45 protein-coding genes and 1 pseudogene (1 of these 46 running past the window's edge) are annotated in these 57,671 nt (G+C 65.0%); 33 read left to right on the top strand and 13 right to left on the bottom strand.

The window, feature by feature from the left end:
• A protein-coding gene (locus DES47_RS26450) for an isoaspartyl peptidase/L-asparaginase family protein (protein WP_133703787.1) crosses the window boundary here: on the bottom strand, window positions 1–591 show its 5' portion. It extends 438 nt beyond the left edge of the window; 591 of the gene's 1,029 nt are visible here — the first part of the coding sequence; its start codon is at window positions 589–591; the stop codon falls past the left edge of the window.
• A gap of 261 nt (window positions 592–852) precedes the next feature.
• Here DES47_RS26450 and DES47_RS26445 point away from each other — a divergent pair, with 261 nt between their 5' ends.
• The 3 genes from DES47_RS26445 to DES47_RS26435 are packed head-to-tail and all read left to right on the top strand — an operon-like array spanning window position 853 to window position 6,166.
• Window positions 853–2,670 carry a cyanophycinase gene (locus tag DES47_RS26445; RefSeq protein WP_133703786.1) on the top strand — a complete coding sequence of 606 codons (1,818 nt, stop codon included), beginning with the start codon at window positions 853–855 and terminating at the stop codon, window positions 2,668–2,670.
• Window positions 2,671–2,684: 14 nt separating this feature from the next.
• Window positions 2,685–5,279: a cyanophycinase gene (locus DES47_RS26440; RefSeq protein ID WP_133703785.1), complete on the top strand. Its 2,595-nt coding sequence runs from the start codon at window positions 2,685–2,687 to the stop codon at window positions 5,277–5,279.
• A gap of 2 nt (window positions 5,280–5,281) precedes the next feature.
• Window positions 5,282–6,166 (top strand): MurR/RpiR family transcriptional regulator, encoded by an 885-nt coding sequence (locus tag DES47_RS26435; RefSeq protein ID WP_133703784.1) that lies wholly within the window; start codon window positions 5,282–5,284, stop codon window positions 6,164–6,166.
• Window positions 6,167–6,246: 80 nt separating this feature from the next.
• Here DES47_RS26435 and ctlX read toward each other — a convergent pair whose 3' ends face one another.
• Entirely contained in the window at window positions 6,247–7,137 is an 891-nt protein-coding gene (gene ctlX, locus DES47_RS26430; RefSeq protein ID WP_133703820.1) for a citrulline utilization hydrolase CtlX, read from the bottom strand.
• Between the two features lie 81 nt (window positions 7,138–7,218).
• The gene (locus tag DES47_RS26425; RefSeq protein ID WP_166652187.1) at window positions 7,219–9,990 is read right to left on the bottom strand and encodes a TonB-dependent receptor; all 2,772 of its coding nucleotides are present in this window, start codon (window positions 9,988–9,990) and stop codon (window positions 7,219–7,221) included.
• Window positions 9,991–10,468: 478 nt separating this feature from the next.
• Here DES47_RS26425 and DES47_RS26420 point away from each other — a divergent pair.
• Both DES47_RS26420 and DES47_RS26415 read left to right on the top strand, forming a co-directional pair.
• Window positions 10,469–11,236, top strand: a pseudogene (locus DES47_RS26420) (acyl-CoA dehydrogenase family protein); the annotation flags it as partial.
• Between the two features lie 185 nt (window positions 11,237–11,421).
• Window positions 11,422–11,805 (top strand): hypothetical protein, encoded by a 384-nt coding sequence (locus DES47_RS26415; RefSeq protein ID WP_133703782.1) that lies wholly within the window; start codon window positions 11,422–11,424, stop codon window positions 11,803–11,805.
• On the opposite strand, the gene DES47_RS26410 is transcribed toward DES47_RS26415, so the two are convergent.
• Complete coding sequence (locus DES47_RS26410; protein WP_133703781.1) at window positions 11,802–12,380, bottom strand: PAS and helix-turn-helix domain-containing protein; 579 nt, start codon at window positions 12,378–12,380, stop codon at window positions 11,802–11,804. The genes DES47_RS26415 and DES47_RS26410 overlap by 4 nt on opposite strands.
• Before the next feature lie 97 nt (window positions 12,381–12,477).
• Here DES47_RS26410 and DES47_RS26405 point away from each other — a divergent pair, with 97 nt between their 5' ends.
• The 7 genes from DES47_RS26405 to DES47_RS26375 all read left to right on the top strand — a co-directional run bounded on the left by DES47_RS26405 (window position 12,478) and on the right by DES47_RS26375 (window position 18,853).
• Window positions 12,478–13,725, top strand: coding sequence for a metal-dependent hydrolase family protein (locus tag DES47_RS26405; protein ID WP_133703780.1), 1,248 nt, complete (start codon window positions 12,478–12,480; stop codon window positions 13,723–13,725).
• 72 nt (window positions 13,726–13,797) lie between these two features.
• Complete coding sequence (locus DES47_RS26400) at window positions 13,798–14,562, top strand: ABC transporter ATP-binding protein (protein WP_133703779.1); 765 nt, start codon at window positions 13,798–13,800, stop codon at window positions 14,560–14,562.
• Window positions 14,559–15,278 carry an ABC transporter ATP-binding protein gene (locus DES47_RS26395; RefSeq protein WP_208115128.1) on the top strand — a complete coding sequence of 240 codons (720 nt, stop codon included), beginning with the start codon at window positions 14,559–14,561 and terminating at the stop codon, window positions 15,276–15,278. Before DES47_RS26400 ends, DES47_RS26395 begins: the two co-directional genes overlap by 4 nt.
• Window positions 15,279–15,308: 30 nt before the next feature.
• On the top strand, window positions 15,309–16,520 hold the full coding sequence (locus tag DES47_RS26390; protein WP_133703778.1) for an ABC transporter substrate-binding protein: 1,212 nt from the start codon (window positions 15,309–15,311) through the stop codon (window positions 16,518–16,520).
• 25 nt (window positions 16,521–16,545) lie between these two features.
• On the top strand, window positions 16,546–17,418 hold the full coding sequence (locus DES47_RS26385; RefSeq protein WP_133703777.1) for a branched-chain amino acid ABC transporter permease: 873 nt from the start codon (window positions 16,546–16,548) through the stop codon (window positions 17,416–17,418).
• A gap of 3 nt (window positions 17,419–17,421) precedes the next feature.
• Window positions 17,422–18,348: a branched-chain amino acid ABC transporter permease gene (locus DES47_RS26380; RefSeq protein WP_133703776.1), complete on the top strand. Its 927-nt coding sequence runs from the start codon at window positions 17,422–17,424 to the stop codon at window positions 18,346–18,348.
• A complete protein-coding gene (locus DES47_RS26375) occupies window positions 18,335–18,853 on the top strand; it encodes a GAF domain-containing protein (RefSeq protein ID WP_133703775.1) in 519 nt (172 codons plus the stop codon). Before DES47_RS26380 ends, DES47_RS26375 begins: the two co-directional genes overlap by 14 nt.
• 759 nt (window positions 18,854–19,612) lie before the next feature.
• Here the strand turns inward: DES47_RS26375 and DES47_RS26370 are convergent.
• Together DES47_RS26370 and DES47_RS26365 are read right to left on the bottom strand one after the other, a co-directional pair.
• Window positions 19,613–20,935, bottom strand: coding sequence for an FAD-binding oxidoreductase (locus tag DES47_RS26370; protein ID WP_133703774.1), 1,323 nt, complete (start codon window positions 20,933–20,935; stop codon window positions 19,613–19,615).
• 225 nt (window positions 20,936–21,160) lie between these two features.
• Window positions 21,161–22,519 carry a hypothetical protein gene (locus tag DES47_RS26365; RefSeq protein ID WP_133703773.1) on the bottom strand — a complete coding sequence of 453 codons (1,359 nt, stop codon included), beginning with the start codon at window positions 22,517–22,519 and terminating at the stop codon, window positions 21,161–21,163.
• A gap of 121 nt (window positions 22,520–22,640) precedes the next feature.
• Here DES47_RS26365 and DES47_RS26360 point away from each other — a divergent pair, with 121 nt between their 5' ends.
• Together DES47_RS26360 and DES47_RS26355 are read left to right on the top strand one after the other, a co-directional pair.
• Window positions 22,641–23,375, top strand: a complete 735-nt coding sequence (locus DES47_RS26360) for an AraC family transcriptional regulator (protein WP_133703772.1) — start codon at window positions 22,641–22,643, stop codon at window positions 23,373–23,375.
• A 677-nt stretch (window positions 23,376–24,052) separates the two neighbouring features.
• Entirely contained in the window at window positions 24,053–25,198 is a 1,146-nt protein-coding gene (locus DES47_RS26355) for a M20 family metallopeptidase (protein ID WP_133703771.1), read from the top strand.
• Window positions 25,199–25,264: 66 nt separating this feature from the next.
• On the opposite strand, the gene DES47_RS26350 is transcribed toward DES47_RS26355, so the two are convergent.
• On the bottom strand, window positions 25,265–27,397 hold the full coding sequence (locus tag DES47_RS26350) for a TonB-dependent receptor (RefSeq protein WP_208115126.1): 2,133 nt from the start codon (window positions 27,395–27,397) through the stop codon (window positions 25,265–25,267).
• A gap of 175 nt (window positions 27,398–27,572) precedes the next feature.
• Here DES47_RS26350 and DES47_RS26345 point away from each other — a divergent pair, with 175 nt between their 5' ends.
• Window positions 27,573–28,772 carry an aminotransferase-like domain-containing protein gene (locus DES47_RS26345; protein WP_133703769.1) on the top strand — a complete coding sequence of 400 codons (1,200 nt, stop codon included), beginning with the start codon at window positions 27,573–27,575 and terminating at the stop codon, window positions 28,770–28,772.
• Here DES47_RS26345 and DES47_RS26340 read toward each other — a convergent pair.
• Window positions 28,751–30,073 carry a serine hydrolase domain-containing protein gene (locus DES47_RS26340; RefSeq protein ID WP_133703768.1) on the bottom strand — a complete coding sequence of 441 codons (1,323 nt, stop codon included), beginning with the start codon at window positions 30,071–30,073 and terminating at the stop codon, window positions 28,751–28,753. The genes DES47_RS26345 and DES47_RS26340 overlap by 22 nt on opposite strands.
• A gap of 133 nt (window positions 30,074–30,206) precedes the next feature.
• Here DES47_RS26340 and DES47_RS26335 point away from each other — a divergent pair, with 133 nt between their 5' ends.
• From DES47_RS26335 to purU, 11 genes are all read left to right on the top strand, one after another.
• Window positions 30,207–30,872, top strand: a complete 666-nt coding sequence (locus DES47_RS26335; RefSeq protein ID WP_133703767.1) for a cupin domain-containing protein — start codon at window positions 30,207–30,209, stop codon at window positions 30,870–30,872.
• 79 nt (window positions 30,873–30,951) lie between these two features.
• Window positions 30,952–31,953 carry an N-acetyltransferase DgcN family protein gene (locus DES47_RS26330; protein WP_133703818.1) on the top strand — a complete coding sequence of 334 codons (1,002 nt, stop codon included), beginning with the start codon at window positions 30,952–30,954 and terminating at the stop codon, window positions 31,951–31,953.
• Window positions 31,950–32,936 carry an N-acetyl-D-Glu racemase DgcA gene (gene dgcA / locus DES47_RS26325; RefSeq protein WP_133703766.1) on the top strand — a complete coding sequence of 329 codons (987 nt, stop codon included), beginning with the start codon at window positions 31,950–31,952 and terminating at the stop codon, window positions 32,934–32,936. The genes DES47_RS26330 and dgcA overlap by 4 nt, the downstream gene beginning before the upstream one ends.
• Window positions 32,937–32,981: 45 nt before the next feature.
• On the top strand, window positions 32,982–33,875 hold the full coding sequence (locus tag DES47_RS26320; protein ID WP_133703765.1) for an alpha/beta hydrolase: 894 nt from the start codon (window positions 32,982–32,984) through the stop codon (window positions 33,873–33,875).
• Window positions 33,876–33,913: 38 nt separating this feature from the next.
• Window positions 33,914–35,413, top strand: coding sequence for a gluzincin family metallopeptidase (locus DES47_RS26315; protein WP_133703764.1), 1,500 nt, complete (start codon window positions 33,914–33,916; stop codon window positions 35,411–35,413).
• A complete protein-coding gene (locus DES47_RS26310) occupies window positions 35,397–36,767 on the top strand; it encodes an MFS transporter (protein WP_133703763.1) in 1,371 nt (456 codons plus the stop codon). Before DES47_RS26315 ends, DES47_RS26310 begins: the two co-directional genes overlap by 17 nt.
• Before the next feature lie 416 nt (window positions 36,768–37,183).
• Window positions 37,184–38,449, top strand: a complete 1,266-nt coding sequence (locus tag DES47_RS26305) for a sarcosine oxidase subunit beta family protein (RefSeq protein ID WP_133703762.1) — start codon at window positions 37,184–37,186, stop codon at window positions 38,447–38,449.
• A 26-nt stretch (window positions 38,450–38,475) separates the two neighbouring features.
• Window positions 38,476–38,751 carry a sarcosine oxidase subunit delta gene (locus tag DES47_RS26300; protein WP_133703761.1) on the top strand — a complete coding sequence of 92 codons (276 nt, stop codon included), beginning with the start codon at window positions 38,476–38,478 and terminating at the stop codon, window positions 38,749–38,751.
• Window positions 38,748–41,657: a 2Fe-2S iron-sulfur cluster-binding protein gene (locus DES47_RS26295; protein WP_133703760.1), complete on the top strand. Its 2,910-nt coding sequence runs from the start codon at window positions 38,748–38,750 to the stop codon at window positions 41,655–41,657. Before DES47_RS26300 ends, DES47_RS26295 begins: the two co-directional genes overlap by 4 nt.
• Window positions 41,644–42,231: an aminomethyltransferase family protein gene (locus DES47_RS26290; RefSeq protein WP_133703759.1), complete on the top strand. Its 588-nt coding sequence runs from the start codon at window positions 41,644–41,646 to the stop codon at window positions 42,229–42,231. Before DES47_RS26295 ends, DES47_RS26290 begins: the two co-directional genes overlap by 14 nt.
• Window positions 42,228–43,097 (top strand): formyltetrahydrofolate deformylase, encoded by an 870-nt coding sequence (purU, locus tag DES47_RS26285; protein ID WP_133703758.1) that lies wholly within the window; start codon window positions 42,228–42,230, stop codon window positions 43,095–43,097. The genes DES47_RS26290 and purU overlap by 4 nt, the downstream gene beginning before the upstream one ends.
• Before the next feature lie 170 nt (window positions 43,098–43,267).
• Here purU and DES47_RS28855 read toward each other — a convergent pair whose 3' ends face one another.
• A complete protein-coding gene (locus tag DES47_RS28855) occupies window positions 43,268–43,495 on the bottom strand; it encodes a helix-turn-helix domain-containing protein (protein ID WP_166652185.1) in 228 nt (75 codons plus the stop codon).
• Window positions 43,496–43,832: 337 nt separating this feature from the next.
• Here DES47_RS28855 and DES47_RS26275 point away from each other — a divergent pair, with 337 nt between their 5' ends.
• The gene (locus DES47_RS26275) at window positions 43,833–45,053 is read left to right on the top strand and encodes an erythromycin esterase family protein (protein ID WP_133703756.1); all 1,221 of its coding nucleotides are present in this window, start codon (window positions 43,833–43,835) and stop codon (window positions 45,051–45,053) included.
• A gap of 15 nt (window positions 45,054–45,068) precedes the next feature.
• The gene (locus tag DES47_RS26270) at window positions 45,069–45,920 is read left to right on the top strand and encodes an alpha/beta fold hydrolase (protein ID WP_133703755.1); all 852 of its coding nucleotides are present in this window, start codon (window positions 45,069–45,071) and stop codon (window positions 45,918–45,920) included.
• Between the two features lie 52 nt (window positions 45,921–45,972).
• Here the strand turns inward: DES47_RS26270 and DES47_RS26265 are convergent, their stop codons facing one another.
• The 3 genes from DES47_RS26265 to DES47_RS26255 are packed head-to-tail and all read right to left on the bottom strand — an operon-like array spanning window position 45,973 to window position 49,440.
• The gene (locus DES47_RS26265; protein ID WP_166652184.1) at window positions 45,973–46,755 is read right to left on the bottom strand and encodes an alpha/beta fold hydrolase; all 783 of its coding nucleotides are present in this window, start codon (window positions 46,753–46,755) and stop codon (window positions 45,973–45,975) included.
• A complete protein-coding gene (locus tag DES47_RS26260) occupies window positions 46,752–48,428 on the bottom strand; it encodes a DUF885 domain-containing protein (protein ID WP_133703753.1) in 1,677 nt (558 codons plus the stop codon). Before DES47_RS26260 ends, DES47_RS26265 begins: the two co-directional genes overlap by 4 nt.
• A complete protein-coding gene (locus DES47_RS26255) occupies window positions 48,421–49,440 on the bottom strand; it encodes a dipeptidase (RefSeq protein WP_166652183.1) in 1,020 nt (339 codons plus the stop codon). The genes DES47_RS26260 and DES47_RS26255 overlap by 8 nt, the downstream gene beginning before the upstream one ends.
• A 39-nt stretch (window positions 49,441–49,479) precedes the next feature.
• Here DES47_RS26255 and DES47_RS26250 point away from each other — a divergent pair, with 39 nt between their 5' ends.
• The 5 genes from DES47_RS26250 (at window position 49,480) to DES47_RS26230 (ending at window position 57,362) form a co-directional block, all read left to right on the top strand.
• A complete protein-coding gene (locus DES47_RS26250) occupies window positions 49,480–50,559 on the top strand; it encodes a helix-turn-helix transcriptional regulator (protein WP_133703751.1) in 1,080 nt (359 codons plus the stop codon).
• 165 nt (window positions 50,560–50,724) lie between these two features.
• A complete protein-coding gene (locus DES47_RS26245) occupies window positions 50,725–52,899 on the top strand; it encodes a TonB-dependent receptor (RefSeq protein ID WP_133703750.1) in 2,175 nt (724 codons plus the stop codon).
• A 10-nt stretch (window positions 52,900–52,909) separates the two neighbouring features.
• Entirely contained in the window at window positions 52,910–54,172 is a 1,263-nt protein-coding gene (locus tag DES47_RS26240; RefSeq protein WP_133703749.1) for an MFS transporter, read from the top strand.
• Window positions 54,169–55,302, top strand: coding sequence for an alpha/beta fold hydrolase (locus DES47_RS26235; protein WP_133703748.1), 1,134 nt, complete (start codon window positions 54,169–54,171; stop codon window positions 55,300–55,302). Before DES47_RS26240 ends, DES47_RS26235 begins: the two co-directional genes overlap by 4 nt.
• A gap of 2 nt (window positions 55,303–55,304) precedes the next feature.
• Window positions 55,305–57,362: a M3 family metallopeptidase gene (locus tag DES47_RS26230; protein WP_133703747.1), complete on the top strand. Its 2,058-nt coding sequence runs from the start codon at window positions 55,305–55,307 to the stop codon at window positions 57,360–57,362.
• 198 nt (window positions 57,363–57,560) lie between these two features.
• On the opposite strand, the gene DES47_RS29460 is transcribed toward DES47_RS26230, so the two are convergent.
• Window positions 57,561–57,671 carry a transposase domain-containing protein gene (locus DES47_RS29460; protein ID WP_425057489.1) on the bottom strand — a complete coding sequence of 37 codons (111 nt, stop codon included), beginning with the start codon at window positions 57,669–57,671 and terminating at the stop codon, window positions 57,561–57,563.

The following is a 57,671-nucleotide window of genomic DNA, read 5'->3' as shown; positions in this document are numbered from 1 at the left end:
TGGTGCAGCACCGCTGTCCGTGCCGCATGCGGTCACCGCATGCTGACCGTCATGGTCCAGCAATTGGCCACGGGCGCCAGCCTGCGCGCGGCGCAGCTGCTCCAGGCGCTGCGGCGTGCCGAACCAGTCGGGCGCCACCTGCTCCAGGCCCTGACCGGCGGCAAAGACATCCGCCGCCTCGCCCATCAACAGCACATGCTCGCTGTGTTCGAGCACCGCTCGGGCCGCCAGGACCGGATTACGCGTGAACGCCATGCCGGCCACGGCACCGGCGCGGAGGCCGGCACCATCCATCACGCAGGCGTCAAGCTCATGGGTGCCCACAGCGGTATAGACGGCCCCCCTGCCGGCATTGAACAGCTCGCATTCTTCGAGCTCGCGCACGGCCTCCACCACGACATCCAGCGCACTGGCGCCGGCAGCAAGCTGCTGCTGACCCGCCTGCAGCACGCGCTTCAGCGCAGCCTCGTAGGCGGCCGCCTTGGCCTGGCTCATGCCGCTGCGCAGCAGGGTGCCGGCGCCACCATGAATAGCCAGCACGGGCACCGCCCGGGTGGACCTTTCGGCCTGGGCCGTCGGGATCGAATCCATTGTCGTCGTCCTCGAAAAAGTAGCGGCAATCTGGAAATAAATTTCCATGAAAGCTCTTATGATGAAACAAGTATTTCATATTCCCGGGGCGTTTGTCCAGCCCCTTCGGCGACTCGAGGATGTCGACACGCTGGCCACGATGCGTGATCCCGACCTGGGGATTACGTGCCCGCGCAAACCCGGGGATTGAAAGTTCATTTCCTCAAATATAGTATTTTGAAAATCAATGACCATCCACCTCGCTCGAAAGGTCCAACCGCCATGAGATGTCTTCCAACCTTGCGCGCCGCGATCGCGCGCGTTCTTGCCGGGGCCGCTCTACTGGGGCTTTGTTCGGTGGCACAGGCGCAGAGCCTGCTGGCCCAGCGCTGGGACTTCAATGACCCGGCCGGCACCGCCCTGCCCGCCGCTCTCAACAGCGCCCCCACCGGCGCCCCGGGCCAATGGATCTACGGCCTTGCCAATACCGAAACCACCGGGACCGGCGCCTTGCGCATCGGCCATGTGGGCAGCATCGGCTACAGCGCCGCGCCGCTGAACATCGCGTCGGCCGATGTCTATGCTGGCACCGTCGTGATCCAGCCATGGGACATCAGGAATGGCGGCGCGAACTATGCGGCCAGCACAAGGCCGGTCTTCAACTTCGGCTTTCGCACCGCCGCCGGCACCGCCACCTCGGGCGGCTCCCTGGTGGCCGATGTGCAGTTCAGCGCCACCGCCGCCGGCATTGTGGTGGTCATCCGCGATTCATTGAGCACCTTCCCGGTGGTCACCTTGCCGGCCCAGTTGGGCGGCACGCTGACCGCCTCGCTGAAGGTCGACAAGCGGGTGCTGCCCAACGTCTACACGCTGAACTACGACGTGGCGGGAGGGACCGGCTTGAGCGGCGTTGTCACCGCCACCGCTGCAGCGGGAGCCGCAAGCAATACGCGCACGATCTCGCATGCCGCGTTGGCTTTCAGCGGCAACTTTCCCGGCACGACGAATGCGGCCGGCACCGGCCCCAACACGCCGCCGGCCATCGACACCATCGCCATCAGCTACAACGAGCTGCCGGTGGTGGACCTGCCGGCCGCCAATGGCCGGCCCAGCCGCAAGTCCAACCTGCTGACCTTCTTCGACGGGAATCCGGTGCAATCGACCCAGCCGCCGATCGGCGGCCCTGGCCTGCTCTTGATGGGTGGCGGCGCCGAGGTCAACGAGGCCTTCACCGGCAAGGCCTATCCCATCATCAATGGCGGCGACATCGTGGTGTTGCGCATCAGCGGCAGCAACGGCTACCAGCCCTACTTCTTCAACACCCTGGTCAACGAGTTGCCAGCCGCCGCACAAGCCATGTTGAAACCCAATTCGGTGGAGACCCTGTTTGTCGACACGCGTGAGAAGGCCAACAGCGCCTACGTGGCCAATTCGGTTGCTCGCGCCAACATGATCTGGATCGCTGGCGGCGACCAGTCGCCGTACATCGAGAACTGGCGTGACACGGCGCTGGCCGCCGCGGTCAAGGCCGCCTACCAGCGCGGCGCGATCATCGGCGGCACCTCGGCCGGCATGGTGGTGTCTGCCGAATGGATGTATGACCCCGGCGCGCTGCTGGCGGTCACCAGCGCCGAGGCTGTCGCCAATCCCTACCGGGCCAGCATGATCTTGTCGGCCACCAAGCTGTTCGATCTGCCGCTGGGCTTCAACCTGCTGGCCGAGCCGCACTTCCAGGACCGCGACCGCATGGGCCGCACGCTGGCGTTCATGGCGCGGCTGCGCAAGGACGCGCGCAGCTCGCTGCTCTATGGTGTTGCGCTCGACGAGCGCACCGCCCTGTTCATCGACAAGGACAAGATCGGCACCTTCTCGCGCGCCCCCCTGGTGGCCGGCAAGGCCGCCGGCGACGGCTACATCCTGCGCGAAGACCGCCGCAAGACCACGATGTCCCAGGTCGCCGCCGGCCTGCCGCTGATCTATCGCAACGTGCAGCGCGTCAAGCTGGCGCCGGGCCAGAGCTTCGACTTCGCCCGGGGTCTGTCGGCACAGCCCGCGCTGAGCCTCAATGTCGAAGGCGTCGTGCCGACCAATCCCTACTGAACCCCGGGTGCCTCATGAAAACGAAAACATCGATCCTGATTGCCGGCCTGCTGCTGGGCACCGCCCTGCATGCCCAGGCCCTGGTCGCCGACTGGCAGTTCGACGAAGTCGCCGGCAGCACGCTCAACACCAGCGTCAACAGCGGCCCCGGCAGCACCTGGAACCTGGCCCTTACCGGCTCGGCCAGCAACGGTCTGGGCCAATTCAGCATCGGCAACGACGGCCGCGGCGGCAGCGGCACGCGCTCGACCTATGCCGACTTTGCCAGCGACTTCACCGCCATCAGCTACGGCACGCTGCGCCTGAGCGCCCACTTCTCGGCCTGGAACCCATCCAGCGCAGGCAGCAGCTTCACGCTGGGCTTCATCGAGGGCAACGACTTCAGCACGGCCCAGTTCAGCCTGGCTGCCGCACTGGGTGGCGGCTTCGCGCTCAGCGGCGCGGTCGACCCGTTCGGCGACGGCAAGCCGCTGGCGCAGATCGCCAGCTTCGCCAGCTTCAGCCCGCTGACGGTCTACCTGGACCTGGACCTCGATGCGCACAGCTACAGCCTGGCCTATGACCTCGGCCTCGGCTTCACGCGCCTGGGCAGCGCCAGCGTCGACTCGCTGACCTCGGGCGTCAACTCCCTGCGCCTGGCGGTCGCCGGTGACTTCAGCGCCGCGCCGCTGCTGCTCGACAGCATCAGCGTGTCCGCCGTACCCGAACCGGCCACCTGGCTGTTGATGATCGCGGCCCTGCCCCTGCTGGGCTGGCAGCGCCGGCGCTTGACCCCGGTCGCATGGACCGCAGCCCTGCTGCTGGCCGCGCCGGCCCGCGCCGAGCCGCCGCTGGCCAATGTCATCATTGGCGGCGGCCTGCGCAATTGCACCAGCAGCGACGCACCGCTGGCCAGCCAGCTGAGTCCGAATTGCAGCAAGACCTGGCCCGAAATTCTGGCTCAGGACCCGGGCCTGGCCGGCATTGCGCCCGAGCGCGTGCCCCTGGGCCGCATGCCGGCCATGCCCAGCTACCGTTACCGGATCGATGCCATCGGCTTGGCCGCCTTGCAGGCCCAGCCCGACCCTCTGCTGCCGGCCGCACAGAAGGCGCGGCTGCTCAACCAGCTGCGCCCCCGCCAGGCCGTCAGCAGTTTGAGTCTGGCCGAACTCGTTGCGGGGCTCGATCTGCATGCGCTGACACCGATCGAGCAGGCAGCAACGCTCAACAGCCTGGTCGAACCACCGTCGGCAGACCGCGAGCAACGTCAGCTGCAGGCGCGCAGCGTCGCATTCCTGACCAATGCTGCGAGCACCGCGATCTATCGGGAGTTTGTGCAGGCAGCCCGCACCGCGGCCGGCGGCAAGAGGCCGCGCATCGGCGTGGTCACCGCCGCCAGCCGCAATCCATACATGGACCACGACATCAACGTCCACGCCTTGCGTTCTGCCGGTGCCGATGCGGTCTGGCTGCCGGCCAGCGGCGCATTGCGGCAGGCGCTCGACACCGGCGAATGCCGCCACCTGCCAGTCCTGCTTGACGCCTATGTCAACACCTCGGCGGCCGGCGGGCCCCTGCACCATGTCGACCTGAGCTTCCCCGAGCTGGCGCGCCAGCACCAGGCCTTCTGCGATGACGGTGGCGAGGGATTCAATGCGGCCCTCACGCAGCTCGACGGCATCTTCTTCAGCGGCGGCGATCAGGCCCGGCTGCTGGAAAGCTTTGTCGGCCGCGATGCGCAAGGCCGCTACCGCCGGCTGAGCCCTCAGTTGGAAATCCTGCGCGCCCGCCATGCGGCCGGGCGCCTGGTGGTGGCCGGCACCAGTGCCGGCAATGCCTCGCAGGCCGGCCCCGGGGTGCCAATGCTGTCGGGCGGCGAATCGTGGCAGGTGCTCGCGCGCGGGTTCGTCAGCGGCCAGGGCCCCACCATCGAGGGCCAGGGCCGCGCCGGCGTCAGCTATCCCGACGGCGGACTGGGCTTCTTCAGGCTCGGCGCGCTGGACTCGCATTTCTCGCAGCGCTCGCGCGAAGGCCGGTTGCTGCGCTTTGTCAAGGACAGCGGACTGGACTACGGCTTCGGGGTCGACGAGAACACCGCGCTGCTGGTCGGTCGCCCCGACGCCGGCGGCTCGACCGAGCTGCGCGTGGTCGGCGCCGGCGGTGTGTTCATCGCCGATCTGCGCCAGGCCAGGGCCCAAGGCGCAGCCGACGGCCCGATCCGCATTGACGCAGCCACCGTGCACTACCTCAACGATGGCGACCGCGCCCGTGTCGATGGCCAGGGTCGGCTGCAGATCGCATTGGCAGCCGACAAGACCTTGCTGCCCGCCAATCCCGACGCGCCGGCCGTCAGCGGGACCGACGTGCAGAACCCACGCGGCATGACCTTCGTCAAGCTGCTGCAGGCGATGGGTCGTGGCGGTGCCTTGCAAGCCTGGGCCAGCACGGCGGCACAGGACCAGGCGCCCAGGTTCGGCATTCGCCTGCAGCGTCTGCCGGACAGCGAATTCCGCGTGGCGGCCCATGGCGGCCTCAGCTACACGAATGTCCAGCTGGCCCTGGCGCCCTGTGACGCCGCCTGCGATGCCCCACAATTACAGCCACCCGAGGTCAAGAAAGCAGCACCGTAACAATGGCCAGCACCAAGAGCACGACCGAGCCCACCACGCCGCCTCACCCGTTCGACCGCATCCGCGAAGGCGCCAAGGGCGCGCCTCCTGCTCTGGCCTCGGTGGCGCAATGGATGCTGCGCCACACGGCACAGGCCGCCACGCTGAGCATCACCGACATCGCCGTGGCCTGCGGCAGCTCGCCGGCCAGCGTCAACCGCATGGCCCGCACCGCTGGCTACGCGGGCTTTGCCGAGCTGAAGGCCGACTTGGCCCTGGTGATGCGCGCCACCATCGACCCGGTGCAGAAGCTGCGAGACGAACAACATCGCGGCAATGTGGCGCCGGTCTCGCAATATGTGGCCATGGGCCGAGCCAATGTGGAGCAGCTGCTGCGCGACAACACCAGCAAGGACATCGAGGCCGCGGCCAGGCTGCTCTCCACGCGGGGCCGCATCTACGTGCTGGGCCTCGGCCTGACCGCGCATGTCTGTGGCTGGCTCGCCGATGCCTTGACACCCTACAGCCATGCGGTCACCGCGCTGAGCGTCAGCGGCGGCACCGAGCAAAGCGCCAGTCGCATGTCCACCATCGGCAAGGGTGATGTGTTGGTGGCGATCAGCCTGCCCCGCTATTCGCGGGACACGGCCAACCTGGCCCGCTTCGCCCGCGAACGTGGCGCCCAGGTGCTAGCCATCATCGACTCGCATGCCGCGCCGCTGGCCAACGAGGCCGATCTGCGGCTGTTCACCTCGGCCGCCCATCCGGTATTGCCGTCCAGCTATGTCGCGGTGCAGCTGTTGTGCGAGGCCTTGGTGGCCGAAGTGATGCGTCGCAACCCGGCCTCGGTGGCCATGGCCGCCGAACTGACGGAGTCGATCGCGTCCCAGCTGCGGGGCGGCGACTGAGTCCGCCACTGGTGGCCGGCGGCGGCTGAACCCCTGCGTGCGCCAGCCGAGCCGCAACCAGCTGCCGGCTCGGGACCGAGTCAGCGCGGGGTCAGATGAATCCCGGCCAGCATGCAACGCACCGAGCCGCCCGCCAGCTCGATCGTCGGCACGGACAGCGGCAGCAGCCGAGCCGAGCGCTCGATGCGGGCCCGCTGCTCGGACGAGAGCGCGGCACAAGCACGGCTGGAGAGTGCCAGGACCAGACCGTCCCGGCCCATCAACTCCAGCGCGTTGCCGGCAAACTCCTGAATCTGCCCCTCGGTGAGGGCGATGACCTCGCGACCCGATTGGCACAGCCGCGCGGCGATCTCTTCGCGGCGCTTCGCGTCTGGAATCATCTCCAACGCCACCAAGGCGAACTCGCCCGCGATGCACATGATCACATTGGTGTGATAGACCGCGCGGCCAGCGGCATCGCTGGACGCAAAGACCATCGGCTCGTAGTTGAAATGGGTGCAGAAGCGTTCCAGCGCCACCGCGTTGGCGCGGTTGGACTGTGCTGTGTAGGCGACCCGGTCGACATGATCGAGCACCATCGCGCCCGTGCCCTCGAGGAAGAGCCCGTCATGCTCGAGCCCCGAGTAGTCGATCACGTCCTGCACGCGATAGTGCGTCTTCAGCAGTTCCAACACATCGGCACGGCGTTCGCGCCGCCGGTTCGGCGAGTACATCGGATAGATCGCCACATGGCCGCCCACGTGGGTGGAAAACCAGTTGTTCGGGAACACCGAGTCCGGCGTCTCCCGTTGGCTGAAGTCGTCGAACAGATGCACGATCACGCCGGCCGCCTCGAGCGCGGCCGCCGCCGCCGTGACCTCGTCACGTGCCCGGGCGGCCAACAGTTCCGCATCCTGATCTGTCGCTGCCGACTGGAAGCTGTTGTCAGCCGCCGTCTGCGGGTTGGGATGAAAATGATGCGGCCGGACCATCACCACCGCTCCCGGCGCCTGGACGGAACGAAATATGGGTTTGCTTGTGCTGGTCACCGGATGGCTCCTGCTGTTCTCGGTTTACTTGAAGGTGTAGGCGGCGCTGACATAGACGTAGCGGCCGGTGGCGTCGACACTCTGGTCGAAGCCGCGGAAATAGCCGCTCTGGTTCGAGGTCGGAGGCGCCTTGTTGAACAGATTGGTCACGCCGGCGTCAAGGCGGATGTTCTTGAAGCCGGTGTAGCCGCCCTGAAGGTTGTAGGTGCTGTGCGAGGCCACGTTGGCGGACACCGAGCCGGGCGTGCCATGTGCGACGCTGGCGACGAAGCCGGTTGTTGCGTTGACCAGATTCGCATAGGCATCGCGGTAGTGCGATTGGAACTGGTTGCTGAAGATCAGGTTCCAGTCGCCCTGACTCCAGTCCACCGACAGCAGATGCTTCCATCGCGGCGTCGGGTAGAGATTGGCGTACTTGCCAAGCACATCGACGATCTCACCGCCCTTGACCAACTGCTCCTGGCTCTTCAGCAGATAAGATCCGCTCAGACTGGTCCTGACCTTGCCGTATTGGCCGAGATTGGCGCGGTGGCTCAGTGCGACGTCAAGGCCTGTCACTCGGCGCACGCCCTGGTTGTCCACCGGCAGCAGGATCTCGCTGATCTGGCCCGGCAGTCCGGGATAGGCCGGGTCGGCCGGATCGCGCGTCACATACTTGGAGATGTAGGCGAAGTTGGAGCCGATCAGGCTCTCGCTCAGTTGCGAGATGACATCATTCTTCTCGATCTTCCAGTAGTCAACAGTGGCGTAAAACCCCAGACCCGGATCCACCGCGACGCCCAGCGAGAATTGCTTGGAGGTCTCAGGCTTGAGGAAAGGGTTGCCACCCGAGCGGATAGGCATCGGCCCGGGCTTGCAGCCGGGACCCACGCCATTGATGCAGCGCAGCGGGTCGGTGTAGAAGTTCGAGCTTGAGCTCAATCCGCCGGAGGCGCTGACATCTGCCAGCGACGGCGCGCGAAAGCCCGTGCCGATGGCCGAGCGCAGCAGCAGCTCCTTGACCGGCTGCCAGCGCAGCGACAGCTTCGGGTTGGTGCTGCTGCCGATGTCGCCGGTGTCGTAGGAGTCATAGCGCACCGCCAGGTCGGCATCCAGCCCCTTGGCGATGGGCACATGAACCTCGGTGAACAAGGCCTTGACCTTGCGCTCCGAACGCGTGTCGGGCGAGGAAGTGATGTTGTTCAACAAGCCGGACTTCGCCTCGTCGGACTGGATATCGGTCAGCTTCTCTCGGCGCAGCTCGAATCCGACCGCCAGGGCCACGGCGCCGGCCGGGAGCTGAAAGACCTCCTTTGAGGCATGGGCGTCGATGCTGTCCGAGGTCGCACGGCCGGTGCGGCCTGCCACGTTCTTGGCCTGGGTGGCTTCCATCAGGGCCAACACCTCGGGCGTATTGTCACCCCAGAGGTTGACGACACCGGACGTGATCAACGGCCCCAGCTTGCTGCCGTAGACAAAGCCATTGTTGTACCGCTCGGTGGCCATGGACACCGAATGATTGACGGCCGCGCTGTAGTCCCAGCCGGCAAACTCGCCCTCGGCACCGAACACGAAGCGATCCTGCTTGGTGTCCTGCACGCGCTCACGCTGGCCCAGCGGCAGCAGACGCACGGCAACGAAGATGTCCTTGGTGTTGGGCGTGGCAACCGGCAGTCCGGTTGTCATGCTGGTGTAGGTCTTGGGAAAGAATGGCCCGTTCTTCGGGTAGAACAACGAGATGCGAGGCCCGTTGGCTGTCAAACGGTAGCTTGTGAACGTTGCCGGAGAAATGCGATAGTGGGCCTCGTTCTCTGAGTGCGCAGCCTCGACGAACAGGCTGTTGGCGGCGTTTAGGGCCAGCACGCCGCGCGCGAAGGTATTGAGTTTCTTGGTCTCCGGCACCAGATCTGCGGCGGCCTGATAGTCGAACTGACAAAAGCCTCCGCTGAAGACGCTGGTCGGCGGCGCGCATTTGCCGCCGTTGGTATCGACACTGCCGATCAACGAGGCTGCGGCCGAGGTTGTGAAAAGATTGGAAGGCCAGTTGGTCGTCGAGGTCCCGACGCTGCCGACATCCGGACGCAGCGCCGTCTTGGACCAATCGCGCTGGTTCGCGCGCAACTGCGCCGACTGTTGGTACTGCACCGCGCCAAACACGTTGAAGCCATCCCGGTCCAGATCGCCGTAGCCGGCCGAGCCGCTGACCTGCTTGCGATTGCCGCCGCCTTCATCGTAGCCGCCCGCACGCACGGCAATCTGCGCGCCCTGGTAGTCCTTTCGGGTGATGAAGTTGATCACGCCACCAACCGCGTCGGCGCCATAGGTCGCCGACGCGCCATCCTTCAGCACCTCCACCCGTTCCAGTGCTGCCAGCGGGATCGAACTGAGATCCACACCCTGCCCGCCGAAAGCGTAGTTGGCCATGCGCCTGCCGTTAAGCAGCACCAGGGTCGAGCTGACACCCAGACCGCGCAGGTTGGCGCCCGAGAACCCGCTGTTCTTCTGCGTGTCGGTGTTCTGAGCCTTCTCCTCGATCGCGCCGACGTTGGCGGACAACTGGCCAAGCAATTGTTCCGCTGTCGTCACGCCGCTCTTGGCGATTGCCTCGCGGTTAATCACCTGCACCGGCAACGCGGTCTCGGCGTCCAGGCGCTTGATCGAGCTGCCGGTCACCTCGACACGGCCCAGCTTGGCAGCCTCGTCCTGAGCCAGGGCGACCTGGCACAAGCCCAGGGCTGTGGTGGCGCCCAAGGCCAGTTGGACGGAGCGCGCCAGCATGGTTTGTGCCGGCCGGTGCTTCTTCAAGTGCTCAGACATTCGCAATCTCCTGTGGTCATGGTGCTGGTCTGCTGTCGATGCGCAGCAGATCGGGTGAGGTTCTGTGATCCGCAGCGGGCACCGATTCATCAATCCCGATGCGCGCCGTCGTTGAATTTAGTATTCCATATTTTCCTGTTTATGAAAATGGATTTTTACTTCCAATATGCATTCGGCCGGCACGCGGGCCGGCTCGGACTCCAGGCTGATGCGGCTGCGGCTGCGGCTGCGGCTGCGGCTGCGGCTGCGGCTGCGGCTGCGGACATGAGAGCGCGCTTCCGGGCACCTCCATCCCGGCACGAAGGTCCCTCAAGACTAGGGGCAAACCCCTGCCACCTGGATCGTTGTCCCTGCCGGGGCGGAACAGCCACGAACGGTCGAGCTAAAACTCCAGCTTCGCAGTCAGTTGAGGCTGGTGCTTCGGCCCGCGCATGCGCGGCATCCCGATGCCTGACCCACAAAGGAAGCACGATGGACCTTCACCCCCGACGAGCTCGCCTTCCGTGCCGAGATCCGCCAATGGGTGGCCGATCACCTGCCCAAGGACATCAGCCACAAGGTGCACAACGCGCTGCGCCTGTCCAAGGACGATCAGCAGCGCTGGGCCAAGATCCTGGGCAAGAAGGGCTGGCATGGCTGGGCCTGGCCCAAGCAGTTCGGCGGCCCGGGCTGGAATGCCATCCAGCGCCACCTGTTCGAAGAGGAATGCGCGCTGGCCGGTGCGCCGCGCGTCGTGCCCTTCGGCCCGGTGATGGTGGCGCCGGTGATCATGGCCTTCGGCTCGCCCGAACAGCAGGCCCGCCACCTGCCCGGCATCATGAGCGGCGAGGTCTGGTGGAGCCAGGGCTATAGCGAGCCGGGATCGGGCTCGGATCTGGCCTCGGTCAAGTGCCGCGCCGAACGAGTGTCCACCACCTCGGGCGACAAATACATCGTCAACGGCCAGGAGACCTGGACCACGCTAGGCCAATACGGCGACTGGATCTTCTGCCTGGTGCGCGCCGATACATCGGGCAAGCCGCAGACCGGCATCAGCTTCCTGCTGATTGACATGAAGTCGCCGGGCGTGACCGTGCGGCCTATCATCATGCTGGACGGTGAGCACGAGGTGAACGAGGTGTTCTTCGACAACGTCGAGGTGCCCGCCGAGAACCTGGTCGGCGAGGGGAGCAAGGGCTGGACCTATGCCAAGTACCTGTTGGCCCATGAGCGCACGAATATCGCCGACGTGAGCAAGTATGGGCGGACGTGCTGCGCCGGCAGCCGCTGGACTGGCTTGCGCTTGATGATGACGGCGATGGTTGGCCCACTGGGTGCAGGGACAAACTGCTGCTGCTTGACGGCGATGTGGGCATCTCGATCCCGGCAGCGCAGGAGCAACTACGCCGGCGGCTCGCTTTGATGTCATCGAAGCAACCCCGAGGACTTTCCATGCAAGGTGATCGCAACTACATCCGCGAACGGCTGGCGGCGCTCGATATGGTCTCAGGCGAGCAGGCGGCCGACCTGCTGGGTATCAGCAGCGCCGATGTCGAGCTCTTGGTTGAAGCCAGGCTATGCCTTGCGCTGAAGAATGGCATCACACACGACTGGCGTCTGCCGCGCTGGCAGTTTGAGCAACCGCTGTGGTCACTGATGCCGCAGATCTTGGCCAAGCTTGAAACGAGCCGCTGGGGTGCTCTTGCTTGGTTGGAGACGCCGCTGGGTGGACTGGGTGGCGTTTCGCCGAGGACGGCCGTCGAGCGTGGGCAGGGAGCGCGGGTTCTGCAGATGGCAATACCCCTTTTAGTGAAGATTCGCTCCCGCACGGCCTAAAGCAGCTTGCTCACGAGTTCCTCGCTCGAGGTCACGCCATACTTGCGCAGCAACCGCGTCTTGTAGACATCCACGGTGCGCGGGCTGATCCCCAGCGCCTTGCCGATCTCCTTGCCAGAGCGGCGCTCCATCAGCAGGGCCGCAATGTCCCGTTCGCGCGGCGTCATGGCAATGTGCTGAGGCGATTCGACTCTGCCGCCGCGGCTGAGATCGGTGAAGGCCCACAGCGTCTCTTCGAACGGGTCTTCGCGGTTGCGGACGTAGCCGCTCACCTGAACCCAGAACAAATCGCCGTTGGCCCGCCGCATGACGCGTTGGTCTGAATAGCGGCCGGCGCTTGTCAGCGTCGGTGTGATGCGTTCGCCGGTCTTGGCGAAATCGGCCTCGGTCGGGTAGAGCGACTGGAACGACTGGCCGATCATTGCCTTGCGACTGACCATGAACATTTCTTCGAACACGGCATTGCAGTCGACCACCATCCGGTGCCGGCCGATCGCCTGCCCAACCGGGGCGTTGTAGAACGCCCATTCGTAGTCGACGGCCTTCCTGCCGCCAGCGGGCGCGCGAGCTTTCATCGGTTACTCCAGTTAGGTTGCGAACGCTTAAGTGTCTTGACCTGGCGCATCGCTCCGCATATCTTAAGCGCTTAAGTGTTTAGAGGCAAAGTCCGCCATGGCCAGTTTCCTGTTCACCAACGCCGCCCTGCTCGACCCGCTCAAGCCGGACTTGCTTGAGGGCCACAGCGTCCTGATCGAGGACGGCCTGGTGAAGGAGGTGTCGGACCGGCCACTCAAGTCGGCGGCCGCCCGCACGATCGACCTCAAGGGCAAGACCCTGATGCCCGGCCTCATCGACCTGCACGTCCACACCATTGCGATCCAGTACAACCTGCCGGGGCAAGTGACTCTTCCCAACGTGTTCGTCACGCTCAAGGCGCTGCCGGTCCTGCAGGGCATGTTGCGACGCGGATTCACCACAGTGCGCGACGCCGGCGGCGCTGGCCTGGCGCTCAAGCAATCGATCGAGCAGGGGCTGGCTGTCGGTCCGCGCCTGTTCATCGCCTGCCGCTCGCTCAGCCAGACCGGCGGCCACGGTGATATCCGCGCCCGCTACGACTTCCAGGCCATGGACACGCCCTGTGCTTGCTGCATCCGGGTGGGCGCCCTGAGCCGGATCGCGGACGGCGTCGACGAGGTACGGCGGGCCGTCCGCCAGGAACTGCAAATGGGGGCGGACCAGATCAAGATCATGGCCTCCGGCGGCGTCTCCTCGCCGACCGACCCGATCGGCGCACTGGGTTACTCCGAGGACGAGATCCGGGCCATCGTGGCCGAGGCCAGGGCTCGCGGCACCTACGTGATGGCCCATGCCTACACGCCGGAATCGATGCAGCGTGCAGTCCGATTCGGTGTGCGCACCATCGAACACGGCAACCTCGTGGACGCCGAAACCGCCCGGGTCATGGCTGAACACCAGGCCTATGCCGTGCCGACACTGGTGACCTACGAGGCACTGACCGCCGAGGGTGCGAAGTACGGCCTGCCGCCCGAAAGCGCGGTGAAGATCGCCAGCGTGCGGGACGCCGGCCTGCGCTCGCTGGAGATCTTCCAGCGCGCCGGCGTCAAGATGGGTTTCGGGACCGACCTGCTGGGCGAGTCGCACCGGCTGCAGAGCGACGAATTCACGATCCGGGCCCAGGTGCTGTCGCCGGCCGAGGTGATCGCCAGCGCAACCACCATCGGCGCAGAGGTGCTGAACATGACTGGCAAGCTCGGCCGGCTGATCCCGGGCGCCTTCGCCGATGCGCTGGTGGTCGATGGCAACCCGTTCAAGGACCTGGCCTGCCTGACCGGTCAGGGCGAGCGCATTCCGTTCGTGATGAAGGGCGGCCAGGTTCAGTTCGACGAACTGGCTCACTGACACTTCACGCTGCATGCGGCTGAATCCCCGTCCCCGTTGCGTTGACCAGCGGTTCCCGAAGCGCCCCAACCCATGACGCTGCTTTCAATCCGGAACGTGTCCCTGCACTTCGGCGGAGTGCAGGCGCTGACGGGCGCGTCGTTCGATGTCGCCCGCGGCACGCTGACGGGTCTGATCGGACCCAACGGTGCCGGCAAGACCACGCTGTTCAACTGCATCTCCGGGCTCTACCGGCCCACGGGCGGCGCCATCGTGTTTGACGGCCAGCCGATCACCGGCCTGGCGCCGGACCGCATCACGGCGCGCGGCCTGATCCGCACCTTCCAGCTGGCCCGCGGTTTTGCGCGGATGACAGTGTTCGACCACCTGCTCTTGTATGGCCAGCACCAGCCCGGCGAGTCGCTGCTGGGCGCGTTGGTGGGCGATCGCGGCGCCGCCGAACGCGAGGCACAGCTGCAGGAAAAGGCCTGGGCCGTGGCCCGGCGGCTCAAGCTCGAGCGCATCGTCGACGCCTTGCCCGGCAATATCTCGGGTGGCCAGAAAAAGCTGCTGGAGATCGGTCGGGCCCTGATGACCGACCCGCAGATGCTGCTACTGGACGAGCCGATGGCCGGCGTGAACCCCACTCTGGTCAACGAGATCGGCGACCACCTTCTCGCCTTGCAGCAGGAAGGCCTGACCATCCTGCTCATCGAGCACGACATGCCGTTGATCCGGCGCTTGTGCGACGAGGTGATCGTCATGGCCGACGGCGCCTTCATGGCACGCGGCGACTTCGACCAAGTCGCCGCCGATTCGCGGGTCCAGGAAGCCTATCTCGGGGTGGTGCGCGCATGAGCCTGCTGCAGATTCAGGGCCTGAAGGGCGGCTACGGCGGAGAAGACATCGTCAAGGGGGTCGACCTCGCGCTCGACGCCGGCGACTTCGCCGTGATCATCGGCCCCAACGGCGCCGGCAAGTCAACCTTCCTGAAGATGATCTGCGGCCTGGTGGACTTCCACACCGGCCGGATCGAGCTGAATGGGCAGCCGCTGAAGGGTGGCCAGGCCCTGTCGGCCGCTGGCATCGGCTTCGTGCCGCAGGAGTTCAACGTTTTCCCGTCGATGACCGTGCGCGAGAACCTGGAGATCGGCTGCTACCTGCAGCCTCGACAGGCGAGCCGCCGCATCGACGAGCAGCTGGCACGGTTTCCATTGCTGGCAGACCGGCTGCGGGTTCCAGCCCGCTCCCTGTCGGGCGGTCAGCGGCAGACGCTGGCGTTGGCCATTTCGTTGATGATGCAGCCGCGCGTGTTGCTGCTGGACGAACCGAGCGCCGGTCTTTCGCCGGTCGCGGCCGACGCCATGTTCGCCACCGTCGGGCAGCTGACCCGCGAAGGCATCGCGGTGCTGATGATCGAGCAGAACGCACTGGCGGCGCTGGCCGTGGCCGAGCGTGGAATCGTCCTAGTGATGGGCCAGAAAGTGCGCGACGCCGCTGCCGCCGACCTGGTCCGCGACCCCGAAACGCGGCGCCTGTTCCTGGGCGGCCAGCCCGAGCCGTCCCAACCCTGATCTTCCTCCCACTCACCTCGAAGGATTCCCGTGCCCCATGCAAATCTGCCCACGCGCCGCCGCGTCCTCACCGTAGCTTCGACCGCTGCAGCCAGCCTAGCCTTGCCCGGCTGGGCCCGCGCCCAGTCGAACGAGCCGATCAAGATCGCGGCGCTGATCCCGCTGACCGGCGGCGGCGGCGCCTACGGCCCGACCATGCAGCGCGCGGCCGAACTGGTGGTCAATGAAGTGAACGCCGCCGGCGGCGTGCTCGGGCGCAAGGTGCAGCTGCTGGTCGAGGATGACCAGACCAACCCCGAGTCCGCCGTCCGCGCGGCCCGCAAGCTGATCGACGCGGAAAAGGTCTGCGCCATCATCGGCACCTGGGCCTCTTCGGTGACCACCGCCGTCGCGCCCCTGTGCTGGGAGAACAAGGTGTTTCTGGCCACTGTGTCCGGCGGTGAGAACATCACCAACATGCCGCACCAGGGTTACATCGTGCGCACTCAGCCGACCTCCGAACTGCTCGGCACGGTGTTCGCGAACTTCATCGCCGACCAGGGCGGCAAGAAGGCCTATTTCGTCGGCCCGCAGACGCCGCTGTCGCAGTCGTACGGCGAGACGATCGAGAAGCAGATGAAGAAGCACGGCCACATGTCGCAGACGATGCTCTATGAAGACAAGAAGAGCAGTTACCGCACGGAGATCGCCGAGGTGCTGCGCGCCAGCCCCGACTTCATCGTGCTGGGCGGCTACGTGCCGGACACGGCGATGGTGGTCAAGGACATCTACCGCGCCGGCTACAGGGGCAAGATCATCGGCATGGCGTTCGGCGTCAACCAGAAGCTGATCGACGCAGTGCCACCGGAAACGCTGGATAACGTCTACACGATCGGCTCGTCAGCGGCCGTCGGCGCAGAGTCGTACAAGCGCCTACTGCGCCTGCTCAAGACCGATTCGCTCGATCCGTATAGCTGCCAGATCTACGACCACGCCAACCTGGTGCTGATGTCCATCGCCAAGGCCAAGCAGGCCACCGGCACCGGCATCAAGGATGCCATACGGGCGGCCACCTATGCCAAGGGCGGCAAGGCCGTCGACAACGCGGTGGACGGCATCAAGGCCATCAACGCCGGCCAGCCCATCGACTACAACGGCGCCAGCGGATCGTGCGAGTTCACCGAGAAGGGCGACGTGGTCAACACCTTCTTCCGCTACGAGCAGATCAGGGGCGGCAAGATCAACCTGATCAAGATCGCCTGAGCGGAGGTCGCCGGCAATTGCGTCCATGCACAACTTCCTCCAGCATTTCCTGAACGGCATCATCTCCGGCTCCGTGCTGGCGCTGCCGGCGCTCGGCCTAACTCTGATGTTCTCGGTCCTGGGTTTTGCCAACTTCGCCTTCGCCGCCCATGCAACACTGGGCGCCGTCGCCGGCTACCTGGTCAACGTGACGCTGGGCTGGCCGGTGCCGGCGTGCCTCCTGGTGGCGGTGCTGGCCGCTGGCGCTGCAGGCATCGTGAGCGATGCAGTGGCGCTGCGCGGCCTGCGCCGGATGCGCCGCATCGACGCGGCGATGATGGTGGCGATCGCCTCGATTGCGCTCAACATGGCGCTGGAGAGCGCGGTGCGATTCTTTTTCGGCAACGACCATCACAGTTTCGACCTGCCGCTGATGCGGGACGTGACGATCGCCGACTTCCAGGTCAGCCAGCAACAGGCGATCAACCTCGGCTACGCGGTCGCCATGCTGTTGCTGCTGTTCGGCTTCTTCGGCTTCACCCGGGCTGGCAAGGCCATGCGGGCGGTGGCCGACAACCCGGACCTGGCGCGCCTGAAGGGCATCTCTGCCGAGAAGGTCGCGCTGGCGGTAACCTTCGTCGGCATGGGGCTGGCCGGAGCCGGCGGCATGTTGCTGGCGCTGGAAACCAGCGTCGATCCGCTGGTGGGCTCGCGCATCCTGCTCATGGTATTCGCTGCCAGCGTGGTGGGCGGGCTGACCAGCATCCCGGGCGCGGTGGCCGGAGCGCTACTGATCGGCGTGGCCCAGGAGCTCTCGCTGCTGGTGATCTCGCCAACCTACAGCAGCGCCGTCGGCTTCATCGCGATCGCTTTCACGCTGACGCTGCGGCCGCAGGGCCTGTTCGGACGAAAGGGCTGAAACGTGACGAGCTACCTCCTCTTCGTCGCCACCATCGCGGGCGTCTACGCCCTGCTGGGGCTGGGCCTGGTCCTGATCTGGGGGCAGACCGGATTGGTCAATCTGGGCCTTGCAGGCTTCTTCGCGCTAGGCGCCTACGCTTCTGCGCTGCTGACCAAGAATCTGCCGATTCCGATCGCCCTAGGCTGGCTGGCGGCGATCGCGCTCACGGCACTGGTGGGCCTGGCGTTGACCTGGGTCACCCGCTCGATGCGCGGCGACTACTTGGCCATCATGACGCTGTCGTTCGCCGAGGTCATCCGGCTGGTGGCGGTGAACGAAGCCTGGCTCACCAACAGCATCGACGGCATCTCAGCGATTCCGGCACCGCTACGTGCGGCGTTGGGCGATCAGTTCAACCTGTTCTATTTCGCGATGACCTGGGCTGTGGTGGGCGTGGCCTACCTGCTGGTGCGGCGACTCATCGATGCGCCCTTTGGCCGGATGCTGCGTGCGGTGCGCGATGACGACCAGGTGGCCGCCGTGGCCGGCAAGGCCGTGCTCGGGTTCAAGGTGAAGGCCTTCATGGTGGGAAGTGCACTGGCCGGGCTGGCCGGGGCCCTGTATGCCCACTTCACCGCCTTCATCGGGCCTGACCTGTTCACGCCGCTGATCACGATCTACATCTTCCTGGCAGTGACGGCGGGCGGCTACACCCGGCCGGCCGGTGCGATCGTCGGCGCACTGTTCGTCAACTTCCTGCTGGAAGGCACCCGCTTCGGCGCCGACCACATCTCCGGCCTGAGCGGACTGCAGATCGCCTCGCTGCGAGAGATCGTGATCGCGGCGGCCCTGATCGCGCTGATGCACCTGCGCCCGCAAGGCCTGCTGCCGGAGCGGGTCCGCCACGCCAGCCTCAACCGGACACGACCGAACAATGAATCGCACTGAAGATGCCGGACTGGGTCGACTGGTCGCCACCCTGACCCGGCCGCACGAACCGGCAGAGATGCTGCGCGAGGCGGCCGAAGTGCTGGGGCAGCGGATCGGACATCGGTTATTCACCGTCCTGTTGATCTGCGCCAATCGAGCTGACACGGTGCGGGTCTACTCGGACAACCTGGACGCCTATCCGGTCAACCGCCTCAAGCGGATGGGGGTGACGCCCTGGGGAGACGAGGTGATCCGCGCCGGTGAGACCTGGATTGGCCGCAATGACGAGGACATTGCATGGGCGTTCCCGGATCACGCACTGATCCGCTCCCTCGGTCTGGCATCGGCCCTCAGTGCGCCGGTCGTCTTCGACGGCAAGTGCCTTGCAGTGCTGAACCTGCAACACGAAGCGGGCTGGTATCGGCCAGAACATATTCCGCTTGCCCAACAACTGGCGCCGTTGCTGATTCCGGACCTTATGCGGCTCGAGCGCGCGGTCGACTCCGGGACTGCCCAGGCTTGATTCAATTCGATGCGGCGGTAGGCCGCTCCCACCTCGCCCGGAATCTTGTGGGCGAGGCCATCACTGTCAGTTCGCTGGGGGTAGCACGTGCGTTCGGCGCAGCAGTACCGTGACGGGGGAGCGTAGCCCGTGGAGGACGCAGACCTTTCCTTTCGAGTTCTTGAAGATCCCGATCTCGCCTTCGGCGGCGGCTGTGGGCTCGGTGGCCCCGCATTCCAGCGTTATTAGTTTCGCCGCTAGCTTGGGTTTTCATGGCCCGCGCCGGCAAATGACCTCGGCCTTGTACAGCCCGTTGACACCATTGATCATGCGTAGAGACGTTCGTTGCTTCGGCATTCCACTCCTCGATGGCAAAAACCGTCGAGGGCAAGAGGCCCGGGTTGCGTTCTCTACGCAGCATTGCTGGCTCGACCGGCGCGGTCGTCAAGACCGTGCCGACTCAGCGGCCACGATCGCCGAAATGAGCGGTCACGATACAGAGATCGTTGGTCACGATCGTCCAAAATGCCCACTTGCCAATCGAGACCTGCTGGCGAAGTCGCGTTGCCTCGGCTGCGAGGTGCTCCATTGGTTGCTAACACCCGCGAGGGAATTGGTCTCTGCGGTCTCGGTCAATTGGGCAGGGGGCGTGCCGCCAAACGATACCCCCATCACGGGGCTCGCGCGATAAGAACGCATATTGCCGATGCAATGGCAGCGGCTTTCTGACTTGATGTATCAAGAACGCCGTATCGAGGCCAACGCAAGCGCCTCAGGTGCTCAGTCGATCACACGCCCTGGATTGAGTAGGTGTTGCGGATCGAGCGCCTGCTTGAGCTTACGAAGGAGTTCGATCTGGCCTGTGTTGCGCGTTTGAGCCAAGAACGGCTTCTTGATGAAACCGATGCCGTGTTCGGCACTGATCGTGCCCTGGAGACCTCGCAATTCTTGATAGACAATTTCGTCGACACGATGCATGTCCTCTTCGCGGTGCGGCCCGGTCGCCAGGTGGATGTTGTTGTCGCCCAGGTGACCGAAAAACAGGTGCTCTGCCCTAGGAAAGTGCTCCCGCATGCGATCGTCGACGCGTTCCACGAAGCCCGCAATGTGCTTCAATGGAACCCCACAGTCGAAGTTGACCGTTGGCTTCATGTACGCTAAGAGTTCTGGGATGCTCTGGCGCAGGCGCCAGAAGGCTTCCACGTCGGCCAGGCTCGTTGCAATTGTGCAATCTCTGATGAGCGATGTCTCAAGCGCGAGTTGAAGTGAGGCCTGCAGCGATTCCTCGACGACTTGACCACGCACACCCCTCGCCTCGATCAGTACCGCCCAGGACACCGCAGGATCGACCGGGTTGCGCACACCACTGATCGAAGCAGAGAGCTCCACGAAACGACGCGACATGAACTCGTAGGCGTGCAGCATGCTGCCCATTGTTTGCTTCAAGTGGCGCAACAGTTTCGCCAAAGACTCCATGTCGGGCAGTCCCGCAATCGCGACTGCGGCTGGGCCAGGAGGCGGCTGAAGCTTCAACACCAAGCGGGTGATAATGCCAAGTGTGCCTTCCGAGCCAATGAACAAGAAGCGCAGATCTACTCCGGCACTGTTCTTTACGAGGCAGGTCAGCGAGTCCAGCACGCTGCCATCGGCCAAAACCACCTCGACTCCGAGGACCGAGTCGCGCATCGTGCCGTAGCGCAGCACCCGTTCACCGCCGGCGTTGGTTGCGGCATTTCCTCCAATTTGGCAGCTGCCGCGCGCACCTAGATCTACTGGGAAATACCAACCTGACGCGGCGGCAGCATTCTGCACTTCCTCCAGTTTCGCGCCGGCCTGCACCCGCATGACGCCTTCGACATGGTCGACGTCCTCGATCTGATTCATGCGCTCGAGGTTTATGACCACATCACCATCGGCCGGAACCGCGCCACCCGCCAGGCCGGTCAATCCACCCTGCACCGTGATCCGGCGTTGGTTAGAGCGGCTCCTTCGCACGATATCGGCCACTTCGTCGGTGTTGGTGGGGCGGTGCAGTTCGTCCGGCACCCCACGCCGCAACCCGCTCCAGTCGGTGAGAAATCGTTCGTCAATCGTCTTCTTCATGGTCAATGCGTATACGTTCCCAACGTGGAATCCAAGTAGCCAAACGGGCATGCAACGCCGAATGCCCCGGCGCGGAACTGACCTATCGAGTTCTCTGATGCAAGACGCTGCGATCAAATGCAACTGGGCATTCCAATTGCGACAGAACCAACGCCCTTGCTTATCGGAATGGACTTCGAAAGGGGCCTGATTCGCATTCGAACGACGCAGGCCCTTATCGCCGTTTCAAGCTGACATTGAAGATGTCGTCAGATAGGCCCGAGGATCGAGCTTGCGCAACACGCTGTCGATGCCCTCACGGTTGAAGCCTTTGAAGCCGTCATTGCGCTCAATGTTCTCCAAATGGGTGCCGATCGAACCTTGCTGGCGGAGCTGTTCAGCGTTCGCCGCCGACAGGTGGCCGGCGGCTTCCAGTGCATCGACCCGCCTCGGATCGACTGCCACCCAGTCTCCGTCCGTAAGTTCTTGATAGAGGTGGGGCATGTCGGAGAAAGGGCTCATCAAACGCACTTGCCGGGCCTGCAACTGCTCCCGCAATTTCCGCTGATCGAATAGCCCGGCCACATGGTTCAAACCCGCTTCAAGGATCGATTCGCCTAACAGCGCACTTAGCAGCCCGGCGCGCCGATGCCGAATCAGCGGTGGCAACACGTCATGAGCGAAGTCGATGGTCAGCTCCTCGGGAGCCAGATCAACGTCGGCGAAAATCGTCGACCCGATCACCGGCTGCTCAAGTACCTGACTGCCCCAGCCGGCCAGCTCGCCGGCGTACAGCATCTCTCGCAATTGGTAGCCGAGTTTCTCCAGAATGCGGATCGTGTGCCGAAAGTGTTGGCGCGAAGCGTCATATGTGTGGTGATCGATGTTGGCCCAACCGATCCCCAACGCGTCTTGACGGGCCTTTTGCAGCCGGCCCGTGGAACAGCGGCTCAACCAGTACTCGCGCTCGGCACTTAGCCACAGCGAGCATGCCCAATGCGGTCCTAGGTCCTGCACTGCCTCATCCACCAGGGTCTCGGTGTGGCGCAGGCCATCCTCGACTGCATCAAACTGTCGCCGACGGGCGCGAAAACTCTGCGAGTGCATCCGTGCAAAGCGGATCTGAGCATCACTGAGCACAGGCACATCAAAGCCGGCATGACCGTTTCGCTCTACTACGCCAAAGCTGATCGGCCCCTCGGAGAACACCCGGGCGCGCCGCAGCGTGCCATGGGCGTCACCCTCGATTTCGACCTGCAAGCCTCGCGCGGCCAAGAACTGACTCAACGACTCCACACGTAACCAGATCGTAGTCCGCGCGCCTGGAACAAAGGGAGGAAACAGGCCCTGCCGGTTCTCCCAATGGCCGCTTGGGCTAAGGGACCATCCAGCTGCGGCGAGATCGTCGGTCAGCGCCGGAGAGCAGAACTGCACAAAATCGACGATATCTCGCAAGCGCACACCAGCCCCCTCCAACAGCTGTCCTGCGAGGCCCGCTGCTGCAGGCGATTCCTGCAATGCCTGCGAGAGAAAGTTCACAAGAAATGCTTCTGAGTTGGGCTGAACCAACCACTGTCGATCGTGGGCGTGACGGCCTTCTGGCATGTGTGTCTCCATTGTTTGGACGACCAGAATTCTGCGTAATCCCGTCCCCGCGCGATAGAGAGCATGCCGCGCCCCAGGTGCGCATCCTGGCACAATAACAAATTGCCCGAAAGGATGCGCGATGAACCGACTCGGCCTACTCGACCTAGACCTGATGGAGCAAATGTTCGATCACCTGACATCGTGTCCTTTTTTCGTCAAGGATGCGCAGTTGCGGTACAGAGCAGCTAATCGCGCCATGGCCAAACTTGTCGGCGTACGTCATCCGCAGCAGATGTTGGGCTTCCGAGCCGCTGAGTTCTTCGGCGTAGAAAGGGCCGGACACTATGAAGACTTGGACCGACAGGTTCTCAGCACCGGACGTGCGTGTACTCAGCAGTTCGAGCTGAGCCATGGACTTCAGCCTCCCGTCGATTCCAAAGGCCAATGGCTATTCTTTTCGCGCTTTCCGGTGCGCAACGCGAACTCGCGCGTCGTCGGCGTCGTGGCCACAGCGCAGTGGCTGCAGGCCCAAGACCCGGCGGGGCAGCGACTTCATCGAGTGGCACAGTCTTTGGATCGGCTGCGTCAGGCCCCCGAGAAGGCTTTGGGGCTCGGCCTACTGGCCAAGACGGCGGGAGTATCAAGCTCGCAACTAGACCGCGACTTCATGCAACTGCTCGGGCGGTCTCCTGGAGAATTTCAGCAGCGCGCCCGGATGGAGCGGGCCCGTCAGTTGTTGCAGCGTCAAGAGCTTTCCATCGCCACCATTGCCTACGAGTGTGGCTTTGCGGACCACAGCGCGTTCAGCCGAAGATTCAAGGCCACTGAAGGAATCAGCCCTCGCGCCTATCGCGCAAGACTGCGCTCCAATTAGCTGTCTTTCGCGGGCCATTCAATTTGACGATGCCGTTTTATCCGCTACATGGCGTTCACCGAATCGACAGATCGAATGACATTGGGCTCAACGAGAGATCCCCCCAGCGCCTGCGGCTTGCAAGCCCAGTGATGCGCACTGGCGCATACCCCGATGCCAACCAGGCAGGTCGGCGAAGAACGGAGAAACCTGAGCCCGTCGCTGCTGCTTTCGTAGCATTGCCCTCCCGCGCCCATGTACACCATGAACCTCAAGCCCATCACACTGGGGGCACAGTGATGGTTCATGTCAAGCTGGACAGCCACTCGAAACGAGGCACCAAATGACTCATGGCCCGCCCTGGCGACCTGATCTCTGGCATCCGCCACATGGAGTCGAAAGGCGTTCGTCGCAGCTCTGAGCCACGGCGTGCTTGCGTTGCGGCGCCGAGCCAATCGGCTCAAGCGTGAGGCATGCATGAGCCGTGCAGGAACATCACACCGAGTCCTTGCAATTGCCTGCTACGCGATGGCTCGGCCTCACGATGGAGCCCAGATTCTTGGCGTCAATGTGCAGCAGGTCGGCCTACTGGCTTCCGGTGCGGCCTTGTTCCGCTGAACCGCCTTGCCATCCGTGTGGATAGTATAATATCCACTTATTTAGGCCGCCCACTTCATCCATTACATAAGGATTTGTATATGCCAACTGCACCCGCCCTCAATGTGGATGAAATTTTGGCCGGAATTCGAGCCTGGATCGAGATCGAGAGCCCGACCGATGACCCAGATGGTATGGCCCGCATGGCTGCACGAGTGCAGGCCGACTACGAGGCCATCGGCGTGCGCGTGGAGCGGATTGCCGGCCGCGATGGATTTGGCGACCATCTGCTCGCCATTGACGACCGGCACTGCCCACCCGATGCCGCTGCCGGCCCTGGCGTGCTCGTGCTGAGCCACATCGACACTGTGCACCCCATCGGCACCTTGGCCGGCCCCCTGCCATTCCGCATCGAAGGCGATCGCGCATACGGGCCGGGGGCAGAGGACATGAAGGGCGGCACGTACCTTGCGCTGGCCGCCTTGCGACAACTCGCACGCGAGGGCTTGAAGACCCACCTGCCGGTGCGGCACTTGATGGTCAGCGACGAGGAGACGGGGAGCGACACCTCGCGCGAGCACATTGAGCGCGAAGCTCAACGTGCGAAGTTTGTGCTGGTCACCGAGCCTGCGCGCTCTGGCGGCAAGGTCGTCACGGCGCGCAAGGGAATTGCCAACTTTGTGATTACGGCGCATGGTCTGGCCGCGCACGCCGGCGTTGAACACCACCTGGGCCGAAATGCTATCCGCGAGATCGCCCATCAGGTGCTGACGCTCGAAGCGATGACCGACTATGCCCGCGAGTTGACCGTGAACGTGGGCGCGATCAAGGGAGGCACGCGGTCTAACGTCGTCCCAGACTCAGCGACGATCGAAGTCGACGTGCGACTGCCCAATCCCGAGATCGGCGAAGAAATCGTTCGCCGCATCCGCTCCCTTCAACCGCAAGTGCCGGGGGTGACACTGACCATTGAGGGAGGCATCAACCGCCCGGGCTATGAAAAGACACCAGGAATTGCAGCACTGTACGAGCACGCCAAGACCTTGGCGGCCGAGATCGGCTTCGAGCTTGTCGACCTGAAGACCGGCGGCGGAAGCGACGGAAACTACACCGCCGCGATCGCCCCGACACTCGACGGTCTGGGCGTAGACGGCGACGGCGCTCACACCCTGGACGAGCGGCTGTACATCAGCAGCATCATCCCTCGCGCGCGACTGTTGATGCGCCTGATGGAGACGCTGAAGTAGAGTCGGCGGACCGACGGCCGGCGAACCCACGAACATGTGCGCCATGGGTTCGCCGCGATACGTCCGTCAGAACTGGGCTCGCGCCAAGACGCCGATTGAGCGTGGCGCGATCCTGTAGTCAGGCAAGCCGAAGATTCCCGGGAGAGTGACGCCGGTTGCGTTGGTGAGATTCCTTCCCTCCAGGTAGAGCTGCCAGGTGGGCATCTCCACCCCAATGCGTGCGTTCAATGTGTCGAGGCTGTTGCCGCTGGCGTTCACACCTTGGTTGCGAATGATGAACTTCACAGGATCGGAGTGCTGGTAGTCCAACCGGACCATGCCGGGCAGGCCGGGCGCCCAGTTGAATCGCTGGCTCAGCGAGACCGACGCCGTCTTCTTGGGTACGAAGTTCAACGGATCGCCTTGGTTGCGCTCCGCGGTCGTCACGTCATAGGCGAGGTCCGAGTAGCCTAGCGCCACGTCAAGCGTCACGGATTTCGTCAGCGCCGCCGACAGCGTTATGTCCAGACCCGGCCCGGAGGCCTTGCCGGAATTGACCGTGAGTGCCTGACATGTGGCGGGCGTGCAGCCAGGTGCCAGGTCTTGTGCCTGCACGTTGCTGTACTTGTTGTGATATGCGGCCACTTCGTATTGAAGAGTGTCGCCAAGCAGGGAGCCCCGATTGCCAATCTCGAAACTGACAATGTCTTCGGGACCGTAGTTGCGTGGCGTAGCCGTGGCATTGAAGCCGCCGCTTCGGAAGCCCTTCGAGGCCGTTGCATAGAGCGCGCCCTTGGGAGCGTAGCGCCACAGCATGTTCAGCCGGGGTGTCGTGGCGCTGAACTCTGCATGGTCGTCATAAAGGGTCGAAGGCGTGCCTGGAGGCGCAAAGCCAGACGGCAGCTTGGAGCCCACGTTTTCCGCCTTCTCCTTGAACGAGCGCAGTCCGCCAGTGAGTGACAACTTGGGCGATAGGGCATAGGTCAGCTCACCAAACAAGGCCAACTGTTTCACATTGGTAGGCCCGGTGCCGTTAAAGCCACCCTGCAGCCGAAACGTCGCATCGGTCCAAACATCCGAGGTGACGGTACGCGTGTCGGTCTTCCGGTAGTAACCTCCCGCCGTCCAGGTCAGCGACCCGATGTCATCCGACTCCAGGCGAATCTCCTGGGTCGTAATCTTCTGCGACATGTCTTGCCGGTAGGCGCCGCCTGATGTTGGCTTGGGCAGAATCAGCGCCTTGAAGGGCGCACCGGCGAAGACGGCCGTCAGTTCAGCGGTGGTGTCGATCTTGCGATCGAGGTAGCCGGTGGAACTGACTAGTCGCACGCTGCCCAGGTCGACGTTCGCGACCAGATTGAACAGATCGGTCTTGTCCTTGGTCGGCGACGCGATGTACGAGGCGATGCTGCGGTCGGCATTCGAACCCGAACCATTCTTGGTGTCGGTTTCTGTGTGGAAGAACATCGCCGAAACCTCGACATTCGCGCTCGGTTTTACCAGTAGCTTGCCGCGCAAGAAATCACGCTTGGCGCTGTTGATGTCCTTGGTGCCATTTGCGCTGTTGTCTACCCAGCCCGGCAGGTCTTCATGGCCTGCCACCAGTCGCAGGCCGGCGACTCCGGTCGACAAGGGCACGTTCACCACGCCGTTGGCCCGCCAGCCCGTCTGGCCACCGCTCACTTGGCTGAAGCCGGCCTCAATGCTGCCCTCGAGCTTGTCCAGTCGCGGCGCCCGCGTGATGAAGCGGATGGTGCCGCCCATCGAACCATCGCCATACAGCGTGCCTTGCGGGCCGCGCAATACCTCGATGCGAGCCATGTCGACCAGGGGAACGTCGAGCGACCGTTGGGCATCCGGCATGTTTAGCGAGATTTCGTCGAGGTAGGTGCCAACCAGCGCGGCGCCGAAACCCACGCCCTGCGATAGGCCGCGCAACTGGATGCGGCTGGCACCAGGTGCGTTCTGGTTGATGAACAGCGACGGCACCACCGATTGCATCTGCTGGATGTCGGTGACGCCGCGGTCGGCAATCTCGCTTCCACCGATCGCCGTGATCGAGTAAGGCACGTCTATCAGTAGCTGGCTGCGCTTGGAGGCAGTTACAACTACCGACGGCAGAACCTCAGCGGGGCTGGAGGCGGTCTGCGCCATCGCTGGCCAGGCAACCGCGACAGCGGCAATCGGCGTCAGCAAGCATTTGAATGTACACGTGTCCATGTGGTCTAGTCCTTGATGTTGATGTCTGGCCGGACCATGGTATTGGTTAGTATAATGTCCGTCAACGGAGAATACGCGGATTAGATCAAAGCGCATCCAACCATGAGCTTGCGCCTCCAGCGTAAATTCTTGAATCTCATATGGATCATTTAATAGCCGATTGGAAACCCGACACATGAACGCCAAGGTCTTCAGATTTGCACACCGGACCCGCCTGCTCGCCCCATCGATGATCCTCGAGCTGATGAAGCTCATGGGCCAGCCTGGTCTGGTGTCGCTGGGCGGAGGACTGCCATCGGCCGACGGTTTTCCCTCAGAGGCTGTGCGTGAGGCCTCGCATCGCGTGCTGACACAGCATCCACGTGAAGCATTGCAATACACGACGACGGAAGGGCTGCTTGCGCTGCGTGAATGGGTCGCGGCGCGACTGAGTCAACGCGGTCTGGCCGTCCAGGCCTCGCAAGTGCTCATCACCAGTGGATCGCAGCAGGGACTCGACCTAGTGGCCAAGATGCTGCTGGAAAACGGTACCCAGGTGGCGGTCGAAGCGCCCACCTATCTCGGCGCACTGCAGGCCTTTGCGCCATACGAGGCAGACGCCATCGAGGCGGCTTGTGACGACGCCGGGCCTCTGCCTGAACGCCTGGCCGAGCTAGCCGGCGCCAGGGCGCTATACCTGCTGCCGAACTTTCAGAACCCGACCGGGCGCTGCATTCCGCATGCGCGGCGCGTGCAGATTGCGGCGCAGGCGCGATCCATGGGGCTGCCATTGCTCGAGGACGACCCCTACGGTGATCTTTGGTTCGACCAGCCGCCAGCGGCACCCGTGGCGGCTCATTGGCCTGAGGGCACGATCTATCTGGGTTCGTTTTCAAAGGTGCTGGCGCCCGGCTTGCGTCTGGGCTATGCCGTGTCACCCTTGCCGGTACACGACCTTCTCGTGCAAGCCAAGCAGGCAGCTGATATGCACAGTTCGACATTGGCGCAGTACATTGTGCTTGACCTGCTGCGCACAGGTATGCTGGATGGCCACTTGGACGACGTGCGAATCCGGTACCGAATCGGACGCGACGCCATGGCGCAGGCTTTGCACACGCATATGCGCGATCTCGCCACCTGGCAGATTCCGGATGGTGGCATGTTCTTCTGGATGACGCTGCCCCCACAGATAGACAGTGCGTCACTGTTGCCACTGGCGATCAAGCACGGGGTGAGCTATCTGCCAGGCGCCGCGTTCTTCGCACGCAACCCGATGCGCAACGCGGTCCGGCTGTCCTTCGCAACGGAGTCCCCTGCGCGGATAGCCCAGGGCGTGGCGGCGTTGGCGAAGCTGGTGCGCCACACCTTGACCGCTCAAAGTGGCCAGGCCCAGTAGATCTTGTTTTCTGAAGTCGTGCCCACCAGTAAGTGCTCGACGCGGTGCGTGTACCGGATGCGGTAGCGCCGCAGCCGGTGTGTCGCGCGGCACTGCTGCTCCACCAGCTCAAAGACCAGTGGCTCGTCGCCCGCCCATAGGTTAATGACATTGCGCACCGCATTGCCGTGGGACACGACTTTCAGCAACTCCTCGGCAAAGCAGCCCTGATCCAAGGCCGTTCCGTTGCGAAGGAGTTGCGCTTTTGCCATGCTAGTAAGGGCTGGAGAGTCATCGGGAATGCCCGGTAGAGACAAGGGCGTGCTGCCAGGTGCGAATCCCTCCAGGGCGAGCTGCGCCAGATGGCGCACTGCACGAGTATTGCCCGGAGCCAAGTTGCACATGGCCACTACGCCGCACCCGTGGGCGGGAGACAAGAAAGCCATCGCGGTCCAGCCGTCGTAGTGGCCCGCGTGGTGACCGATGACAGCCCCGCGCAACGTATCAACGAACCAGCCGCACCCATAGGGCGACGGGCGCCCGGTGAGCAGTGGTGCAGGCGAGAACATCGTCGCCATGCTCGCCGCCGATAGCAACTGGTCGCCCAGCAAAGCTTGCAGCCAGGCCAGCGCACCCTGAGCTGTGAAGGAGATATCGCCGTCACCAATCACCTCACGCTGGGCACTGGCCACATCGCGGCCCGCGATGCCCAGCCCCTGCTCGTTGGCCTCGCGTGTCCATTGCGGACCGGCCACCGTCGCACCCACACAATTAACCCGATCGAAAAGCGCCTGGACCGCTGCGGCGTAGGGCCGCCGAGCAAGCTGCGCAATCAGGAAGCCAAGCAGGATGTAGTTGGTGTTGGTATAGATCCACCCTTGGTCCGGCTCGAAGGCCGTGGCCATGCCCCCATAGGTTCTCATGAACCCGTCGCGCCGTTCCGGCACCGACTCAGCATCGGTGTAAGCAAGGTACTCTGGCAACCCGCTGGTGTGCCGAAGCAAGGAAAGCACGGTGCGCTTCGACCAGGCGGACGGCACATCAGGCAGGTAGCGGCCGATCGGCGCCTCCAGGTCCAACGTGCCGGACTGTGCGAGGTCCAGCACCGCGCAGGCCGTGACGTGCTTTCCCAGGGAGGCTACAGAGAACCAGGTGCTGCCTGTCACCGGCCGCTGAGAACCCGGCGCTTCGACGCCAGCGGTGAAGATGCTGCATCGTCCTGGCGCCACCAGACTGATTGCCAAGCCCGGGAGGCCGAATTCGTGCGCCGTCTTGGTCAGCGTCGCGGCCAATGCGGCGGGAAGTGGGATTGGTTCAATCATGCGGTCAGTCGGTGAAGGTATTTAGAATGGTTGTTCAATATCCTAACCACACCTTGCGATTGCGACAAGCGCCGATCGATGGCAGCTAGACTAGCCGTGACTCGATCAAGCGCACCTCATACGCACTCGCCACATGAAGACAAAGACCACGCAAAGCGCCGAGGCCCGCAAGAAGCCGGCCACCACCAAGGCGTCGCCTGCTGTAGGCACTCGAGCGATTGAGGGCGGCGACGCCACGCCGGTCGCGCACGAGCCTCCCGCTGGCGTCGGCGCGCGACTGCGCTACGTTCGCGAACTGCACGGCCTGTCGCAGCGCGAACTCGCCCGTCGCTCGGACCTTAATCACGGCACCATCCGCTGCATCGAGAATGAAACCATCTCGCCCTCGGTCGGCTCCCTGCGCAAGATTTTGGACAGCCTACCTATAACGCTTTCAGAATTTTTTTCGCTTGACCCGGAAACCGAAACGAAGGTCTTTTTCCAGCGCGACGAATTGCTTGAGGTGGGCGCTGGCGGCATCTCCTTGCTGCAAGTCGGGCACAACCTCAAGGGCCGCCCCCTACAAGTGCTGCTTGAGCGCTATGCCCCGGGTGCCGAGACGGCCGCGCAGCCCTACAGTCATCAAGGCGACGAGGGTGGTGTCGTCATCCAAGGCCAAGTCGAGGTCACCGTGGGTGGTGTCACAAAGGTGCTGGGGCCTGGTGACGGCTTCCTGTTTTCGAGTCGGCTGCCCCATCGTTTCCGCAACGTTGGCGACGTCGAGGCTGTGGTGGTCAGCGCCAACACACCGCCGCTGTGAGCCTCCTCGGCGCCTCGGCGCCATGTTGCCACCCTCGGACTTGACGCAGGGGTGTGGATAAAATATTATCCACACGATGATGAACCTGCGAAAACCCTATCTCGTCTTCCTTGGCGAGATCACGTTGAAGTCTGACGCCAAGACCGGCTTCGGTTTGCGAGACTGGTGCCCCGCTGACGTCATCGGCCAGTGGGCCTTGCCGCAGGCCACCGTGAGCCTGGGCTTGCCCGTGATCGCGCCTTCCGACGCCGCAGCACTGGGCGCGGGTTCCTTGGTGATCGGCGTGGCTCCAGTAGGTGGGCAACTACCCGATTCCTGGGTGCCAACCTTGGTCCAGGCTCTCGACGCGGGACTGGACATCGTCAGTGGCCTGCACACGCGGCTGGAGAGCCATCCGGCCCTCGTCGCGGCTGCCGCACGCAGTGGCGCTCGGCTGGTGAACGTACGCCAATCCGAGCGGCCACTGCCCACGGGGACGGGACGCAAGCGCAGCGGCCTGCGTGTCTTGACTGTCGGCACCGACTGTGCCCTGGGCAAGAAGTACACCGCGCTGGCCCTGACCAGGGCGCTGCATGCGCGTGGCGCGAAGGCCAGCTTCCGGGCGACCGGCCAGACCGGCATCATGATTGCCGGCGAAGGCATTGCGATCGACGCGGTCGTGGCCGATTTCATCGCCGGCGCGGCTGAAATGGTATCCCCAGACAACGCAGCAGACCACTGGGACGTCATCGAAGGCCAGGGGGCGCTGTTTCACCCCGCCTATGCGGGCGTGACCCTAGGTCTTCTGCATGGTTCGCAGCCCGATGCCATCGTGCTGTGCCACGACCCCTCCCGCACCACCATCGAGGACTATCCGCACATCCCCTTGCCCCGCCTTCGAGAGGCCATCCGCCGCTACATCGAAGCTGCCCAACTCACGAACCCCGGGGTGCGCTGCGTGGGTGTGGCGATCAACTCGTCAACGCTCGACGACGCTGCATGGGCGCGCTACCGCCAAGTGGTGGCAGACGAGCTCGGCCTGCCTGTCTGTGACCCGATGCGTGGCGGCGTAGACGCGATCGCCCAAGCGCTGCTGGCATGACGCTGCGAGTCGACATCACAGTGGAGCGCTGGCCGCTGCGCGAGCCCTTCGAAATCGCCCGCGCGGTGATGCATGACCTGCCCCTGATCGGCATCACCCTGACCGACAGATACGGTTACGCGGGCCGCGCCGAAGCCGCCGGGGTGGACTACGACGGCGAGACGCCCGCAACGATGTCGGCGCAGATCGATGCAGTCGCGGCGCAATTGCACGACGACCTGCGCGGTGTCGACCTGTTGAGACTTCTGCCTGCCGGTGGCGCACGCAACGCGCTCGACTGCGCGCTGTGGGACCTGCGGGCTAAACAATCCGGTATCCCGGCGTGGGCCTCAGCCGGCCTACCCGAACCCAAGGCGGTGATCACCGCCTTCACCCTAGGGCTGGGCAGTCCCGAAGACGTTCGACGCCGAGCCCGCGCGGCCCGCGGTCTTCCGCTGATCAAGCTGAAGGTTGACGCACACCGCCATCTTGAGTTGCTGCGCGTCGTGCGCGAAGAGTTGCCGGACGCCCGCATCGTCGTCGATGCCAATCAGGCCTGGACTGTCTCACTGCTGGACGATCTGATGCCTGATCTGTTTGCTGCAGGGGTCGAACTCATCGAGCAGCCCTTGCCGCGGGGCGCGGACGAGGCGCTGTCGCTCCTACAGTCTCCGATCCCGCTGTGCGCCGACGAGTCGGTCACCGATCGAGCCTCGTTGCCTGCGCTGCAATGCAGCTACCAGGCTGTCAACATCAAACTCGACAAGTGCGGCGGCCTGACCGAGGCCTTGGCCTTGGTGGGCGAGGCCCGGGCGCGCGGATTCCACATCATGGTGGGCAATATGTGCGGCACCTCCCTGGGCATGGCACCAGCATTTCTGGTGGCCCAGGCTGCCCGCTGGGCCGATCTCGATGGGCCTTTGCTGCAGGTCGCCGACCGCACCCATGCCATGACCTTTAGCCAGGGGGTGGTGCAGCCGCCCCATCCGGCCCTTTGGGGCTGACCAATCTGACCGACAACCCACTCAAGGCATGAGGGAAAGATCTGCATGAAATCCGCTGCTTCATCCACACCTACCGCTGAGATGGCCCTGAATGCGCGCGTCATCGACTTCACTTCGAAGGTCAATGGCCGTGACTACCGGCTGTTCATCTCCATCCCGACGCGGCGGCCCGTGTCTCCCGAAGGGCACGCGGTGCTCTACCTGATCGACGGCAACCTGCACTTCGGCATCGCCGTCGACACCGCCCGCATCCAGGCCTGCTGGCCCGATGTCATCGACCCCGTCGTGGTGGGCATCGGCTACCCCACCGACAGCGTCAGCGCCGCGCTGGACCTACGCATGATCGACCTGACGACACCGATCACCGACGAGCGGCTTACCAAGGGTTTCATTGCCAAAATGCCGAGGCCGTCCGAGGGCTTCGGCGGCATGGACAACTACTTCCGCGTGATCGAGGAAGAAGTCAAGCCCCGTGTCGAGGCGATGGTGGCGATCAACCGACAGGACCAAGTGCTGATGGGCCATTCACTGGGCGGGCTGACGACGCTGCACGCACTGTTCCAGCATACCTCGTCGTTCCAGCAGTTCGTGTCCATCAGCCCGTCGATCTGGTGGAACGACCGAGCCGTGTTGGCGCATGAGGCGGCCTTCGGCGATCGGGTACGGGCCGGCCAGGTCAATGCCCGTGCGCTGATCACCGTGGGCGGGCTGGAATCAACCGTGCGATTTGTTCCTGGACTGCCCGCAGGTGAGCAGGACTTCCGCGACATGAATGAAGAGTGCCGCATGGTGCTGAACACCACGGACCTTGGAGCCCGGCTCGGCGCGCTGGCCGCGCCGGGCTGGCACGCGGAGACCGTGGTGCACGAGGGCGACGACCACAACATGGTGCCGCCCGCGGGGATCGCGCGCGGTGTGCGTTTCGCGTTTCGACGCTAGCCGCCGTTCTCGCACCGTCGCGTTCTTGAGGAGTCCCGATGAGTCAATCTCTGGCCTATGACGCTTTGGTGACCCACCACCGGCGCATCCACGATCTGGAACACCTGCAGGCAGTCGCCACCTGGGATCGCCTCACCCACATGCCGCCCGGCGGCGCGCCCGCGCGCGCGGCCGCCCAGGCAGCGCTGACCATGCTGGTCAAGCAACTGCAGGCCGAGCCTGTCTTGGCTCGCCATTTCGAGGCGGCAGAGCAGGAGCCTTTGCTGGGCGATGCGGCGCTCAACTTCGCACGCATGCGGCAGGCGCGCCGCATTGAGGCGGCAATTCCGCAGGCCTTGGCCGAGAGACGCGAGCTGGCCGTCGGTGCGGCCATGGCAGCCTGGGCCCAGGCCAGACAGGACAACGCCTGGGCCCCCTTCGCTGCCGCCTGGGCACCCTTGGTGGTCGTGGTTCGCGAGTCCGCTGCGCGGCTGGGTGATGCCCTGGGCCTGCAGCCGATGGACGCGCTGCTGGAACGCTGGGAACCTGGCCTGCGCATGGCCCGGGTGACCCCACTGTTCGCCGAGGTGCAGCGGTGGCTGCCGCAGCTGACTGAGCAGGCCCTGGCAGCGCAGGTGCGCGCCCCGCTGCCCATCGAGCCAATCGGCCCTTTCCCGGCCGCCGCACAGCGGCGCTTGTGCGAACAGGTGATGGCGATGCTGGGTTTTGACTTCAATGCCGGGCGTCTAGATACCACAATCCATCCCTTCACTGGCGGTGTGCCCGAAGACGTGCGGCTGGCAACCCGCTTCGACGAGGCCGACTTCCTGCCTGCGCTGATCGGCACCATGCACGAGACCGGCCACGCGCGCTACCAGCAGAACCTGCCGCGTGACTGGCTGGGCCAGCCGTTGGCGGGGCCGCATTCGGCCGCGCTGCATGAAGGTCAGGCGCTGATCTTTGAACGACAACTGGCCCCCGAGCCAGCCTTCGTCCAGGCCCTTGCGCCGATGTTGCGACAGGCCTTTGGCCCCCAAGCGGCCTTCGAACCTGACAACCTGATGCGATTGCTGCGCCGCATCCGGCCAGGCCGCGTCCGTGTCGCGGCCGACGAACTGACCTACCCCTTGCATGTCATCCTTCGGGTCGAGCTCGAGCACGCGCTGGTGAAGAGCGAGATAGAAGTCGACGATGTGCCTGCTTGGTGGGACGAACGCCTGCGTCGACTACTGAGCGTGGACCCACTGGGGCCCTTCAGTCAGGGCCCCCTGCAAGACCCGCACTGGGTGCAAGGCATGTTCGGCTACTTCCCGGCCTACTTGCTCGGAGCCATGGTGGCGGCCCAGTGCTTCGCATCGCTGCGGCGCGACTTGCCGGACCTGGACACTCGGGTGGCCGCGGGCGACTGCAAGCCCGTTGGCGACTGGCTGGCGCTGCGCATCTGGCAGCAGGGTGCGCGCCATGACCTGGACGAGATGATGCAGCAGGCCACGGGCGAATCCCTGTCCGACAACGCACTGCGCAAGCAACTGGAGCAACGCCATGCCCGCTCAGACTGAAACCGCCGTGCTGCCACTTCCCAGCGGTGCTGCAGCCAAGGCGCCTGTCGCTTCCTGGGCCAGCCTGCTTGTGCTGGTGGCGCTGGGTCTTTACACCTACATGGACCGGCAGATATTCAGCCTGCAGGCCGAGCCCTTGCGCCAAGCACTGGGTCTGTCCGACTTCCAGTTCGGCCTATTGCAGGGCGTGAGCGTGGCGCTGTTTGCCGCCCTGGTGGGCTACCCGGTCGCCTGGCTCTCGGACCGCTTTGACCGCCGCACCGTGCTGGCCGGCTGCATCGCCACCTGGAGCCTGGCTGTGGCGGCTTGTGGCTTGACGCGTGACTTCAACGAGTTGTTCGTGGCCAGCTCCCTGGTGGGTGCTGCCGAAGCGGGCCTGTTGCCCATTGCCTATGCGCTGATCCCAGAATTGTTCCGCGGCGCGCAGCGGCAACTGGCGAACTCGCTATTCGTTGTCACCGGGCGGCTGGTTGTGGGCCTGGTGATTGCACTTTGCGGCTGGGTGATCCATGCCATCGACCTGTGGCGGCCGTTATTGCCCGAGGCGCTGCAAGCCTTGCCGACCTGGCGCCTGGCCTTCTTTGCGACGGCACTGCCGGGTGTGCTGTTCGTCCCGATGATCCTCTTGTTGCCGATCAACAAGCGCAAGCTGCCACTGCCTGAACTAGGTGCTCCGGTCGCGACGCCACCAGGGCAAACCTCCGTCTGGGCGTTTCTGCGCGGTCACCGAATCACCTTTGTCACCTTCATGCTGTCCGTGGGGCTTCTGGTATTTGGATTCGGCGCCACCGGTGCCTTTATCCCGGTGGTGGCCATGCGTCAGATGGGTGTGACGCCGCTGGACTTGGGCAATGCCATGGGTATCGCAACCTTCGTGTCCGCGGCGGTGGGGCTGATGATTGCCAACGTGGGCATGAAGTGGATGCTGCTGCGCGTCGGCCCATTGCTGGCCGTGCGGGTACTGGCTCTTGCGGCGCTGATCAGCGGGGTCTTTTCGGCCACGATCTACTTCGCCAAGACGCCCGTGCAGCTGTTCACGCTGATGGCCCTGCAACAGACCTTCCTGATGGCCGGCACAATGGCGTTTCCGACCGCGCTGCAAGAGATGACGCCAACACTGCTACGCGCGCGAATCATCTCGTTGGTCATCATGTTCAACATGGTCCTCGGCTCGCTCAGCCCGGCAATAGTGGGTGCCATTTCCGATGCATTGAAGCCGCGTCCCGATGGCTTGATGCTGGCGATGACGGCTACTTCCTCCATCGCCCTGCTGCTCGCGGCACTGCTCATGGCGGTGTGCGGCCGTGGCTATGTGCGGACCACGCAGGCTGCACGCGCTGCGGAGGGGAATTGAGCCGCGCTGTGAAACGGTCGAGGCATGCAAATCGACGGATCGGTTCCTGTCGCCGATGCTCCAATGGTGACCTTTCGCCAGTCAGTGACAGGATGGCCTTCGGCGCAATGTTTGGACTGATTCGCCGGAGCTGCTCACACTTCTCATGCTTGAAAAGCCGCCTAGACGCCTTCGCCGCTCCTCCGTTGTTGGGCGCCGGTATCGCCGCATCGCGAGGATTGGCATCAATGAGCGTCGCCGCTCCCACGCTGGAGATGATTGGCAGGAAGCGGCCCGGGCAGTAGCCCAGCCGTCGACACCAACGGCAGTCCATCTTGCTGAATAGCCGGCAGCCTAATTAAAGGCGACGAAGCACTAAGACTCGGCGACATAAGGTTCGTACCCTATGCGTTGAGCAACCGGAACCGCAACAAACTATGCGCACTCATTACTCCGCCTGGAATGTCTTCGCCGCCTCGCGGAGCGGCCACGCCGATTGGGCGCCGGCATGGCGTGAAGCCGAGCCGAAGTCCCGCTACGACGTGGTCATCGTCGGCGGCGGCGGGCATGGCCTGGCCACCGCCTACTACCTGGCGAAGAACCATGGCGTGCGCAACATCGCCATCCTCGAGGCGGGCTGGATCGGCGGCGGCAACACCGGCCGCAACACGACGATCGTTCGATCCAACTACCTGTATCCGGAGAGCGCACGGCTGTACGACTTCTCGGTCCGCCTGTACGAGGAGCTGTCCAAGGAGCTGAACTTCAACATCATGTTCAGTCAGCGCGGTATCGTGACTCTGGCCCACTCGCGGCACGACCTCGACTCGCAGGCCCGCTGGGCCAACGCGATGCAGTGCAACGGCATCGACGCCGAGCTGCTGGATGCCCGCCAAGTGCAGGCGCTGGAGCCGCGGCTGAATTTCGGGCCCGATGCGCGCTACCCCATCCTCGGCGGCTTCATCCAGCGCCGCGCCGGCCCGGCGCGTCATGATGCGGTGGCCTGGGGCTATGCGCGCGCTGCCTCGGCGCTTGGCGTCGACATCATCCAGAACTGCGAGGTGACAGGTTTTACTCGAAAAGGCGAAAGCATCAGCGGCGTGAAGATCCGCCGGCGCGGCATTGACGGTGAGATTGGCTGCGACAAGGCGGCGCTGGCAGTGGCAGGCCATTCGTCTGCGCTTGCCGGCCTGGCCGGCTTCGAGTTGCCCATCACCAGCTATGCGCTGCAGGCGATGGTCAGCGAGCCCGTCAAGCCGGTGCTCAACGCGGTGACCTTGTCGCCAGCGCTCGGCGCCTATTGGAGCCAGAGCGACAAGGGCGAGGTCGTCATTGGCGGAGCGCTCGATCATTTCGCGTCCTACGGCCAGCGCGGCAGCTTTGCGATCACCCAGCAGGTGGTGGCCGCCACCACCGAGATGTTCCCCTCGCTGGGCCGACTGCGCCTGCTGCGGCAGTGGGCCGGCATCGTGGACATCGTGCAGGACTCAAGCCCGATCATCGGCGCCTCGCCGATCCCGGGGCTGTATCTGAACTGCGGCTGGGGCACCGGCGGCTTCAAGGCCATCCCGGTTGGCGGCTGGACGCTGGCGCATGTGCTGGCCACCGGCAAGAACCACGAACTGGCCGAACCGTTCCAGCTGCAGCGCTTCCTCACAGGTCGTCTGATCGACGAGGCCGGTGCGGCCGGCATCGCGCATTGAGCGATTTCAAAGAAAGAGAAACCGACATGATGCAATTGCGCTGCCCCTGGTGTGGCGACCGCCCCGAGACCGAGTTCCATTGCGGCGGCACCACGGCCATCACCCGCCCGCCGCTGGACTGCAGCAACGAGACCTGGGGCCGCTACCTGTACTTTCGCGAGAACCCCAAGGGTGACCATGCCGAGCGCTGGCGGCACACCGCAGGCTGTGGCATGTGGTTCAACCTGGTGCGCGACACGGTGACGCATGAGATTCATGCGGTCTACAGCATGACCGATCCACGGCCTGGAGCCCGTCCATGAGCGGCTACCGCCTGCAAGCGCACCCTGGCGCCTGGATCGACCGCCAGCGCCCCCTCTCCTTCACCTTCAACGGCGAGCGCGTGGACGGCTTTGCCGGCGACACAGTGGCATCTGCGCTGCTGGGGCAGGGCATCGTGCACGTGGGCCGCAGCTACAAGCTGCACCGCCCGCGCGGCATCTTCACCTGTGGCATCGAGGAGCCTACCGGCCTGCTCGACGTGGGCAGCGGCGCCACTCTCACGCCCAACACGCGAGCCACCGACGTAGCCGCCAGCGAAGGCCTGGTGGCACGGACCGGCAACGCCTGGCCGAGCCTGAAATTCGATATCGCGGCCTTGAACAACAAGTTTGCTTCGCTGCTGCCCGCCGGTTTCTACTACAAGACCTTCATGTGGCCGCACTGGCACCTGTTCGAACCGACGATTCGGCGCATGGCCGGGCTCGGCTCTGCAGCAAGCGTGCCCGACCCCGAGCGCTACGACGAGGTCTCGCGCCGGGTGGAGGTGCTGGTGATCGGCGGCGGTGCGGCCGGCATGCAGGCTGCGGCTGCAGCTGCGCGCTCGGGCCGGCAGGTCTTGCTATTGGAGGGCGCGGCGCGGCCGGGCGGCTGGCTGGCAACACAGACGCTTCCCGGCGGCCATGGCGCGGCGCTGTTGGCCTCTCTGCAAGCATCGCTGGCAGAGACTGGCGTGGAGGTGCAGGTTTGTTGCACGGGGCTGGGCCTGTACGACCACGGCTTTGCCACCGCCGTGCAGACCGTCGGCCACGGCGGCCTGCGCGAGCGGTTGTGGAAGATCCGTGCGCAGCAGATCATCGTTGCCACCGGGGCCTTCGAGCGCCCGATGCTGTTCCCGGACAACGACCGCCCCGGCGTGATGCTGGCAAATGCAGTAGAGCGCTATGCCAGCCTGTACGGGGTGGCCTGTGGCCAATGCGTCGTCATCGCTGCGGCTTGCGACAGTGCTTACGGCGTAGCGCATTCGCTCGTCGCCGCGGGCGTGAACGTGGCAGCCATCGTGGACCACAGGCTCGACGCGAAGGCCAGCGAACCGAACGGCGTACTCGTTCACCGCGGGTGCAGCATCGTTGCCGTGGAGGGCAGCAGCGCCGTCAAACGAGTGACCATCGCGGCCAATGGAGGCGGGCAAACCAAGGGCATCGATGCGGACTGCATTGCCAGCGCCGGGGGCTGGACGCCCGCCGTCAATCTGTACTCGATGGCCGGCGGCAAGCTCCGCTGGGTTGACGAGTCCTCGATGTTTGTGCCGGACCGCATCTTGCCTGGCTTGGCCATGGTCGGCGCCTGCGCAGGCGTCTTCGATCTGGACAAGGCTTTGTCGCACGCTGAGTCCGTCGGCCGTGGCGAAGCCCTTGCGGCGCCAGTGGGTGGTGTCGGTTTCGTGCCGGCCAAGAATTTGCCGAGCGATGCCGCCCTCGCGGCCTTGGGCAAGAAGCCAGGCAAGGTGTTCGTGGACCTGCAGAACGACGTGGCCGCCAGCGACGTGGCGCTGGCCGCGCGCGAGAACTACCGCTCCGTCGAGCATCTGAAGCGCTACACGACGATGGGCATGGCCACCGACCAGGGCAAGACCAGCAATATCAACGCGCTGGTGCTGATGGGTGCGCACACGCAACGCCGGCCGGCCGAGGTGGGCACGACGAAGTTTCGCCCGCCTTTCAAGCCAGTGACGCTGAACGCTTTAGCCGCCGGACGCAGTGGCCCGCGTTACAAGCCGATGAAGCACATGCCAGGCGAGGCATGGCATGCCGAACGTGGCGGCGCATTCGAGGAGTTCGGCGGCTGGTGGCGGCCTGCTGCCTATCCGAGGCCGGGCGAGGACATCCTGGCCGCCGCCCAGCGCGAAGCCCTGCACACCCGAACCCACGTCGGCATCTTTGAAGGCTCGCCACTGGGCAAGCTGGAAGTGAGCGGCCCCGATGCGGCGGCCTTCCTGGATCTGATGTACGTCGGCACGATGTCCAGCCTGGCCATCGGCCAGGCGCGTTACGGACTGCTCATCCACGAGACCGGTGTGATCCATGACGACGGCATCGTCGCCCGTTTGAGTGAGAACCACTTCTGGGTCAACACCACCTCAGGCGGCGTCGACCGCGTGGCCTTGGCCTTCGAGGAGTGGCTGCAATGCGAGTTCATCCAGCATCGGGTGCTGGTGACGCCGATCACCTCGGCCTGGGGCAATGTCACCGTGGGCGGCCCCGAGGCATGGGCGCTGCTGCAGGCGGCAGGCTTCGACGACTCGCTCTCACCCGTGAATATGAAGCATATGACGATGCGCGAGATCCAGTACGGCGGCGTTGGCCTGCGCGTGATGCGCGCCAGCTTCAGCGGCGAACTTGGCTACGAGATCAATGTGCCGGCACTGCACACGCAGGCGCTGCTAGAGCGGCTGAGCGAGGCCGGCAAGGCCTTCGATGCACAGCCCTATGGCATCGAGGCGCTGATGGTGATGCGAACCGAGAAAGGTTTCATCCACGTCGGCGGCGATACGGACGGCACGACGCTGCCGTCCGACGTCGGACTGGACCGCGCCGTGGCCAAGAAGGTGGCGAACTTCGTCGGCCGCCGCTCGCTGCAGCAGCCCGCTGCAAAGGATGCGGACCGAATGCAACTGATCGGAGTGCTGCCGCTGGACCGCCGCACGCTGCCGCCCGCGGGAGCGCACGTGGCGCCGCATGCCCCGCCGGCCCCAATCGACGGCTTCATCACCTCCAGCTGCCACAGCCCGGCGCTGGGTCACCCGGTGGCACTGGCCATGCTGAAGAGGGGCACGCAGCGCATCGGGGAACGCATCACCGTCTACCACATGGGCAAACCGATCGAGGCCGAGGTGGTGAAGCCCTTCTTCTTTGACCCGCAGGGGGAGCGACTTCATGGCAAAGCTTGATTCCATTCAGAGCCCACTGCAGGCACTGCCGCGTGGGCAGATCGGCACCCTGGCCCGCCTGCTGCCGAAGGACAACCAGGGCTTGAGCGTACGCATCGTCGAACCCCTGCGTGTGCTGTCGCTGCGACACCTGAACGGGGACGCGCCGGCCATCGCATCGGCAACCAGTGTGGCGGACCTGCCTGGCCCTGGCAGGTTTATCGGCTCGGAGCCGCTGCTGCTGTGGCGTAGCCCAAGCGAATGGCTGCACATCGGCACGCAGGACGCCTGCGCCGACGCGGTCCTTCAGCAGCTACCCGCAGGCGGCGCAAGCCATGCCATCGACCAGTCGGCCGGCATCTTCGCGCTTGAATTGAAAGGTACTTTGCTCGACGCGCTGCTGGACCGGTTGCTGGACGCCAGCGCCCAGGTCCGCGAACCCGGCCAGGGCACGCGCACGCGGTTGGCCGACATCGCGGTGATCGTGCTGCGCCTGGCGCCGCAGCAGGTCTGGCTGCTCATCGACCGCGCCAACGACCAGTACCTTGCCCACTGGCTGACCTATGCCACCGAGGCACTGTACATAGAACCATGACCACCGCACCGACCTTCATCCTCACCATCCGCTGCCGCGACGCCGTCGGCATCGTAGCCGCCGTGTCGTCGACACTGGCCGCTAGCGGCGCCTTCATAAGCGAGTCGTCCCACTTCGGCGATGACGAGACCGATCTCTTCTTCATGCGCACCGTGTTCCGCGTCGCCGGCTCGCGCTTCACGACCATCGATGACTTCCGCCTCGCGCTGGAGCCGGTAGCCGAGCGCTTTGGCATGCAAATGGACCTGTACGACGCGAAGCACCGCCCCAAGGTGATGCTGGCCGTGTCGAAGCACGGCCACTGCCTGAATCACCTGCTGCACCGTTGGCACAGCGACGAGCTGCCGGTCGACGTGGTGGGCGTGATATCCAACCACGACGACATGCGCCGCATTGCCGAATGGTATGGCCTGCCTTACCACCACCTGCCCATGCAAGGCGACAAGCCGGCGCAGGAAGCACAGCTGCTGGACCGCTTCGAGTCCTCAGGTACCGAGCTGCTGGTGCTGGCGCGCTACATGCAAGTGCTCAGCGATGACCTGTGCCGCAGCCTGGAAGGCCGCTGCATCAACATCCATCACTCCTTCCTGCCAAGCTTCAAGGGAGCCAAGCCCTACCACCAGGCCCATGGCCGCGGCGTGAAGGTGGTGGGTGCGACGGGCCACTATGTGACGGCGGACCTCGACGAAGGCCCGATCATCGAGCAAGACACCGTGCGCGTGGACCATGCGATGGACGCGGAGGCTTTCGTGCGCCTGGGCAAGGATGTGGAGAACATTGTGCTCGCCCGTGCTGTGCAGTGGCATGCGGAACGACGCGTGCTGCTCAACGGGCACCGCACAGTGGTGTTCCGTCATGGTGGTTAGAACGGGTGGCAGCGTGGACGATATCGAGAAGAACGTGCTTTATCTGGCTTCCCACGATTCCAGCTCTGTCAACGGCATCGAGCTCGCCGTTAATAGCCGGCAAGCGCAAGTCTGATGCCACGTACAAACGGTCGCCAGGCACCGGGGATGTCGGCCCTATCAAGCGTTGATCAGTCGGCGGCAGGGCGCAATTGTGCGGCGCGATAGCGGGCCGGCATGAACCCGGTGTGCCGCCTGCAGGCGCGCTGAAGCGCTGCCTCGGACAGATATCCCACGGCCTCGCCGATCGCGGCCACGGACTGTAGGTTCTGCCCCAGCCGATGGACCGCGTGGTCCCTGCGGATCTCGGTCAACAGATCGACTGGCGGTCGGTCGGCCGCTTCGGCGAACTGGCGCACCAGGCGGCATGCGAAAGATGGCACAGCGCGGCGACGCGCGGCAACCTCCAGGCCCCGGAGCTGATGGCGAACGAGGGCTTTCGGACCGTCCAAGCAAGCTACCCCGGAGTGAGCACGCGGACGCCTGCAGGTCAATGTTATGGCTGTTCGCCTCAGAATCCTTGCCGAGCGCTGCGGTGCCAGGGTAACGACCTGTCTAAGCTTGGGCCATGCATCTCAAAGTTGATAGCCCTGTCAAGTCAGACGTATCGAGGCATCGGGAAAACGAAGCGCGTCTGTCATGTGGCTGCGTCGTGACCGGCTGCTTGGTTTTTGACCAAGCCGAAAATGGTCGAGTATGAAGACGCCCTACACACGCTTGCTTGAATGGACGCGCGACAACTGTCTACCGCTTGATCGCTCGCTTGACGCGCTGGAGGCGCCTTTGCGAGCATTGATCGGCAATGCTCGTCTGGTCTCTATCGGCGAGGGGCTGCACGGTGCGCGCGAGCCGATCGAGTTCCGAAACGCACTGTTCGCCTGGCTGGTAGAACGGATGGGATTTTGCGCGATAGCGCTGGAGTCAGGCTTGTCCGCAGGCCTGGCCATCGACGCCTTCGTGCAAGGCGGCACCGGCGAGTTGGAGGACGTCGTGGGAAGTGGCATCACATCCGGCCTGCATAGGTACCCGCAGCAGGCCGGGCTCGTGCGCTGGATGCGCGCGTTCAATGCAGAGCGGCCAAGCGGCGGCAAACCGCTGTCCTTCTACGGCATCGATACCTCGCCTCTGTCGGGCTCGCCCGCAGCCGCGATCGAGATGGCCTTGGCGGTCCTGCAGCGCGTCGATGCAAAGGGTGCCGCTGAACTGCACCAGCGCCTGGAGCCGCTTCGGCCCTGCCTGGGTGTGGAACGAACGAGTCCTGAACCACGCGGCTATACGACGCTGGACGAAGCCCAGCGCGACGCGGTGACCGCTGTGGTGGAAGGACTTGCCAACCGAATCGAACCCTACGCCGAAGATGCGGCTCGCGCTGTGCGCCAGGCCGAGTCCTACCTGCGGCAATTCGAACGTGGATGGTGTGCTGCAAAAGGGCCATCGGGTGCCTGGCCCAGCATAGCGATCAGTGACCGCCAGAAGGCCGAGAATGTCGAGCATCTGCTTCGCCAGCGTCTCGCCGCCAGCGGAAGGATGCTGCTATTTTCCCACCTGGGCCATGCGTCCACTCTGCCGGTGTCGATCGCGCTGGGCGCGGAGACCGTCGCGTTGCCCGAGATGATGGGCAGCCACCTGAAGCGCCTCTGCGCTGAAGGAGAACTGCTGACGATTGGCCACCTGATAGGAGACAACCAATGCCAGCCGGAGGTAGGTGTCGCACCGGCCGATTCGCTCGAGGGCCGGCTCGCGACGCTGGGCCATGACGCGCTGCTGCTCGACTTGCGCCGCGCGCCGCCAGAGGTGCTGGAAGAGCTGCATGCCGAGCCGCATCGCCTGCACGGGCAGTTGCCGGTCCACCAGTTGAGCCCGGGCCTGGGCATTGACGTCATCTACTTCACCCGCCAGGCCACGCCGGCACGATAGGAAAGCGAAAACGCGATGAGAGTCGAGATCGAACCCGGCGTGCGCCTGTTCTTCGACGTCGAAGGCGCGGGCCTTGTGCCCATGGACGACGGCACGTTGTGCAGGCGGCCGACGGTGATTCTGCTGCATGGCGGACCGGGCATGGATCACAGCGGCTGGAAGCCGCGGATGTCCCCTCTGGCCGATGTCGCACAGCTCATCTATTACGACCACCGCAGCCATGGCAGATCAGACCGAGGCCCAAGCAGCGAGTGGACGCTTGACCGTTGGGCCGATGACATCGTACTGCTGTGCGAGGCGCTGGAGATCGAGCGGCCCATTGTCTTCGGCCAGAGCTTCGGCGGCATGGTCGCGCAGCGCTACATCGAGCGGCACCCGGGCCATCCGGCCAAAGTCATACTTTCAAGCTGCTCGCCACATTTCGGCCTTGAGCGCAAGCTCGCGGCCTTTGATCGTCGTGGGGGCGCCGCCGCCCGCGAGGCTGCGCGCGCCTACTGGGCCGATCCCTCGCCGGCATCGTTCGACGCATTCCTGCGCATCTGCCTGCCGCTTTACAGCACGACGCCGCAGGCCGACCGCAGCGCTCCATCATCCGCGGCCTTCGACGGCGAACTGCTCGACAGCTGGAATCGCAACGAGTTGCCTCATGTGGACTTGCTGCCCGGCCTCGCGCGAGCCGCGTGTCCGGTGCTGGTCTTCGGCGGCGCAGACGATCCGATCACGCCGATCGAGGACCAGCGCGACATCGCCGCCGCACTGCCGGCGCATCTGGTTCGCTACGTCGAGTTCGCGAACGCAGGTCATGGTGTCTGGCGCGACAAGCCGGTCGAGGCGATGGCAATGCTGCGCGAATTCATCACTGCCTGACGCCGTAAAGCTGGCCCCGGGCGCCGGAGTACGGGCGACCAGGCAGGCAGATTCAGGCCAGGCTGCGGTCCAGGAAGGCTCGCACCGCTGGGACGAACAGCTCGGGCTTCATACAAGCCTCGTGTCCGACGGCGGGCACTTCCATCAGCTCCCATCCGAGCCGGCGCAAGGTGGCGGCGTTGTTGCGAATCAGGCTGGCGATGGGCACGGGTATGCCCGCTTCGACCAGATCGCCCAGCTCGCCGTGAAACACGAACTTGGGCAGGGCGCGCATCGCCGCCAATGCCGCAGCTTCGTTCCAGCCATGCTGGACGCTGCGGTTGTAGTGAATCCACTGCGTGTACTGCGCCTTGTTGCGCAGCACCATCATGGACGAGGCCTCGGGCTCGTGCTGCTTGCGCTGCGCGGCATCGGCGATTTCCTTGTACGGCCCGCCAATCGGCGGCCAGCCACCGATGACCAGCGCCTTCAGCCGATCGCTGCGGCTGGCCAGCTGCAAGCCAACCCCGCCGCCCCAGGAGTAGCCCCAGTACGTGAAGCGTTCGAAGCCGGCAGCGGTGGCCACGGTGAGCAGATCCCCGCAAACGCGTTCGGCCGTCAGTTGCTCGGGCGCTATGTCGCAGCTAGCGCCGATGCTCGGGTAGTCGACTAGAAGCACCCGGTAGCGGTCCGTCAGGCGCGACAGGTAGCCGTCCAGAACCGGCTTCAACGCCTCTCCGAATATCGATTCGAACGATGCCATCAGCGGCAGGCCGATCATCAGCGGCTCGCCATTGATCGGGCCTTGCAACGCGTAGGCGACGCCCGAAACAGGATCAAGTTGAATGCCACTCATGCCGCAGCCTCCTCGGCCAGCCATTCATCGAGCAGTTCGCCGATCACCGGCAGCGTCGCGGTGCCGAAGCCCAACAGCTTGTCGTGATACGTGCGCAAATTGAAGCGCTTGCCCAGCTTCGACTCGGCAAGTGCCCGGAACTCGCGGAAACGGATGTTGCCGATCTGGTAGGCCAGCGCCTGGGCCGGCAGCGCGATGTAGCGGTCCACCTCGGCCTCGATCGTGTCGAGGCTGAGAGACACCCGGGTGGCCAGTTCCTGGATTGCCTGCTCGCGCGTCCAGCCCTTGGCGTGGATGCCGGTGTCCACCACCAGCCTCAAGGCGCGCCACAACTCCATGTCCAGCCGCCCGAAGTGTTCGTGCGGCGTCTTGTAAAGGCCCATGGCTTCGCCGAGGCCCTCGCAGTACAGTGCCCAGCCTTCGACGCAGGCCGAGTACTTGGGCCCGTTATAGCGGCAGAAAGCCGGCACGTCCTCGATTTCCTGGACCAGCGCCAGGTGCATCAGGTGGCCGGGCCAGCCCTCGTGCAGCGTCAGGGACGGGATCATGTAGAGGGGGCACTTTCCCGGCAGGCCGCTGACCCAGAGGATGCCCGAGGTCGAGCGGTCGCCGGGGCTCGGCTGCGCGTAGGCCGGCGGCATGCGCGGCGCCAGGCTCTCGGGAATGCTCTCGACACCGTAGGTGATACGGGGAACCCGGCCGATGTAGTTCGGTATGAGCCGGTCAATCCGCTTTGCGGTGATCTCCACCCGCTCGCGCAGCGCCTCACCGCTGGTGGCGAAGAATTCGGGTGCTTCGGCGAGGTGTTTGCGGTAATCCGTGACGCGTCCGGCAAAGCCGGCATCCGCAGCGACCTGTTCGATCTCCTGTTCGACGCGGGCCGCCTCGCTGATGCCCAGCGCGTGCAGCGCCTCGGGCGTCATGTCCAGGTTCGTGAAGTGGCGGACCCAGCGCTGGTAGTAGCGCTCACCGTCGACATCATCCGACGCGGCGATCGAGTCGCGCGCGCAGGGCGCAAGCTCGTCGCGCAGTACGTCGGCCAGCCGGGTGAGCGCCGGCACGATCAGGTCTCCAATCAACGCCTTCGCTGCCTCGGCCTGTGGCCATGCGGTCGGGCTGCGGACGAAAGCACCGAACCAGGGCAGCTTCTCCACCGGCCCCTGCGTCACCGCCCTCATGTTCGCCTCGGCGCGCGCAAGCACCACCTTCGGGTAGCGGAAGCCGCGCGCCCGGCCATCGCGCAGGTTGGCGCCAATGTCGTCGAAGAATTGCGGAAGTGTGCCCAGCTGCGCCAGGTAGAACTCGGCTGCCCGCGCATCGCCGAGACTGCACAGGTTGGCAAAGTAGATCGTATTGAACTCCGGCCCCACCGGTAGCAACCAGGGCCGTTGGTGCGCGCCCAGCAGATGGAAGTCGCGCAGGTCTTCCAGTTCGCGGCGCAGCAGAGCGGCATCCGCACGCTCTCGTGAGGTGGCGGGCACCTTGGTGGCATCCAGCTGCGCGATGAAGGTCAGCACCTCGCCGTGGCGGCGCTCGTGGTCTTGCGGCGCCTCGCGGAATAGGACCGGATCCGTCGTCTTCACGCCGGCGATGAAAGCCGTCAGCGGGAACTCGTGGCACTGCCATGCCCAGAAGCGCTCCGCGAGCGCCTTGATTGTCACTTCTTCAGACATGGCATCGCGCCCCTTCGATTGTCTTCATCAACTGCATCAGGTTGCCGCCGAGAATGGCCGTGAGCGCCCCGTCGTCGTAACCCCAATCCATCAGTATCGCCACGATCTCTGTGAGCTGTTCGGGCGGTACGAAGCGCCCGCCCAGGTCGTAGCCGAGACCCGGGGGGAAGGTGTGCTTCATCTTCTCGATGTATTCATCCAGTTCCTGCCGGTCGAACACGTAATCCAGCGCGATGTTGACGTGCCGCGGCCCGACCAATTGGACGACATGGTCGATGTGCCGCGCATAGGTCTCGCTGGCGATGTCGTTGGCGCCGAGGAAGATGCCGACGCCGTTGATGCCGACCAGCCCGCCAGTGGCGGCGCATGCGCGTATCAGCTCGTCCGGGACATTGCGCGGGTGTTCGCGCAGCGCTGAACAGTTGCTGTGAGAGAAGATCACTGGCTTGCTGGCGTACTCGATGGCCTCATGCGCAGTCCGGTGGCCGGTGTGGCTGACGCACACGGCCATGCCCACCCGCTCCATTTCGCGGATCACCGCGCGGCCGAAATTGCTGAGGCCGGGATCGTGATCGTCCTGGCAGCCGCCGCCGACTCGGTTGTTGCGGTTGTAAGCCATGGCCATCCACCAGACACCGAGGTCCCGATACATCTCGATCAGCGAGAGCTGGTCGCCGATGGCGTTCGCGCCCTCGATGTCCAGGCCGACGGCAAGGCGGCCGCTGCGGCGGGCCTCTTCGGCGTCTGCCGTGCGTTCGAGCAGCAGGTAGTGCCCGGAATGCTCGCTGATCCAGTGGCGAAGGCTGGCGACCATGCGTACGTGCGCCTCAATGTCCTGCTCGCCGAAACCCGCATTGAGCATCACCACATCGAAGCCGGCGCGCCGGTGGCGCTCCAGCTGCGGCAGGAAGCCTGTGTCAAGTGGCCTCAGCGGCATGCAGGCATGGTTGTCCCACACCAGCGTCGCGTCGATCAAGGAGCGGGCGCGTGATTCAAGTTCGGTTCGATCCATGGATCGAACCATAGTGAACTGTTCGCTCCTTGCATTAGCATGGTGCATCGGAATTTTAGGAGAGCGGACTTCATGGCTGCGACAGCTCGAGACACGGTTCCCCACCCCCTCGACTGGGACGCGGAATGGCAGCGCGCTTCGGCCAATGGCGGGGCCAAAGCAATCTCGCGCAACATCATGCGTACCGTGTTCGCTGAGCCAGGCAGCGGCACAGCAGACCTGATCCGGCTCGACGACGATGCCATGGTCAACGTGCTGAACTGCGTGCTCCCGCAGTCGGTGCGCTGGCCCTATCAGGCCGAGGAGCCTGTCATCATGCTGCGCGCCTCACTGGCCTGCGACGTGTCCTTTCGCCACGGCCCCTCGGCGCCGATTGTCTTCAAGCGGCCGGAGGTGCTGCTGGCCTGCCTGCCGCAGGGCGTCACGCTGACAGCCGACGTGATGGGCGGCTCGCGCCAACAGGGTTTGATCGCGAACTTCCGCGCCGAGACCTTCGCCAAGCGCTTCGGGTTGTTGGAGAGCGAGCTGCCGCTGGCGGTACGCGAGGTGGTGCATGGCGCCACCGATGTGGTGCGCCTGTCCTCCTTTCCGGTCGACCCGCGCATCGCCGCCTTGATCGCCGATACGCTGGACAGCCGCTTGCCGGGCGAACTGCGCACGATGCAGGTCGCCGGCCGTCTGACCGAGTTGATCGCTTTCGCCCTCGAGGCAATGCTTGAAGACGGGGAGGGTCCCGGCCACCGCAGCGTTCAGCTGCCGCGCAAGCGCGACCTGGACGTCGCCCGTGCCGCCCGCGAGCGGCTGGACCGCGAATACCGGCACCCGCCGATGTTCGGCGACGTAGCCTCGGATCTCGGCGTCAGCCTCAACAAGCTGAAGTCGGTGTTCAAGGAGGCCTTCGGCACGACGATGGTGTCCCATTGCCTCGATCGGCGAATGCGCGAGGCCCAGCAACTGCTGCTGGAGGGCGCGCTGACAATCGGGCAGGTGGCCGACGCTGTCGGCTATGAGCACCAGAGCAGCTTCGCGGCCGCCTTCAGCCGTCATGTGGGCTTGTCGCCGCGCGAGTACCGGCAGCACCGCGCACCGTTCGTGGTTGAGCTGGCGCCCAAGCGCTGAGGCACCGAAAAAACCAAGGCCTGAAGCACTAAGGGCTTTCCCCTGGCTTGTCCTTTCTCCTAAATGTTCCGTCCAAAGCCCCACGGACGCGCCGGAGCCTGAACTTATTGTGAAGCTCATCCGCCGTGCTGTATCCCTTGGCGGGACTTTGCAGGAGCACACCTAATGATCAAATCAGCCCCCTTGCGCGTCAGCCGGCTCGTCGAAGCCATGGCTGTCGCTGGCCTTGCCATTGTTCCGGCCGTCCAGGCCCAGCAGCAGGCCGCCAGGAACGACGAAACGACCCAGCTGGATCGTGTCGTCATCACCGCCAACAAGCGCATCGAGCCCGAGCGCAATGTGGCCGGCTCGGTCAGCGTGCTGCAGGGCGCGCAATTGGAAGCCCTCGGCGCCAAGGACCAGGAAGACACGCTGAAGCTGACGCCAGGAGTGCAGTTCAACAAGGGGGACATCTCCAGCAACACCATCACGATCCGTGGCATCGGCACCGAGACGAGCAACGAGGGCGGCGGTGGGCAACAGCAGCCCACGGGCTTCTACGTCGAGGACGTGCCTCTGGTCTCTCCGTTGGGCAAGGGTATCGTGCCCGACCCCTTCGCGTTTGACCTGGATCGCGTGGAGGTGCTGCGCGGTCCGCAGGGCGCGCTCTTCGGCTCGGGGTCGCTGGGCGGAGCCGTGCGATATCTGTTCAACAAGCCCAAGCTCGACAGCTTCGACGCCAGCGTGCTGCTCAGCTATGCGAAGGTCTCCGGCGGCGACAGCGCGCCATCGATCGCCGGCATGGTCAATGTGCCTCTGGCCACGAACACAGCCGGCCTGCGCGCGGTCGCCTGGGATCGCGAGGACCCAGGCTACATCGACAACCTCGGTACGCTGACCAAGGACGCCAACAAGATCCGCCAAAAGGGCGCCCGCATGCTCGCCACGGTGAAACCGACCGCTGCGCTCAGCGCCACCTGGGTCGTCTCCACGCAGGACACGAAGCAAAGCGACACGGCCAGCGTCTCGCCAGACCCGACGAAGCTCGAGCATACGGCGCCGAACAATTCGGCTCGCAAGGTTACTGCCGACTTCTCCAGCCTGACCGTTGATTGGGACCTCGGCGCGCATACGCTGACGTCGGTCACCGGCTGGTGGCGCAACAAGGCCACGGGCCTGATCGACGACACCGAGCTGTTTTCCAGCGTCGGACTTGTGGTGCCACAGGTGATCCGGCCGTCCGAGAGCCGGCTCAGTGCCCGCTCCGAGGAACTGCGCATCGCCAGCAACCCGGGTGGGCCGCTCAGCTATGTCGCCGGCGTTTTCTACCAGCGCAGTTCGGGCAGCGGAAACGCAAAACAGATTGACCCCTCCGCCTTCTTCGGACTGACCGACCTTGTCGATCTCAGCACCGTGACAACGGCCAGCGAGACGGCGCTGTTCGCCGACGCCGAGTACGCCTTCGGCGGTGGCTGGAGCGTGGACCTCGGCGGCCGGCACTACCGAACCCGCACCCACTACGTCCAGACCGGAACGCAGTTCGGCGCACCATCAAACATCACACCGCCCGATTCGTCTGACAGCGGATTCACGCCCAAGGCCAGCCTCAAATACCGCCTCGGCGACACGGGCATGTGGTACGCCACCGCCAGCAAGGGCTACCGCTACGGCGGCACGAATGGCACGGCACCGTTCAAGCCTTTCAAGTCCGACTCGCTTTGGAATTACGAGACCGGCCTGCGCCTGAATCCGGCCAAGGGCCTGCAGGTCGATCTGAGCGTCTTCCTGCTCGATTGGAAGGATGCCCAGTTCACCTACTTCACCGTGGCCAACGGCGGCCTGCCGGAGAGCGGCATTGCCAACGTCGGCCATGCGAAGAGCAAAGGCATCGAGGCCTCGCTGCGCTACCGGGTCTCGTCGGCGTTCGACTTCTCGCTCTCGGCGGCCTGGACCGACGCGAAGACGGAAGTGCCAGTCGAGGTGCCCAACGGACGCGGTGCACTCACCGCACCGGCTGGTTCGCGGCTGCCCGGTTCGCCGAAGTTCCAGGCCGCCCTTCAGGCCGGCTACCGCTTCTCCGGGCCCATGGGCAGCAGCGGCCGGGTCTTTGGCACCTACGCCTACGTTGGCGACCGCATCATGTACCTGAGCGGCAACAAGCCAGCGGATGCCTATGACACGCTGGATCTGGGCAGCTCGTTCACTGTGGAGCACTGGACGCTGTCGGGCATGCTGTCGAACGTGACGAACTCGAAGGGCGTGCAGAGCGTCACCGGTGCGCCGGCCGGCGTCGGCAGCTTCGCCCAATACTTTCTGCAAAGGCCGCGTACGCTGACCGTTTCGCTGCGCTACGACTATTGAGCCCACGACCATGACACAGCCCCTCACCGACTCCAAGGCCAGCTGGCGGGTCCTGTTGGGCTGTTGTCTCGTCGCCCTGTTCGGCGTCACTGCGCTCTACGGCTCCACCTTTGGCCTCTTCCTGATCCCCATGGAGCAGCAACTCGGCTGGACCCGTGCACAGATCGCCTTTTCGATGACCCTGGTCACCATCGTCGGCCCCTTGAGCATGCCGCTGGTCGGCTGGGTGATCGACAACCTGCCACTGCGGCCCCTGGTGCTGTGGGGCGTGTTGCTGCAATCGGCTAACTTCGCCGCCTTCGGGCTCATGGGCGGCAATATCGGCGTGTACTACCTGCTGTGCATCGCGCTGATGTTCACGGCCACCGGCGCATCGCTCTTGACCTTGGCCAAGGTCGTACAGCAATGGTTCGACGCCTCGCTCGGCAAGGGTCTGGGCATCCTGTTCGCGGCCACGGCCGTGGGCGCCGTGGTCCATCCGCCCTGGGTGGGCTACGTGCTGGCGCACCAGGGCTGGCGCGCGGCCTTCTTCGCCATGGGCCTGATCAGCCTTGTGCTGGGCGGCGCGGCGGCGCTGTTGCTGATACGCGAGCGGGCACCGGGCGAGCGGCGGGCCCCTGCGGCAAAGGCCGCGGCCGGACCTTCGATGATGGGCTTCCTGAAGGACGGCACTTGGCGGGCGCTTGCCTGGTGGAACCTGTTCTTCGGCTTCGCGATCGGTGCGCTCATGATGCACTTCGCGGCGCTGCTCCAGGACCGCGGCCTCTCACTTGCGCAGGCGGCGGCCATGCTCAGTGTGGTGGGCGTCGGTGGTTTTGCCGGCAACCTGCTGGCCGGCTGGTTGATCGACCGCTTCCCTGCCACCTGGCTCGCCCGAGGCTTCGTGCTGGCGCCGCTCGGCGCTGTGGTGCTGCTGTACTTCGGCCATGGACTCGTGGCGGCAGCTATCGCGGCGCTGATGCTGGGCCTGTTCAGCAGCGGCGACCACGCGCTCGGTGCTTTCTTGGCACGGCGCTACTTTCCTGCCGAGGCCTATGGCCGTGCCAGCGCCACGCAGATGATGGCGGCGACACTGGGTGGGGGGGTCTCGCCGTGGATCTCGGGCCTGGTCTATGACGCGACTCACAGCTATGACGTGTCCCTGATGATGACCGGCGTCGCCTTCCTGCTGGCGACGTTCGCGGCCTGGCGTTTGCCTGCTGTCAGCGATGAAGCTGCGACCGCTGTGCCCGCTCCGGCAGGCGGCGTCGCTTCCGTCAGCGACGCCCAATGAACGCGTTGCTCGCGCTGCTGAGCCGCGATGCGGCCGGCCTGCTGCTGGCGCTGCTGGCGGCGCTGGTGCTCGCGCCAGTGAACGCGTGGCTGGCAGCGCTCGTAGGCATCAGCCTGGCCCTGCTGTCACTTCGCTACCTGTGGAAGCGCGCTTCAGTGCGGCGGCGATTCCCGGCGCCCGGTCGCCTGATCGACATGGGCGGCTACCGCATCCATGTGCGGGCTGAGGGTGAAGCTCATCAGGGCCGGCCGACGGTGCTGTGGTTCGCAGGCGGCCACGCAGCTGGCAATGCGATTCATCACCTGCACCGGGCATTCCGCGGGCGCACGCGCTCCATCCTCATTGATCGCCCGGGGACGGGCTGGAGTGACGCCGGGCCTTTCCCACGCACCACCGCCCGTGAGGCGGACGAAGTGCTCCGCGTGCTGGAACTGACGGGCGAGCGCGGGCCCTTCGTCATTGCCGGTCATTCCTTCGGCGGCCTGCTGGCCGCGAATATCGCGCGCCGCCGGCCCGACCTCGTCCATACGCTGGTACTGCTGGATCCTACGCCGCTCGACACCATCCTCTACGGCCCGCCGCTGGAGGCGCTGCGCGAGTTTCGGCTGGCGCCGCTGAAGGCCGGCCTGGCGCGCCTGTTCGGTTTCGACCTGATGAAGCGCCGTGCGGCCGAGCAGCGTCAGATCCCCGCCTACTCGGCAGTGCTGGCGGCCGTGGACCGCGAACTGGGGCCGGAGGTCATCGCCGCGCGCGCGGTCGACGAGCGTGTCGCCACCGACTTCACGCAGGCTTCCATCTACGCCGAGTTGACGCCGGCCGGCGCGGCTCGCGCAGCCTGGTCTGCCGGTGTCTACGACGGTGACCTTGACGGCGTGGCCGTCTGGCTCGTGGCCCCGAAGAACGATCTCGACGTCGCCCGACTCCCGGAGGCCCAGACGGCCGACGCTCGGCTGAACGAGCGCGTGGTGCGTGTGATCGCCCGCACGCGGGAGCGCTACCTGGCCACGTCCGACCGTTCGCGGCGCATCGTCGCGCCCCCTGGCTCGGGCCACAACTTTGTCTATGAAATCCCGGACTTCGTCATCGGCGTGATGCGCGAGGCGATTGAAGGTCCTGCACAGGAGTATTGAACATGAATGCCTTGCTATCCCCCTGGTCCGGCCCCTTTGGCGGCCTGCCGCCCTTCGAGCTGGCTACACCTGCGGCACTGGAAGCAGCTATGACCGAGGCGATCGCCATGAAGCGCGCCGAAGTGCATGCGATCGCCGCGAGCGCCGAAGCGCCAAGCTTTGCGAACACCGTCGAGGCGATGGAACGCAGCGGCGGCGCTATGCGGCGCGTGAACGCGCTGTTCCGCGTGATGGGCGCAGCAAATTCGCTTGGCGAGATGCCAGCCGTCACGCAGCGGGTCACGCCAATGCTGTCCGGGCTCGACAACGAGATCCTCTTCGACCGGCGCCTGTTCGCCCGCGTGACAGCTGTCCACAACAATCGTGAGAGCCTTCCGCCAGTGGCACGGCGGCTGACCGAGGTGATCCACCACCGCTTCGTCCGCGCCGGCATTGGCTTGGCACCGGCCGACCAGCAGCGCCTCGGCGAAGTCAATGCGCGGATCGACATGCTGGCGGCTCAATACAACCAGAACCTGATAGCCGATGGCGGCTCGCAATTCGCATGGATCCAGGACAAGGCGGAACTCGAAGGCCTGCCCGCGCCGCTGGTCACTGCCGCTAAGGCCGTGGCGACCGCGAAAGGCCGCCCCGAAGCCTGGGCGATCCAGAACGCTCGCGCCGCCGTCTGGCCGGTGCTGACCCATGCGCGTGACCGCAGCCTGCGCGAGCGGGTCTGGCGGATGTGGAGCGACCGAGGCGACCATCCCGGCCCTACCGATAACAAGCCCGTCGCGGCGGAGATCCTGCGGCTGCGCGGCGAAAAGGCGCGGCTGCTGGGCCACGCCAGCTTCGCGCACATGGCCATCGACGAGCGCATGGCCCGCCGCCCCGAGACGGTGATGGAGCTGCTCACCCGCACCTGGCGCACCGTCCACGCGGTGGCGCTGAAGCAGATCGCACAGTACACGGCCATCTCCCGCGAGGAGGGCCTGCAGGACGCGCTGCAACCGTGGGACCGCCAGTTTTACGCCGAGCGTCTGCGCCGCCGGGATTTCGGCTTCGACGGCGAAGCGCTGCGGCAACACCTGAGCCTCGACAACGTGCTGGCCGCGATGTTCGACAGCGCCTCGCGCACCTATGGCCTGCGCTTCAGCGCTTTGCCCGATGCGCCGCGGCTGCATCCGACCGTGCGCGTCTACGAGGTGCGGCGCGACGACGGCACGGCGCAGGGCGTGCTCTACTTCGACCTGTTCAACCGGCCCGGAAAGATGCACGGCTCCTACCAGACCGAGTACCGCATGGCGGAGCTGGATGAGAGCGGCCGGCGCGTGCTGCCGATCTCGGCCGTGCATTCCTCCTTCGAGGCCGTACCAGGTCCGACCGGCGAGATCCTCCTGCCCTTCGAATACGCGAACGTGTTCTTCCACGAGTTCGGCCACGCGCTGCACATGCTGCTGTCGCGCGCGCCGTACCCTTCGCTCGGCAGCGTCGGCGTGCCCTGGGATTTCGTCGAGGTGCCGGCGCTGCTGAACGAGCGCTGGCTTATGGAACGCGGCACCTTGGCCCGCTTCGCACTGCATGCCCAGACCGGCGCGCCGGTGCCCGACGAGCTGGTCGAGCAGTTGCAGCGTTCGCTGATGTACGACCGCGTGTTCAGTCTGAACCTCGATTACCTGGCCCCGGCCATCATGGACCTGCGCATGCACCTGCTTGCGGACGGCGCACCGGGCCGCCAGTTCGATGTGGCCGCACTGGAGGCCCAGGTGCTGCGCGAGCTGGACATGCCGCCAGCCTGGGACACGATCATGCGCGTCACCAATAATTTCCACAGCTTCCCTGGCGGCTATGCCGCTGGCCTCTATGGATACCTGTGGGCCGACGTGATGGCGGCCGACGCGGCCGAAGCCTTCCTGGACAGCCCAGGCGGATTCAACGACCGTGAGACGGGCCGCCGCTGGGACGATGCCCTGCTCGGCGCGGCCTGGACGGTCGAGCCCGACGAGGCCTGGCAGCGCTTCCGCGGCCGTGCCGTCGACCCGGCGGCCTTGATGCGCCGCTTCGGTCTGCAGCAAGCCTAAGAATCCTTGCCGAGAGCCAAAGGCAGGCGTGCCTCGAGTGCCAATCGTTCCTGACCATGCGCAACCCTCACTCCGCGTGGCAGCTGCTCGGCAAGGCAATCACGGGCAAGACCCGGGGTGATACCAATCGTCGTAATCTCGTAAGCGGTCAATTGACCACACCCCTTGCCACCGGCGAGGCGGCGGCATAGGCATCACTCAGGTGGCCGCGAGCTCGATGCGCCAGGGCAGCAACGCGGCGTAGTCATCGACGGTCTTGGCGTTCGGCAGCCCGACAAACAATGCGCGCAGGTAGCGGTACCCGTCGAT

Source organism: Roseateles toxinivorans (assembly GCF_004362525.1).
Classification (GTDB): domain Bacteria; phylum Pseudomonadota; class Gammaproteobacteria; order Burkholderiales; family Burkholderiaceae_C; genus Paucibacter; species Paucibacter toxinivorans.
The sequence above is the reverse complement of the archived record's forward strand: the minus strand, read 5'-3'. Positions and strand labels throughout refer to the sequence as shown.

Excerpts from the sequence above, each read along its gene's own strand:
- DES47_RS26445 (WP_133703786.1), top strand. The coding sequence starts at position 853 with ATGAGATGTCTTCCAACCTTGCGCGCCGCGATCGCGCGCGTTCTTGCC.
- DES47_RS26440 (WP_133703785.1), top strand. The coding sequence starts at position 2,685 with ATGAAAACGAAAACATCGATCCTGATTGCCGGCCTGCTGCTGGGCACC.
- DES47_RS26435 (WP_133703784.1), top strand. The coding sequence starts at position 5,282 with ATGGCCAGCACCAAGAGCACGACCGAGCCCACCACGCCGCCTCACCCG.
- ctlX (WP_133703820.1), bottom strand. The coding sequence starts at position 7,137 with ATGGTCCGGCCGCATCATTTTCATCCCAACCCGCAGACGGCGGCTGAC.
- DES47_RS26425 (WP_166652187.1), bottom strand. The coding sequence starts at position 9,990 with ATGTCTGAGCACTTGAAGAAGCACCGGCCGGCACAAACCATGCTGGCG.
- DES47_RS26415 (WP_133703782.1), top strand. The coding sequence starts at position 11,422 with ATGCAAGGTGATCGCAACTACATCCGCGAACGGCTGGCGGCGCTCGAT.
- DES47_RS26410 (WP_133703781.1), bottom strand. The coding sequence starts at position 12,380 with ATGAAAGCTCGCGCGCCCGCTGGCGGCAGGAAGGCCGTCGACTACGAA.
- DES47_RS26405 (WP_133703780.1), top strand. The coding sequence starts at position 12,478 with ATGGCCAGTTTCCTGTTCACCAACGCCGCCCTGCTCGACCCGCTCAAG.
- DES47_RS26400 (WP_133703779.1), top strand. The coding sequence starts at position 13,798 with ATGACGCTGCTTTCAATCCGGAACGTGTCCCTGCACTTCGGCGGAGTG.
- DES47_RS26395 (WP_208115128.1), top strand. The coding sequence starts at position 14,559 with ATGAGCCTGCTGCAGATTCAGGGCCTGAAGGGCGGCTACGGCGGAGAA.
- DES47_RS26385 (WP_133703777.1), top strand. The coding sequence starts at position 16,546 with ATGCACAACTTCCTCCAGCATTTCCTGAACGGCATCATCTCCGGCTCC.
- DES47_RS26375 (WP_133703775.1), top strand. The coding sequence starts at position 18,335 with ATGAATCGCACTGAAGATGCCGGACTGGGTCGACTGGTCGCCACCCTG.
- DES47_RS26370 (WP_133703774.1), bottom strand. The coding sequence starts at position 20,935 with ATGAAGAAGACGATTGACGAACGATTTCTCACCGACTGGAGCGGGTTG.
- DES47_RS26365 (WP_133703773.1), bottom strand. The coding sequence starts at position 22,519 with ATGCCAGAAGGCCGTCACGCCCACGATCGACAGTGGTTGGTTCAGCCC.
- DES47_RS26360 (WP_133703772.1), top strand. The coding sequence starts at position 22,641 with ATGAACCGACTCGGCCTACTCGACCTAGACCTGATGGAGCAAATGTTC.
- DES47_RS26355 (WP_133703771.1), top strand. The coding sequence starts at position 24,053 with ATGCCAACTGCACCCGCCCTCAATGTGGATGAAATTTTGGCCGGAATT.
- DES47_RS26350 (WP_208115126.1), bottom strand. The coding sequence starts at position 27,397 with ATGGACACGTGTACATTCAAATGCTTGCTGACGCCGATTGCCGCTGTC.
- DES47_RS26345 (WP_133703769.1), top strand. The coding sequence starts at position 27,573 with ATGAACGCCAAGGTCTTCAGATTTGCACACCGGACCCGCCTGCTCGCC.
- DES47_RS26340 (WP_133703768.1), bottom strand. The coding sequence starts at position 30,073 with ATGATTGAACCAATCCCACTTCCCGCCGCATTGGCCGCGACGCTGACC.
- DES47_RS26335 (WP_133703767.1), top strand. The coding sequence starts at position 30,207 with ATGAAGACAAAGACCACGCAAAGCGCCGAGGCCCGCAAGAAGCCGGCC.
- DES47_RS26330 (WP_133703818.1), top strand. The coding sequence starts at position 30,952 with ATGAACCTGCGAAAACCCTATCTCGTCTTCCTTGGCGAGATCACGTTG.
- dgcA (WP_133703766.1), top strand. The coding sequence starts at position 31,950 with ATGACGCTGCGAGTCGACATCACAGTGGAGCGCTGGCCGCTGCGCGAG.
- DES47_RS26320 (WP_133703765.1), top strand. The coding sequence starts at position 32,982 with ATGAAATCCGCTGCTTCATCCACACCTACCGCTGAGATGGCCCTGAAT.
- DES47_RS26315 (WP_133703764.1), top strand. The coding sequence starts at position 33,914 with ATGAGTCAATCTCTGGCCTATGACGCTTTGGTGACCCACCACCGGCGC.
- DES47_RS26310 (WP_133703763.1), top strand. The coding sequence starts at position 35,397 with ATGCCCGCTCAGACTGAAACCGCCGTGCTGCCACTTCCCAGCGGTGCT.
- DES47_RS26305 (WP_133703762.1), top strand. The coding sequence starts at position 37,184 with ATGCGCACTCATTACTCCGCCTGGAATGTCTTCGCCGCCTCGCGGAGC.
- DES47_RS26300 (WP_133703761.1), top strand. The coding sequence starts at position 38,476 with ATGATGCAATTGCGCTGCCCCTGGTGTGGCGACCGCCCCGAGACCGAG.
- DES47_RS26295 (WP_133703760.1), top strand. The coding sequence starts at position 38,748 with ATGAGCGGCTACCGCCTGCAAGCGCACCCTGGCGCCTGGATCGACCGC.
- DES47_RS26290 (WP_133703759.1), top strand. The coding sequence starts at position 41,644 with ATGGCAAAGCTTGATTCCATTCAGAGCCCACTGCAGGCACTGCCGCGT.
- purU (WP_133703758.1), top strand. The coding sequence starts at position 42,228 with ATGACCACCGCACCGACCTTCATCCTCACCATCCGCTGCCGCGACGCC.
- DES47_RS26275 (WP_133703756.1), top strand. The coding sequence starts at position 43,833 with ATGAAGACGCCCTACACACGCTTGCTTGAATGGACGCGCGACAACTGT.
- DES47_RS26270 (WP_133703755.1), top strand. The coding sequence starts at position 45,069 with ATGAGAGTCGAGATCGAACCCGGCGTGCGCCTGTTCTTCGACGTCGAA.
- DES47_RS26265 (WP_166652184.1), bottom strand. The coding sequence starts at position 46,755 with ATGAGTGGCATTCAACTTGATCCTGTTTCGGGCGTCGCCTACGCGTTG.
- DES47_RS26260 (WP_133703753.1), bottom strand. The coding sequence starts at position 48,428 with ATGTCTGAAGAAGTGACAATCAAGGCGCTCGCGGAGCGCTTCTGGGCA.
- DES47_RS26255 (WP_166652183.1), bottom strand. The coding sequence starts at position 49,440 with ATGGATCGAACCGAACTTGAATCACGCGCCCGCTCCTTGATCGACGCG.
- DES47_RS26250 (WP_133703751.1), top strand. The coding sequence starts at position 49,480 with ATGGTGCATCGGAATTTTAGGAGAGCGGACTTCATGGCTGCGACAGCT.
- DES47_RS26245 (WP_133703750.1), top strand. The coding sequence starts at position 50,725 with ATGATCAAATCAGCCCCCTTGCGCGTCAGCCGGCTCGTCGAAGCCATG.
- DES47_RS26240 (WP_133703749.1), top strand. The coding sequence starts at position 52,910 with ATGACACAGCCCCTCACCGACTCCAAGGCCAGCTGGCGGGTCCTGTTG.
- DES47_RS26235 (WP_133703748.1), top strand. The coding sequence starts at position 54,169 with ATGAACGCGTTGCTCGCGCTGCTGAGCCGCGATGCGGCCGGCCTGCTG.
- DES47_RS26230 (WP_133703747.1), top strand. The coding sequence starts at position 55,305 with ATGAATGCCTTGCTATCCCCCTGGTCCGGCCCCTTTGGCGGCCTGCCG.